This is a genomic window from Sulfitobacter sp. G21635-S1 (assembly GCF_027213915.1).
In the GTDB taxonomy this organism is placed as follows: domain Bacteria; phylum Pseudomonadota; class Alphaproteobacteria; order Rhodobacterales; family Rhodobacteraceae; genus Sulfitobacter.
In genome coordinates this window covers 163,763-217,879 of the sequence record NZ_JAPWGV010000004.1, presented here as the reverse complement: position 1 = coordinate 217,879, position 54,117 = coordinate 163,763, and the positions used below count along the sequence as shown (strand labels likewise).

Annotated in this window: 50 protein-coding genes, 1 pseudogene and 4 riboswitches (1 of these 55 running past the window's edge); of the genes and pseudogenes, 19 read left to right on the top strand and 32 right to left on the bottom strand. The window is 63.5% G+C overall.

Annotated features, from left to right (window positions below):
• Positions 1-299 precede the first annotated feature (299 nt).
• The 4 genes and pseudogenes from O4H53_RS06845 to O4H53_RS06830 form a co-directional block, all read right to left on the bottom strand.
• Positions 300-1,520 (bottom strand): adhesin, encoded by a 1,221-nt coding sequence (locus O4H53_RS06845; protein WP_269362419.1) that lies wholly within the window; start codon positions 1,518-1,520, stop codon positions 300-302.
• 813 nt (positions 1,521-2,333) lie between these two features.
• Positions 2,334-2,483 (bottom strand): annotated as a pseudogene (locus O4H53_RS27180) (BapA prefix-like domain-containing protein); the annotation flags it as partial.
• A 444-nt stretch (positions 2,484-2,927) separates the two neighbouring features.
• Positions 2,928-4,325: an FAD-binding oxidoreductase gene (locus O4H53_RS06835; protein ID WP_269362415.1), complete on the bottom strand. Its 1,398-nt coding sequence runs from the start codon at positions 4,323-4,325 to the stop codon at positions 2,928-2,930.
• Between the two features lie 122 nt (positions 4,326-4,447).
• On the bottom strand, positions 4,448-5,353 hold the full coding sequence (locus tag O4H53_RS06830) for a LysR family transcriptional regulator (RefSeq protein ID WP_269362414.1): 906 nt from the start codon (positions 5,351-5,353) through the stop codon (positions 4,448-4,450).
• 141 nt (positions 5,354-5,494) lie between these two features.
• Here O4H53_RS06830 and comD point away from each other — a divergent pair, with 141 nt between their 5' ends.
• The 5 genes from comD to O4H53_RS06805 are packed head-to-tail and all read left to right on the top strand — an operon-like array spanning position 5,495 to position 9,544.
• Complete coding sequence (comD, locus tag O4H53_RS06825; RefSeq protein WP_114274869.1) at positions 5,495-5,992, top strand: sulfopyruvate decarboxylase subunit alpha; 498 nt, start codon at positions 5,495-5,497, stop codon at positions 5,990-5,992.
• A gap of 1 nt (position 5,993) precedes the next feature.
• Positions 5,994-6,557 (top strand): sulfopyruvate decarboxylase subunit beta, encoded by a 564-nt coding sequence (gene comE / locus O4H53_RS06820; protein ID WP_269362413.1) that lies wholly within the window; start codon positions 5,994-5,996, stop codon positions 6,555-6,557.
• A gap of 46 nt (positions 6,558-6,603) precedes the next feature.
• Positions 6,604-7,560 carry a tripartite tricarboxylate transporter substrate binding protein gene (locus O4H53_RS06815; RefSeq protein ID WP_269362411.1) on the top strand — a complete coding sequence of 319 codons (957 nt, stop codon included), beginning with the start codon at positions 6,604-6,606 and terminating at the stop codon, positions 7,558-7,560.
• Between the two features lie 26 nt (positions 7,561-7,586).
• On the top strand, positions 7,587-9,089 hold the full coding sequence (locus tag O4H53_RS06810) for a tripartite tricarboxylate transporter permease (RefSeq protein WP_269362410.1): 1,503 nt from the start codon (positions 7,587-7,589) through the stop codon (positions 9,087-9,089).
• The gene (locus O4H53_RS06805; protein ID WP_269362409.1) at positions 9,089-9,544 is read left to right on the top strand and encodes a tripartite tricarboxylate transporter TctB family protein; all 456 of its coding nucleotides are present in this window, start codon (positions 9,089-9,091) and stop codon (positions 9,542-9,544) included. Before O4H53_RS06810 ends, O4H53_RS06805 begins: the two co-directional genes overlap by 1 nt.
• A 75-nt stretch (positions 9,545-9,619) precedes the next feature.
• On the opposite strand, the gene O4H53_RS06800 is transcribed toward O4H53_RS06805, so the two are convergent.
• The 4 genes from O4H53_RS06800 to O4H53_RS06785 form a co-directional block, all read right to left on the bottom strand.
• Positions 9,620-9,991 (bottom strand): hypothetical protein, encoded by a 372-nt coding sequence (locus O4H53_RS06800; protein WP_269362407.1) that lies wholly within the window; start codon positions 9,989-9,991, stop codon positions 9,620-9,622.
• A gap of 540 nt (positions 9,992-10,531) precedes the next feature.
• A complete protein-coding gene (locus tag O4H53_RS06795) occupies positions 10,532-11,302 on the bottom strand; it encodes an SDR family NAD(P)-dependent oxidoreductase (RefSeq protein WP_269362406.1) in 771 nt (256 codons plus the stop codon).
• Complete coding sequence (locus O4H53_RS06790) at positions 11,299-12,522, bottom strand: SGNH/GDSL hydrolase family protein (RefSeq protein WP_269362404.1); 1,224 nt, start codon at positions 12,520-12,522, stop codon at positions 11,299-11,301. The genes O4H53_RS06795 and O4H53_RS06790 overlap by 4 nt, the downstream gene beginning before the upstream one ends.
• 1 nt (position 12,523) lies before the next feature.
• Positions 12,524-13,699, bottom strand: a complete 1,176-nt coding sequence (locus tag O4H53_RS06785; protein WP_269362403.1) for an MFS transporter — start codon at positions 13,697-13,699, stop codon at positions 12,524-12,526.
• A gap of 116 nt (positions 13,700-13,815) precedes the next feature.
• Here O4H53_RS06785 and O4H53_RS06780 point away from each other — a divergent pair, with 116 nt between their 5' ends.
• Positions 13,816-14,637: a LysR family transcriptional regulator gene (locus O4H53_RS06780; RefSeq protein WP_269362402.1), complete on the top strand. Its 822-nt coding sequence runs from the start codon at positions 13,816-13,818 to the stop codon at positions 14,635-14,637.
• 51 nt (positions 14,638-14,688) lie between these two features.
• Here the strand turns inward: O4H53_RS06780 and tcuA are convergent, their stop codons facing one another.
• Positions 14,689-16,158, bottom strand: a complete 1,470-nt coding sequence (tcuA, locus tag O4H53_RS06775; RefSeq protein ID WP_269362401.1) for an FAD-dependent tricarballylate dehydrogenase TcuA — start codon at positions 16,156-16,158, stop codon at positions 14,689-14,691.
• 58 nt (positions 16,159-16,216) lie between these two features.
• Here tcuA and O4H53_RS06770 point away from each other — a divergent pair, with 58 nt between their 5' ends.
• The 3 genes from O4H53_RS06770 to O4H53_RS06760 are packed head-to-tail and all read left to right on the top strand — an operon-like array spanning position 16,217 to position 18,589.
• The gene (locus tag O4H53_RS06770; protein WP_269362400.1) at positions 16,217-16,867 is read left to right on the top strand and encodes a GntR family transcriptional regulator; all 651 of its coding nucleotides are present in this window, start codon (positions 16,217-16,219) and stop codon (positions 16,865-16,867) included.
• Complete coding sequence (locus tag O4H53_RS06765) at positions 16,864-17,895, top strand: AbrB family transcriptional regulator (protein ID WP_269362399.1); 1,032 nt, start codon at positions 16,864-16,866, stop codon at positions 17,893-17,895. The genes O4H53_RS06770 and O4H53_RS06765 overlap by 4 nt, the downstream gene beginning before the upstream one ends.
• A 19-nt stretch (positions 17,896-17,914) precedes the next feature.
• On the top strand, positions 17,915-18,589 hold the full coding sequence (locus O4H53_RS06760; RefSeq protein WP_269362397.1) for a transporter substrate-binding domain-containing protein: 675 nt from the start codon (positions 17,915-17,917) through the stop codon (positions 18,587-18,589).
• A gap of 10 nt (positions 18,590-18,599) precedes the next feature.
• On the opposite strand, the gene O4H53_RS06755 is transcribed toward O4H53_RS06760, so the two are convergent.
• The 5 genes from O4H53_RS06755 to O4H53_RS06735 form a co-directional block, all read right to left on the bottom strand.
• Positions 18,600-19,574, bottom strand: a complete 975-nt coding sequence (locus O4H53_RS06755; RefSeq protein WP_269362395.1) for a D-2-hydroxyacid dehydrogenase family protein — start codon at positions 19,572-19,574, stop codon at positions 18,600-18,602.
• Positions 19,571-19,810, bottom strand: coding sequence for a hypothetical protein (locus tag O4H53_RS06750; RefSeq protein WP_269362393.1), 240 nt, complete (start codon positions 19,808-19,810; stop codon positions 19,571-19,573). The genes O4H53_RS06755 and O4H53_RS06750 overlap by 4 nt, the downstream gene beginning before the upstream one ends.
• A 51-nt stretch (positions 19,811-19,861) precedes the next feature.
• A complete protein-coding gene (locus O4H53_RS06745) occupies positions 19,862-20,953 on the bottom strand; it encodes a 4-oxalomesaconate tautomerase (RefSeq protein ID WP_269362391.1) in 1,092 nt (363 codons plus the stop codon).
• A 10-nt stretch (positions 20,954-20,963) separates the two neighbouring features.
• Positions 20,964-22,991: a tripartite tricarboxylate transporter permease gene (locus tag O4H53_RS06740; protein ID WP_269362390.1), complete on the bottom strand. Its 2,028-nt coding sequence runs from the start codon at positions 22,989-22,991 to the stop codon at positions 20,964-20,966.
• Between the two features lie 66 nt (positions 22,992-23,057).
• The gene (locus O4H53_RS06735) at positions 23,058-24,164 is read right to left on the bottom strand and encodes a tricarboxylate transporter (RefSeq protein ID WP_269362388.1); all 1,107 of its coding nucleotides are present in this window, start codon (positions 24,162-24,164) and stop codon (positions 23,058-23,060) included.
• A gap of 106 nt (positions 24,165-24,270) precedes the next feature.
• Here O4H53_RS06735 and O4H53_RS06730 point away from each other — a divergent pair, with 106 nt between their 5' ends.
• The gene (locus O4H53_RS06730; protein ID WP_331284224.1) at positions 24,271-24,975 is read left to right on the top strand and encodes a response regulator transcription factor; all 705 of its coding nucleotides are present in this window, start codon (positions 24,271-24,273) and stop codon (positions 24,973-24,975) included.
• Positions 24,972-26,372 carry a sensor histidine kinase gene (locus tag O4H53_RS06725; RefSeq protein WP_269362386.1) on the top strand — a complete coding sequence of 467 codons (1,401 nt, stop codon included), beginning with the start codon at positions 24,972-24,974 and terminating at the stop codon, positions 26,370-26,372. The genes O4H53_RS06730 and O4H53_RS06725 overlap by 4 nt, the downstream gene beginning before the upstream one ends.
• A 51-nt stretch (positions 26,373-26,423) precedes the next feature.
• Here O4H53_RS06725 and O4H53_RS06720 read toward each other — a convergent pair whose 3' ends face one another.
• From O4H53_RS06720 to O4H53_RS06685, 8 genes are all read right to left on the bottom strand, one after another.
• Entirely contained in the window at positions 26,424-27,200 is a 777-nt protein-coding gene (locus tag O4H53_RS06720; protein WP_269362384.1) for a class I SAM-dependent methyltransferase, read from the bottom strand.
• A complete protein-coding gene (locus tag O4H53_RS06715) occupies positions 27,197-27,622 on the bottom strand; it encodes a pseudoazurin (protein WP_269362382.1) in 426 nt (141 codons plus the stop codon). The genes O4H53_RS06720 and O4H53_RS06715 overlap by 4 nt, the downstream gene beginning before the upstream one ends.
• Positions 27,623-27,626: 4 nt before the next feature.
• Complete coding sequence (locus O4H53_RS06710) at positions 27,627-28,394, bottom strand: ABC transporter ATP-binding protein (protein WP_269362380.1); 768 nt, start codon at positions 28,392-28,394, stop codon at positions 27,627-27,629.
• Positions 28,391-29,431 carry a FecCD family ABC transporter permease gene (locus O4H53_RS06705; protein WP_269362379.1) on the bottom strand — a complete coding sequence of 347 codons (1,041 nt, stop codon included), beginning with the start codon at positions 29,429-29,431 and terminating at the stop codon, positions 28,391-28,393. Before O4H53_RS06705 ends, O4H53_RS06710 begins: the two co-directional genes overlap by 4 nt.
• Entirely contained in the window at positions 29,428-30,438 is a 1,011-nt protein-coding gene (locus tag O4H53_RS06700) for an ABC transporter substrate-binding protein (protein WP_269362378.1), read from the bottom strand. The genes O4H53_RS06705 and O4H53_RS06700 overlap by 4 nt, the downstream gene beginning before the upstream one ends.
• A gap of 171 nt (positions 30,439-30,609) precedes the next feature.
• A riboswitch (cobalamin riboswitch) is annotated at positions 30,610-30,805 on the bottom strand.
• 97 nt (positions 30,806-30,902) lie between these two features.
• A complete protein-coding gene (locus tag O4H53_RS06695) occupies positions 30,903-31,910 on the bottom strand; it encodes an ABC transporter substrate-binding protein (RefSeq protein WP_269362377.1) in 1,008 nt (335 codons plus the stop codon).
• 171 nt (positions 31,911-32,081) lie between these two features.
• Positions 32,082-32,280: riboswitch (cobalamin riboswitch) on the bottom strand.
• A gap of 20 nt (positions 32,281-32,300) precedes the next feature.
• Entirely contained in the window at positions 32,301-33,374 is a 1,074-nt protein-coding gene (locus O4H53_RS06690; RefSeq protein WP_269362376.1) for a hybrid-cluster NAD(P)-dependent oxidoreductase, read from the bottom strand.
• Positions 33,375-33,378: 4 nt separating this feature from the next.
• Entirely contained in the window at positions 33,379-34,605 is a 1,227-nt protein-coding gene (locus O4H53_RS06685; protein WP_269362375.1) for an aromatic ring-hydroxylating oxygenase subunit alpha, read from the bottom strand.
• A 121-nt stretch (positions 34,606-34,726) separates the two neighbouring features.
• Positions 34,727-34,927: riboswitch (cobalamin riboswitch) on the bottom strand.
• 127 nt (positions 34,928-35,054) lie between these two features.
• A riboswitch (cobalamin riboswitch) is annotated at positions 35,055-35,246 on the top strand.
• Positions 35,247-35,342: 96 nt separating this feature from the next.
• Here O4H53_RS06685 and nrdH point away from each other — a divergent pair.
• From nrdH to nrdF, 4 genes are all read left to right on the top strand, one after another.
• On the top strand, positions 35,343-35,564 hold the full coding sequence (gene nrdH, locus O4H53_RS06680) for a glutaredoxin-like protein NrdH (protein ID WP_114274842.1): 222 nt from the start codon (positions 35,343-35,345) through the stop codon (positions 35,562-35,564).
• Positions 35,565-35,574: 10 nt separating this feature from the next.
• A complete protein-coding gene (gene nrdI / locus O4H53_RS06675) occupies positions 35,575-35,991 on the top strand; it encodes a class Ib ribonucleoside-diphosphate reductase assembly flavoprotein NrdI (protein WP_269362374.1) in 417 nt (138 codons plus the stop codon).
• A 68-nt stretch (positions 35,992-36,059) separates the two neighbouring features.
• Positions 36,060-38,141 (top strand): class 1b ribonucleoside-diphosphate reductase subunit alpha, encoded by a 2,082-nt coding sequence (gene nrdE, locus O4H53_RS06670; protein ID WP_331284225.1) that lies wholly within the window; start codon positions 36,060-36,062, stop codon positions 38,139-38,141.
• An 8-nt stretch (positions 38,142-38,149) separates the two neighbouring features.
• Positions 38,150-39,127: a class 1b ribonucleoside-diphosphate reductase subunit beta gene (nrdF, locus tag O4H53_RS06665; RefSeq protein WP_269362372.1), complete on the top strand. Its 978-nt coding sequence runs from the start codon at positions 38,150-38,152 to the stop codon at positions 39,125-39,127.
• Between the two features lie 219 nt (positions 39,128-39,346).
• Here nrdF and metH read toward each other — a convergent pair whose 3' ends face one another.
• The gene (metH, locus tag O4H53_RS06660; protein WP_269362369.1) at positions 39,347-42,061 is read right to left on the bottom strand and encodes a methionine synthase; all 2,715 of its coding nucleotides are present in this window, start codon (positions 42,059-42,061) and stop codon (positions 39,347-39,349) included.
• Positions 42,058-43,101, bottom strand: coding sequence for a homocysteine S-methyltransferase family protein (locus O4H53_RS06655; RefSeq protein WP_269362368.1), 1,044 nt, complete (start codon positions 43,099-43,101; stop codon positions 42,058-42,060). The genes metH and O4H53_RS06655 overlap by 4 nt, the downstream gene beginning before the upstream one ends.
• Positions 43,102-43,277: 176 nt before the next feature.
• Here O4H53_RS06655 and O4H53_RS06650 point away from each other — a divergent pair, with 176 nt between their 5' ends.
• From O4H53_RS06650 to O4H53_RS06640, 3 genes are read left to right on the top strand one after another with little or no spacing between them, the layout of a single operon-like run.
• On the top strand, positions 43,278-44,414 hold the full coding sequence (locus O4H53_RS06650) for an ABC transporter substrate-binding protein (protein ID WP_269362366.1): 1,137 nt from the start codon (positions 43,278-43,280) through the stop codon (positions 44,412-44,414).
• 60 nt (positions 44,415-44,474) lie between these two features.
• The gene (locus O4H53_RS06645; protein ID WP_269362364.1) at positions 44,475-45,542 is read left to right on the top strand and encodes a FecCD family ABC transporter permease; all 1,068 of its coding nucleotides are present in this window, start codon (positions 44,475-44,477) and stop codon (positions 45,540-45,542) included.
• Positions 45,536-46,297 carry an ABC transporter ATP-binding protein gene (locus tag O4H53_RS06640; protein WP_269362362.1) on the top strand — a complete coding sequence of 254 codons (762 nt, stop codon included), beginning with the start codon at positions 45,536-45,538 and terminating at the stop codon, positions 46,295-46,297. The genes O4H53_RS06645 and O4H53_RS06640 overlap by 7 nt, the downstream gene beginning before the upstream one ends.
• Before the next feature lie 103 nt (positions 46,298-46,400).
• Here O4H53_RS06640 and O4H53_RS06635 read toward each other — a convergent pair whose 3' ends face one another.
• A complete protein-coding gene (locus O4H53_RS06635) occupies positions 46,401-47,111 on the bottom strand; it encodes an FMN-dependent NADH-azoreductase (RefSeq protein WP_269362360.1) in 711 nt (236 codons plus the stop codon).
• A 123-nt stretch (positions 47,112-47,234) separates the two neighbouring features.
• On the opposite strand from O4H53_RS06635, the gene O4H53_RS06630 reads away from it, so the two are divergent.
• Positions 47,235-48,113 carry a LysR substrate-binding domain-containing protein gene (locus O4H53_RS06630; protein ID WP_269362358.1) on the top strand — a complete coding sequence of 293 codons (879 nt, stop codon included), beginning with the start codon at positions 47,235-47,237 and terminating at the stop codon, positions 48,111-48,113.
• 1 nt (position 48,114) lies between these two features.
• Here O4H53_RS06630 and O4H53_RS06625 read toward each other — a convergent pair whose 3' ends face one another.
• The 7 genes from O4H53_RS06625 to O4H53_RS06595 form a co-directional block, all read right to left on the bottom strand.
• Entirely contained in the window at positions 48,115-48,810 is a 696-nt protein-coding gene (locus tag O4H53_RS06625; RefSeq protein WP_269362356.1) for an urea carboxylase-associated family protein, read from the bottom strand.
• Positions 48,807-49,706 carry a polysaccharide deacetylase family protein gene (locus O4H53_RS06620; RefSeq protein ID WP_269362354.1) on the bottom strand — a complete coding sequence of 300 codons (900 nt, stop codon included), beginning with the start codon at positions 49,704-49,706 and terminating at the stop codon, positions 48,807-48,809. The genes O4H53_RS06625 and O4H53_RS06620 overlap by 4 nt, the downstream gene beginning before the upstream one ends.
• Entirely contained in the window at positions 49,703-50,953 is a 1,251-nt protein-coding gene (locus tag O4H53_RS06615; protein WP_269362352.1) for an amidase family protein, read from the bottom strand. The genes O4H53_RS06620 and O4H53_RS06615 overlap by 4 nt, the downstream gene beginning before the upstream one ends.
• Positions 50,953-52,053 carry an ABC transporter ATP-binding protein gene (locus tag O4H53_RS06610; protein WP_269362349.1) on the bottom strand — a complete coding sequence of 367 codons (1,101 nt, stop codon included), beginning with the start codon at positions 52,051-52,053 and terminating at the stop codon, positions 50,953-50,955. Before O4H53_RS06610 ends, O4H53_RS06615 begins: the two co-directional genes overlap by 1 nt.
• Positions 52,050-52,871, bottom strand: a complete 822-nt coding sequence (locus tag O4H53_RS06605; RefSeq protein ID WP_269362347.1) for an ABC transporter permease — start codon at positions 52,869-52,871, stop codon at positions 52,050-52,052. Before O4H53_RS06605 ends, O4H53_RS06610 begins: the two co-directional genes overlap by 4 nt.
• Position 52,872: 1 nt before the next feature.
• Entirely contained in the window at positions 52,873-53,739 is an 867-nt protein-coding gene (locus O4H53_RS06600; RefSeq protein ID WP_269362345.1) for an ABC transporter permease, read from the bottom strand.
• Between the two features lie 75 nt (positions 53,740-53,814).
• Positions 53,815-54,117 carry the final stretch of a polyamine ABC transporter substrate-binding protein gene (locus O4H53_RS06595; protein ID WP_269362343.1) on the bottom strand. Its footprint extends 810 nt past the window's final position, so only the last 303 of its 1,113 coding nucleotides appear in the window; its start codon lies off the right edge, out of view — the gene reads right to left on this strand; its stop codon occupies positions 53,815-53,817.

Below are 54,117 nucleotides of genomic sequence, written 5' to 3'. Positions count from 1 at the left end.
GAACGAAGGGCCGCGCCCGAGCCTGGGAGGGCGCATTGAGACGCGCATTCGGAGCGCCTCCCTTACAAATATCAATGTTGTCAGTGTGATACGAGAAGTCACCAAACGCGCCCTCCCGGGGGGAGGGGCGGGCGCGGCCCGGGCTGACACCCGGGCCAAGGCGTGTGGCTGGCGTCGTGGAAGAACGATTTCGTTGTTTCGGGGGGTGGGCGGGTGCAGGAACGTGCTTTTTCAGCAGCCTCAAGCCCCACATTTAATGCGGGGCTTGAGATTGTTTCGTTGTTCTATCGAACCACCGGTTAGACGATGTCGTCTGCTCCACCGCCCAGACCACCGAGCAACCCGCCCAGCAGCCCGTCTTCACCGGCTACACCGTCCAGCAGGCCGTCGCCACCGCCGAGCAGGCCGCCGACGATACCCTCATCGCCGAGGACACCACCCAGCAGACCACCGTCGCCGCCGAGCAGGCCACCAACGACACCCTCGTCGCCGATAACGCCGTTGAGCAGACCGCCGTCACCGCCAAGCAAGCCGCCAACGAGACCCTCGTCCCCGAGCACACCATCCAGCAGACCACCACCGAGAAGGCCGCCATCACTGCCGTCGCCCAGCAGGCCGACACCGGTCAGGTCCCCGACCAGCCCGTTCTCCCCGGTCACGTCACCCAGCAGGCCCATGTCACCGACAAGATCGCCGGCCAGGCTGTCGGACCCGGTCACATCGCCCAGCAAGCCTTCGTTCCCGGTCACGTCACCAAGCAGACCACCGTCGGCGATCACCGGGTCGAGCAGGCCATCTTCGGCACCAATGCTTGCCAGCAGACCGCCGTCGCCGCCGAGCAGGCCACCAACGATACCCTCGTCACCGAGCACACCGTCGAGCAGACCACCGTCGCCGCCGAGCAGACCACCAACGATGCCTTCGTCGCCAATCACGCCATCGAGCAGGCCACCGTCACCGCCAAGCAGACCACCAACGAGGCCTTCATCGCCGATCACGCCATCCAGGAGACCGCCGTCACCGCCAAGCAGACCGCCAACGATACCCTCGTCGCCGATCACCCCGTCAAGGAGACCGCCGTCGCCACCAAGCAAGCCACCAACGATGCCTTCATCGCCGATCACGCCATCGAGCAGACCGCCGTCACCGCCGAGCAGACCACCAACAATACCCTCATCCCCGAGCACACCGTCCAGCAGGCCGCCGGTTCCGCCATCTCCGTCAGTTGTCCCAAGCAACCCGGTTCCAACCAGATCACCGACCAGGCCATCAGCGCCGGTGAGATCCGACAAGGCACCATCGTTGCCTACCAGATCGCCAAGCAAGCCATCGGAACCCGTGACATCCCCAAGGACGCCGTCGTTTCCGGTGACGGCACCAAGCAATCCATCGTTGCCCACAACACCATCCAGCAGACCGGTCTCGTCGGAGATTGTGCCGTCACCGACGACCGGCTGGCCCAACAGATCGTTGCCGGCGTCACCCAGGACACCCTCGTCACCGAGCAGATCTCCAAGCAAACCGTCCGAGCCTGTGACAGCCCCGAGAAGCCCGTCATTTCCGGTCAGGCCCCCGAGAAGACCATCGTCTGAGAGAAGCGGGTCAAGGAAACCTTGTTCGCTATCTGCATCGGCATCAGCATCGGCGTCGGCGTCGGCGTCGGCGTCGGCATCGGCGTCGGCATCGGCGTCCGCATCCGCATCAGCATCGGCGTCGGCATCTGCATCTGCATCGGCATCAGCGTCGGCATCCGCATCCGCGTCAGCATCTGCATCAGCGTCAGCATCCGCATCGGCGTCAGCATCCGCATCCGCATCGGCGTCTGCATCTGCATCCGCATCGGCGTCAGCATCTGCATCCGCATCGGCGTCAGCATCCGCGTCTGCATCCGCGTCTGCATCCGCATCGGCGTCGGCATCCGCGTCAGCATCCGCATCCGCGTCTGCATCCGCATCCGCGTCCGCATCGGCATCCGCGTCAGCATCCGCATCCGCGTCTGCATCCGCATCGGCGTCTGCATCCGCATCGGCATCAGCATCCGCGTCGGCATCAGCATCCGCGTCGGCATCTGCATCGGCATCCGCATCTGCATCCGCGTCAGCATCGGCGTCTGCATCAGCATCGGCGTCTGCATCAGCATCCGCGTCTGCATCCGCATCTCCGTCGTCGCTATCGCCGCCACCGGCAGACATTGCCAGCCCCAGGCCCGCCAAACCTGCCGCGACCAGGCCAGCCTGTTCTTCTTCGCTCAGCCCTTCATCCTGCTTACCTTCGATATCAACATTGGTATCGTCGCCAAGCGTCAGGCTGTGCAGGGACCCGTCCTTTGCAGGCTTGAAGTAATCCTTGATGACAATCGTATCGCCATTTTTCAATTCGACAGTCAGCACATCGCCCTGCCGAGTGTAACGGGCGATGTCCGACTGAAGCGCATCGATTCGAATGTTAATCTCTTGTCCTGCTTGTAAAACAGTGTTGGCCATGGGGCACGTCCTCTCCACACCCCACGCGAGGGTGTCGTAAGTTGCATTCCAAAGAGAATAAATCATAACTTAAGTATATATTCAATCGAGAACTCAGGCTCTTGCCGCTCGGATCAGGCTGCATGATTTCCATGGGCGCCGAGTGGTTCACGTCGCTCGCGTCGTTTTGGCAATCTTTCAATATTTCAAACCGAACTGAACGCGGCGACAGAGCGCAGCCCACCAAGTTTCACCCAGCCAAAGCAGTCGGTGGTTTCATTTTATCATTGATTTATGAGAGAATAAGCCATGCGCGGCGGTCCAGGGTGCAGCACCGGCACTGACGCAATGCATTGCGGTAAAAACGAAAAGAGCAGGGCGGCCCCGACCCGGGTGCCCGAAGCTGACCTGAGGATCCTATGAACCTCTTGCCGGACGGAGCGTCACAGCCGCTGCAGCGGCGGGTCAGTCGAGCAGCGCGCCGGGGTTCATGATGTTGTTGGGGTCGATGGCCTGTTTGATCTGGCGCAACACGGTCATCTTGCTCGCGCTTGCGTGTTTCTTCAGGTCATTTCGTTTCAAACGGCCAATCCCGTGTTCCGCGCTGATTGATCCGCCCAGCGACAGGGTCGCCTCGTTGATCGCCTCGCGCACGCGGTTGGCGATGCCGGGATGGGCCTGCAGGAAATCCGACTTGGCCATCCCCTCGGGTGGAAAGACATTGTGATGAATGTTGCCATCGCCGATGTGGCCATAGCTGTTTGTGCGCAGCCCCTGATGCACGGCGGTGACTGCCGCATGGGTCCGGGACACGAAGGCGTCGATCTGGCCGATCGGCACGGCGGTATCGCTGCTGCAGAAGGCGCCGGTCCTGTGGTTGGCCTCGGGCGTATGCTCGCGCAGTGTCCAGAGCGCGTCGCGCTGCGCCTCGGATTCGGCCACCACCACGTCGATGACAAAACCCTGCTCGATACAATCCGCCAGCGCCGCCTCGGTTTCATCACGCAGGCCCCGGTTGCCCGCGGTGTCGATCAGCAGATACCAATCATGGTCCCCGGCAAAGGGTTTCCTCAATGTCGGGAAATGCCTGCACACAAGGCCCACGCCGAACCCGCTCATCAGTTCCATGCCGTTCATGCGGTTGCCGATGGCCCGGCGCAGGGCGCGCAATGTCCGCAGGGCATCCGCCGGTGAGGTGATGGCGCAAAAGGCGGTCACGGCTTCCGGGTCACGCGGCTTCAGCATCAGGCTGGCGGCGGTGATGATGCCCAGGGTGCCCTCGCTGCCGATCAGCAGGTGCCGCAGGTCATATCCGGTGTTGTTCTTGCGCAGCGGGCTCAATTCCTCCAGCACCTCGCCGGAGGGCATCACCGCCTCGATCCCCAGGCAGAGATCGCGGGCATTGCCATGGCGCAGCACCTGTATCCCGCCTGCGTTGGTGGCCAGGTTGCCGCCGATGGTGCAGCTGCCCTTTGACGCCATGCTGAGCGGGAACATAAGGTCGTGCCGCGCAGCCTCTGCATGGATGTTCTCCAGCACGCAGCCCGCCTCGGCCACCATCACGAAATCGTCCGGCGAGACACTGCGCACCCGGTTCATCCGCTCCAGCGACAGGATGATGGCATCGTTGCTGTCGAGCGAAAGCTGCCCGGCCACCACGCCCGTGCCGCCGCCATAGGGGATGATCGCGATGCCGTTTGCATTGCACAGCCGGACGATCTGTGACACCTGCGCCGTCGTCTCGGGCAGGACAACAAGGCAATCCCTGCCGGTAAAGCTGCCGCGCGGGTCTTCGAAGTAACGCGCGGCATCCGCCCCGGACCTGCAAGCGGCATCCCCGACGATGCCCCTGATATCATTCAAAACTCTGTCTTCCGGCGTTTTCAGTGCCACCAACTGCCCGGTACTCCTGTCTTCTGGATCGTGGTACGGGCTCATTCTGTGGCAAAAGCGATCTTTAGCAAGGCAAGATAATTTGCGATTATCTAAGCCATCTCTTTAGGAAATGCCCGCCCGCCAGCGGCCTCGACCGTCCCGATCAGCTCCTCCAGGAACCGCGCCACCAGACGGTATTTCGAGCAATCGGCGCGGCTCAGGATCCCCAGTGTCCGCGACGGGGCCGTGGGCCCCAGCGCCAGTTTGCGCAGGCTGCCAAAGATCGGGTCCGGCACGCAGAAATCCGGCCCGATGGAGACGCCCAGATCATGCGCCACCATGCTTGCGATGGTGTCGAGCGAGCTCATCTCCATCATGTCGCGCACTTTCAGCTTGCGGCGGGCCAGCCAGTCTTCCGCCATGATCCCGATGGCAGAGAGCGCGCTGTGGCGGATGAAGGGTTTGGTTTCAAGGATGCGCACGGGATCGGTTTCCGTCACCTCGACCGAGGTCAGAAGCACCAGTTTCTCGGCCACGAAAGGGGTCCATGTCATCGTTGCGGGGGTGCGGTTCGGTTCGCTCACCAGCGCGGCATCGACGGTTCCGTTCTCCACCATTTCCTGCAGGGCAGGGCTTAGCCCCGGCACAACCCGGATGCGCAGGTCGGGGTATTGCCCGATCAGCCCCTTCATCGCCTTGGGGACAAGCCCGCGCAGCGTGGATGGCACCGCCCCCAGCACCATGTCCCCGATCAGGCGCGGGTCACCTGTCAGGTCATCGAGAATCGTCTCATAGGCGGCGACGACCTCCTTGGCCTTGGGCACCATCGCGCGGCCCAGCTGGTTCAGGCGCGGCGACTTCTGCGACCGGTCGAACAGGGCGACGCCAAGGGTCTCTTCCAGCCGCTTCATCTGCTGGCCGACTGCCGCATGGGTGACACAGACGCGGTCCGCCGCCGCGTTGAAACTGCCTTCTTCGGCGACGGCGATCAGGGTTTTGAACAGGACGATGGACACTTGCGCAGCTTTCCCGAAACGTTTGAACAGAGGATTTACTAAAGCATTAATTTACAAATGGGAAAAGAATGTTGGTTTGTTAAAGGTTCTCTTATCGCGCAAGATCGGGAAGTATGAACCTATCCAGGGGGAGGCCTGCACTTGAGCATCGACGCAAAGATCGTCGCCGATCTGGTCAAGAATGACGTGAAACTGGTGACGACAGTTCCCTGCAAGCAGCTTGCAGGGGTGATCGCCGAAGTGGACCGGTCCGAAGACATCTATCACATTCCCGCCAACAAGGAAGACGAGGGGATCGGCATCTGCGCCGGTGCCTTCATGGGGGGCAAACGCGCCGCGATCATCATGCAGAACACCGCCCTGGGTGTGACGGTGAACACGCTGGTCACGCTGACCCAGTTCTACCGGATGCCGCTGCCCATGCTGATTTCCTATCGCGGCGAACTGGGGGAGCCGGTGGCCTGCCAGGTTGAAATGGCGGTGCATACCAAGGCGCTGCTCAATCAGCTTCACATCCCGACCTATCATTTCCATCATGAATCCGACGCGGAGGAACTGGACAAGATCCTGCAGTACACCTTCATGTGCAACAAACCGGTCGCGATCCTGACGGATGCCACTTTCTGGAAAGGGTACTGACATGATCCGATCTGACGTCCTGCGCACGCTGGTCCCGGTGATTTCCGACCATTTCGTGGTCTGCAACATCGGCCTGCCCAGCCAGGAACTGCACATGCTGGATGACCAGCCCACGAACTTCTACATGCTGGGCACGATGGGCCTTGCCTCTTCCATCGGGCTGGGCGTGGCGCTGGCCCAGTCGAAAAAGGTGATCTCGATAGACGGTGACGGTTCCGTGCTGACCAACTTCGGGACGCTGCCGACCATCGCCAACAACGTGGCCGACAATTTCATCCTGCTGAACATCGACAATGGCAGCTACGGCTCCACCGGGGATCAGCCGACCTATGCGGGCATGAAAACCTCGCTGGCCAAGGTGGCCGTGGCCTGCGGCTGCGAGAACGTCATCGAATGTCAGGCCGAGGAATGTGCAGATGTCATGAAAGCCGCGCTGGCCAGTGACAGGATGACCATCATCGTGTGCAAATGCGAAAGCGGGAACATCCCCGTATCGGTCATCACGACCGATCCGGTCGTGATCCGCGACCGGTTCATGAACGCGTTGAAGGAGGCCAACGCGTAATCAAGACGGCGCAAACGCCGATAGCAAGCAGCTCTGGGAGGAACACATGCTGAAAAGAACATTTCTGAAGATGGGCGCAGCCCTTGCCGTGACCGCATCGCTGGCAAGTGGTGCCAGCGCGGCCGAACTCAACGGGCCGGTCAATTATATCATCCCATTCGGACCGGGGGGCGAATCCGACATTTCCGCCCGCTTCCAGCAACCCTTCTTCAAGGACAAGTTCGGCCAGGACCTGGTGATCTCCTACCAGCCCGGCGGCGGCGGTGCGGTGGCCTGGGCCACGCTGAACGGGCTGAGCGATGACGGCCAGACGATCATGGGCGTGAACCTGCCCCATATCATCATCAAGCCGGCACAGAAGGATGTCGGCTTCAAGACCGAGGACCTGAAGGTCTTTCACATGTTCCACTTCACGCCGGATGCGATCATCGTGCGCGCCGACAGCCCCTATATGACGCTGGAAGATCTGGTCGAGGATGCCAGGGCGAACCCGGCGCAGGTCACCATCTCCGGCTCGGGCAAGGCCACGGCCAACCACCTTGCACATATCAAGTTCGACAAGATGGCCGATATCCAGACGACCTATGTGCCGTTCAAGGGCACCGGGGCCGCTGTCACGGCACTTCTGGGCAACCAGGTGAAGGCCGAGTGGGGCTATTCCACCGTGGCCGCGACCCAGGGCGAAGAGGTGCGCATGCTGGCCGTCGCGATGGAGGAGCGTCACCCGCTGTTCCCCGATGTCCCGACCTTCAAGGAACTGGGTTATGACATGGTGGGCGGCGCCTATCGCGGCATCGCTTTGCCGAAATCGGCCAGCGACGAGGTCACAGGCATGTGGTCCGACATGATCGCCGAGATCAACAATGACCCCGCTTTCCGTCAGCAGATGCTGGATAACGGCTTTGCGATGCTGGATGTGGAGGCCGCTGGCATGGAGGATTTCATGGCGGCGCGCAGCGAGGAATACCTCAACGACGCCCGCGAGGCAGGGTTGATCGAATAAGCTGATCCGCGCATAGGCCCCATATCATGGAATTCGGTCATTTCCTGTCCGCCCTGACACCGTTCAACCTGGTTCTGGCCTTGTTCGGTGTGGTGGCGGGCACGATTGTCGGCTCGATCCCGGGCCTTACCGCAACCATGGCACTGGCCGTGCTGGTGCCGATCACCTTCAGCATGGACCCCGCCTCGGCGCTGATCCTGCTGGGCGCGATCTATACCGGGGCGATCTATGGCGGGGCCTATGCGGCGATCCTGCTGAACACGCCCGGCACGCCCTCTGCCATCGCCACCACCTTTGACGGCTATCCGATGGCGAAACGCGGCGACGGTGACCTTGCGGTCGCCCTTGCCTGCTTTGCCTCCGTTGTCGGCGGGCTCGTGGGGGCCTTCGCGCTGCTGCTTCTGGCACCGCCCCTGTCCAAGGTGGCGCTGGCCTTCGGGCCGATAGAATATTTCTGGCTGTCGATCTTCGGCCTGTCGCTGATTGCCTCGCTCTCTACCGGCAACCTGATGAAGGGGCTGGCGGGGGGCGCTTTCGGCATGCTGCTTTCCACCGTTGGCGTGGCGGAAGTGTCCGCCGATATCCGCCTGACCTTCGGCAGTCAGATGCTGGTCGGCGGCTTTGGCGTGATCGGCGCACTGATCGGGCTATACTGTATCCCCGTGCTGATCGACCTTGTGGCGACGCCGGACCGGCACCTCAAGGTCGAGGAAGACGTGCGTTCCGTCCGCATCGGAGAGGCGTTCCGCATCGCCGCGCGGTCCAAGTTCAACCTGATCAGATCGTCCGTCATCGGCACCCTGATCGGCATTCTGCCCGGCGCGGGTGGGTCCGTTGCCGGTCTTGTCGCCTATTCCGAGGCCAAGCGCAGCGCCAGGCCCGACCAGAAGTTCGGGCAGGGCGAGCCTGACGGCATCCTTGCCACGGAATCCGCCAACAACGCGACCGTGGGCGGGGGTTTCATCCCGACGCTGGTGTTGGGCATCCCCGGCACGCCGCCCGATGCCATCGTGCTGGGCGCACTGCTGGTGCAGGGCGTGCGTACCGGCCCCACGATGTTCAGCCAGAGCGGCTCCATCGTCTATACCTTCATCTACGGGTTGCTGATTGCCACGGTGCTGATGCTGCCCGCGGGCCTGCTGATCGGGCGCTATGCCTACAAGTCGATCGTGAACATTCCCAAGGCCGTCCTTGTCCCGACGGTGGGATTCATGACGATCATCGGCACCTTCTCCATCCGCAACAGCGTCACGGATGTGATCCTGATGCTGGGCCTCGGTGTCTTCGGCTGGGTCGTGGGGCGCTTCGGCTTTGCAGCCTCGCCCATCGTGCTGGGCCTGATCCTTGGCCCCATCGCCGAACAGGGCTTTGTGCAGGGCTGGACCATCGGCTCGGCCACCGGCAACCTCTTCGGCATGTTCTTCGGGCGGCCCATCTCGCAGGGGATCATCGCCTTCACGCTGCTCAGCCTGTTCCTGCCGCTCTATACCGCGTGGCGGCAGCGTAAGAAACCACAGGAGCAAGGCTGATGCCGGACCAGCAACGCCAGCCGGAAGGCCATGTGGGATCGCTGGTGATTTCCGCGCTCTTCGTGATCATGGGGATCGTCGCACTTTACGACACCACGGGGTATTACGACCGCGACAGCCAGGTCTTTCCACGCACCGTCGCACTCCTGATGATCCTGACGGCGGGGCTGTCCCTCGTCACCCGCTTCCTGCATCCGCGCGAAAGCGGTGGCTTCGGCACCGGCACCTGGTGGCGGCGGGTTCTGCTGATCCTGGCCATGTTCGCGGCAAGCCTCGCCATCCCGCATATCGGTTTTCTCGCCAGCGGCGCGATTGCCTTTGCCGGCGGGCTCATCGCGGCAATGCATGACCGGTGGACGGTAACGACAGCGGCGCTCTACGCGGGAAGCGGCGCGGCGGTCATGATCGCTTTCTTCGCGCTCTTTCGTTACGTGCTGCACGTTCCGCTGCCCTGAACGCCGACCTTGTGCGCCAGGCGCGCGCCGAAAGATCCGTGGCGGCGGAGCCTTCGAGATGCGTCTCGATCAGGGTCAGCAGCCCGTCGACGGAAGGGTCCGCGCGGAGATGTCGGGATAGGCTTCGGCGCAGACCGGACCGGCTTCGGGCGTCAGCGCATGCGCCTTGCAGGGGTTGAAGGCAATGGTGATCCGGTCGCTGTCCGGTCTGCGGTGATCAATGGGCACGGAGACATTGCCGCAGATCACCATCTGGCCGCTGTGAAACGATTGCTGCACCTTCATGAGTACAGCGAATGCGCCGGCTGTCGCGCAGAACACGACAAACACACGCGTCAGGCCAAAGCCGCCCGCACCGCCCCGGTAGCGGGGCAGATCGCATTGCGCCCGCTCGAAACCAAAGAAATCAGGCGATGCTGAAACGGTTTGGTCCGCAAGCATGGGCATAGCTTCGGTCCTTGCGCGCACGACAGCCGTGCTGTTCAAGTCTATGGGACCCTTGAAATCCCCTCTATCAGATCTGCGCGCGGGTTATCCGCTTTGCGCGACCGTGAGGCGTTCAGCCGTTGACCCCGGCCTCGCGTTTCGAGCGGCCCGGCGTCACCGAGGGCGGCTTGTGATAGGCAGCCCGGTACGCCTGTGCGAAACGGCCAAGGTGGGAAATCCGCAGTCAAGCGCAATCGCCGTGACAGAGCGGCCAGCCCCCGCCAGAAGCCGCGCCCGCGCGCGTTCAAGCCGCATCGCCGTCAGATGTTCTCAGGGGCTCTGACCCGTCGCAACCCTGAAGGCATCCTGAAGATGCCGGGTCGGGGCACCGACAGCCTCGGCGATACCCGGCACCGTGAGCGGATCTTGCACATGGGCGGACATGTATTCCAACGCACGGGCGATCTTTGCGGGGCCCCTAGACGGAAGGTGCCAATGGCTCGGTTGCGCGGGGACACCTGCGTCCAGCGGGCAGAGGGGGCAAGCGCCAGCGCGAAGGCGCTACAGCGTTTCAACCACCCCGCCGTCAACCCTGAGGCTGGCACCGGTGGTGGCCGAGGCCTGCGGGGCACAGGCGTAGACGATCATATGCGCGACCTCTTCCACGCTGGCCGCGCGGCGGATGATCGAACCTGGCCGGGCCTCCATCGTGAAATCGGCAGCGACCTCTTCGAGGGTACGGCCCGTTTGCGCCACGCGTTCGGCCAGCATCTCGCGCAGCCCGTCGCTCAGTGTCGGGCCGGGCAGGACCGAATTCACCGTGACGCCAGTTCCGGCAAGGCGTTTGGCCAGCCCGCGCGCCAGTGCCACGTCAGCCGTCTTGCTCACGCCGTAGTGGATCATCTCGGCCGGAATGTTGAAGGCGGATTCCGAGCCGAGCATGACGATCCGTCCCCAGCCCTTTGCGACCATGGAAGGGGCCAGGGCACGGCTGAGGCGCATGGCGCTCATCACATTGACCTGCCAGTGCCGGTCCCATTCCGCGTCTTCGGTTTCGAAAAAGTCACATGGCACAAAGATCCCGGCGTTGTTGACGAGGATGTCGATGTCTCCGGCCGCTGCCGCCAATTCGGCACAGCCCTGCGCCGTGCCCAGATCGGCGGCGATGCCACGTGTGCCGAGCGCCGCTGCCAGTTCGGCGACCTCCTCCGGGTTCCGGCCATGCAGGATGACATCGGCCCCGGCCTGTGCCAGCGCCTTTGCCGTGGCTTTCCCGATGCCCTTGGTCGAGCCGGTAACGAGGGCGGTCCTGCCGCCAAGATCAATCTTCATTGGTCCAGTCCTTTCAGAAGTGTCTCTGCCACGGCTTCGGCCATGGCCCGGTTGCCCTCCGCCCCCGGATGCAGGTGATCGCCGCTGTCATGGGCCGGATTCAGGCGCATGTCGTCATCCCTGTCGGCGAGCAATTGGTCAAAATCCACAAGGCCATCGTGAAAATCTGCATCGCGCAGCCAGTCGTTCAACGCGCGGCGCAGGGCGTCCTTTTCGGGGCTCCAGTAGCGCGCTTCCATCGGTGTGCCCGGCAGCGCGCCGTCAAAGGGCGGGACGGTGCCGAGGATCAGGCGCATGCCCTGCGCCTGGACGCGCGCCGCGACCTGCAGCAGCCCGGCCTGAAGGCGGTCAAGGCGCATCGGCGGCTCTTCGGGCGCGAATGGCGTGCCGGGCCAGGCGATGTCATTGGTGCCGATCAGCAGCACCAGCGTATCGACCCCGGGCACCGCCAGCGCGTCGCTCTCAAGCCGTGCCAGAACGCTGCGCCCCATGCCGTCGCTCAGCAGCCGTGCGCCCGAGATCCCCGCATTGACCACGGCAATCCCTCTGGCCGAAAGGGCGCGGGCGAGGAAATCGGGCCAGCGTGCCATGGCATCCATCGGCGCGCCGTTGCCGTCCGTGATTGAATCCCCCATCGCCACGACCACCTGTCGCGCGGGCCGGTCCGACAGCACCGCGCTCAGGGTCAGCCGCGCCGGGATCTCGCTCAGGACCGCCGGGTCGGCGCGGTCGGCATCGACCAGATAGCTGGTCTCGCGGGCATCCCAGTGAAAATCCTCGGCCACGGCCCCCGGTCCAAAGGTCAATGTGACGGCGATCCGGGCCCCGGCCTCGGCTGGAAAATGCACCGGGTCCGAGACGAATGTTGCCCCCGGCGCGATGAATGTGCCGGGCCTGCCGCCGAAAAGAACGGGCTGCGGTGCCTCGGCCCTGGCCGCACCTGCGCTCTGCGCCAGGCTCACGGCATCGATCGGAAGGGGCTGGGTGCCGTGCAGGTTCGACAACACCAGCCGCAGGTGCGCCGCCCCATAGCCAAGCGTCAGCGGCTGGCGGATCGTCGCACCGGCAATGCCGTCCGGCAGGCCGGTCTCAAAGACGGAAGTATCGCGCCAGACCGCTTGCGGGCTGGCCATCCAGGCCGGGGTCCAGCTTTCGGCTAGCGCGGGGGTTGCGAGGCTCATGGTCAGCAGGGTTGCGGTTGCTTGGGAAAAAGTGCGCATGTCAGGTCCTTTCGGGAAGGAAGGCCAGCGCCAGGGCGGCCAGGGGCAACAGGGCCGCGAGGGGCGGCAGGGAGGACAGGACGAAGCCTGTCGTGAGGGCAAGACCGCCAAGCCATGCGCCGATGGCATTGCCGAGGTTGAAGGCGGAAATGTTCAGCGTGGCGCCAAGCGTGTCGGCCCCGGCGGGGCTGCGGGCCATCATATGGTTCTGAAGCGGGGCAAGGGTGGCAAAGGCCAGCATGCCGAGCAGCAGCATCGCCGGGGCCGCAAGGACCGGCAGGGCAAGCGCGACGCGCAGGACGAAAAGCCCTGCGGCAAGCCCCGCCAGCACCACCGGCACCGAGGCGCCGGGCCAGCGGTCGGCAAACCGCCCGCCCGCGACATTGCCACCGACAATCCCCAGTCCAAAGAGCAACAGGTAAAGCGCCACATGCCGCTCCGGCACGCCGGCCACCTCGGTCAGCAGCGGGGTGATATAGGTGAAGACCATGAACACCCCGGCATATCCCAGCGCCGTCATCGTCAGCGCCCGCCGCGGTGCGGGCCGCAGGAACAGCGCCAGCTGCCGCAGCTTCAGCGGTGTGCCCGCATCGGTCTGCGGCACGAAGAGGGCGATGGCGGCAAGGGCCACGGCTCCGATCCCCGCAACCGCCCAGAAGGTGGCGCGCCAGCCAAAGATCTGCCCCAGCCAGGTGCCGAAGGGCAGGCCCAGAACGGTGGCCAGGGTCAGCCCGGTGAACACCGTGGCAATCGCCGAGGCCTTGCGATGCGGCGGCACGATGGCCTGTGCCACGACCGATCCGGTGCCGAAAAACGTGCCATGGGCGAAGCCGGTGATCACCCGTGCCGCCAGCACCAGCCCGAAACCCGGGGCGAGGGCGCAAAGCAGGTTCCCGGCGGTAAAGATCGCCATCACCAGCACCAGAACCGCCCGATGCGGCAGACGGCTGGCGGCAATCGCCAGAACCGGCCCGCCGATGGTCACGCCAAGCGCATAGCCCGTGATCAGCAGCCCGGCCGACGGCAGGCCGACGCCGAGATCGCCTGCCACCTGCGGCAGCAGGCCCATGATGATGAATTCCGTAAGCCCGATCCCGAAGGCCCCGATCCCGAGCGCGATAAGCGGCAGCAGGCGCGCGGGGGTCTCCGCCTGCTCCACCTGTGTTGAAAAGGCCATCTGGCAGTCTCCTTGTGATGAACGTCCTGGCTCAGGGGAAACTGGCAGTGCCTGCCTTGTGAATTAATACGTCGAAGCATAACAATACCTATGCCGTGAATTCACAGGTTGTGCCGATGCGAGATACCAATCGCCTGCAGGAAATGGATGTCTTCCTTGCCGTTGTCGACGAGGGCAGCTTTTCTGCCGCTGCGCTGGCGCGCCGCATGACGCCCTCTGCGGTGTCCAAGATGATGACCCGGCTGGAACAGCGGCTTGGCGTCACATTGATGCGGCGCACCACGCGCAGCATCACCATTACCGACGAGGGGACAGCCTTTGCGCGGTCCGCCCGCGGCATCCTTGCAGCCCTTGATCAGGCCGAGCGCGAGGTCGGCTGCGGCCCGGTCGCGGGCATTGTCCGCATCGCCACCAGTGCCGCCTATGCCAACCACATCCTTGCGCCGATCCTGCCTGCCTTGCTGCGCCAGTATCCGGACCTGGAGATCGAGTTGCTGATCGGGGATGGTCTGATCGACATGGGCGGTCAGCCGGTCGATCTGGGGGTAAGGGCCGGGCCGCTGCCGGATTCGACAATGCGGGCGCAATCCCTTGGCGTCAGCGAGGTGATTACCGTCAGGGCCGCCGGTGGCCCTGACGACCCCATCGGATTTGCCTATGCCCGCCGCGACCCGATCTGGCGCGAGGCGGCATCACGGCTGAGGGCAACCGACGGCAACACCCTGGCGGCGCTGGCGCTGCATGGCAACGGCACGGCCCGCGTGGGCCGGTTCCTTGTCAGGGAAGAACTTGCGACAGGCCGCCTGCAGCTTGTGCCAGACGCACCCGTCGCCCGCGAAGAATTCCATGTCGTCTACCTCGGAAAAGCGGCAGCGCTGCCCGCCCGCGTCTCAACCGTTGTCGCGCATCTTATCCGCGAAGGTCGGGTTGACAGATAGCCTGCGGGCGCGCTGTCCGGGCTTTGCGATCCGGATCGCTCCGCGCAACCCTCAGGACAGCGCAGCGCCATAGCCTGCGCGACGGCCGAAGACAGCGCCTGAGGTCAGGCCCGAACCGCCGGGGTAGCCTGCAAAGAAGACACCGCCGACAAGCTCGCCACAGGCGTAGAGCCCCGCAATCGGTGTTGCGTCTTGGCGCATTACATTGCCGTCTTCGTTCACCTTCAACCCGCCATAGGTAAAGGTGATCCCGCCCGTCACCGGATAGGCGCGGAAGGGCGGGGTGTCGATCTTCTGGGCCCAATGCGATTTGGGCAAGGTGAGGGAAGGGGTGCCCTTGCCGTCAAGCCTTGTCGGGTCGAATGGCCGGGTTTCATCGACCGCCGCATTGTAGCCTTGCAGGGTCGCCAGCGCGCCTGCACCGTCGACGCCGGTCATCTGTGCGGCCAGATCCTCCAGCGTATCGGCCTCAACGAAATGCGCGTCGTCGAAGCGGTATTCGGCATAAAGCAGATCGAACACCTTGCTGTCGAACACCTGCCAGGCGAATTGCCCCGGCTGGTCAAGGATCGCGGCACCGTATTGCGCATAGGTATAATTGCGGAAATTCGCGCCTTCGTCGACGAAACGGTTCCCCTCGGCGTTTACCATGACCCCCAGGAAATAGCAGATTTTCCGGTAGTTCTTGCGCTCGCCCGGCGGCAGGTCGAGGTTGCCGAAATCGGCCATATGCAGGTCCATCGGGGTTGCGTGCCCGCCGCTGTAAAGGCCATAGGCCTCTGCACCCGCCTCCATCGCCAGGGTCAGCCCGTCGCCGGTGTTATGCGGGGTGCCGCGCACCTTGGCCGCTTTCCAGTTCGGCCCCATGTGGCGCACGCGCAGGTCCTCACTGGCCTCGAACCCGCCCGAGGCGAGGATGACGGCATCGGCCCGTATCTCTTCCTCACCGACTTTCACGCCGGTGACACGGTCGCCCTCCCGGAGCAACCCGGTCACGGCACTGTCAAAGCGGACCTTGCCCCCCAGACGGCGCACCGCCGCCAGTTCCATGTCAAACAGGCCAACGCCCTCATTCCGGGCAGCCAGGGTCAGACCGCCCCAGAACACATGCCGCCCGTCCTTTTCAAAGCTCTGGCGGCTGTAGATCGGCTCGAAGGTGACATCATGTGTCGCCAGCCATTTCATCGTCTCGCCCGATGTGGTGACCAGGCTCTGCTGCTCGGCAGAGAGGGGACGGCCATCGTTGAAGCCCAGCAGGTCCTCGCTGAATTTTTCAACCGTGTAGCTGCCGAAATCTGTGACATCCAGACGCGGATCTTCGGGATCGCGCAGAAGCGGCATCAGATCCTCCTTGCCCTGATAGGCAAAGCGCATGGCACCGGCAGTATACTTGGTGTTGCCGCCTGCCAGCGCCTCGTCCGCCTTTTCCAGCAAAAGAACCTGCGCGCCTTTTTCCAGGGCGGCAATGGCGGCGCATAGCGCTGCGTTTCCTGTTCCGACGACGATAACTGATTTCGGCATTGAATCTCACCTCGAATGGCTGCATTGTATCCGCGTGGATACAATATGAGGCAATACCGTGCAGAAAGTTGAAACGCAAGGGCTGTCCCAGGGCGAGGCGGCCTACCAGCAGCTCCACGCCGCGATCCGGTCGGGGACCTATCAACCCGGCGACCGGCTGCGCGAAGTGGAAGTTGCCGAACGTCTGGCATTGTCGCGCACACCCGTGCGGGAAGCGCTGCGCAAGCTGGAGAGTGACGGGATCGTCGAGCACCGTGCACGGATCGGCGCCGTCATCCGCACCCTGACACACCCCGAGATCGTGGAGCTTTACGAGATGCGCGTGGTGCTGGAACGCACGGCGGCAGAGATGGCGGCCAAACACGCCAGCCCGGCAGAGATCGACACGATGGTGGATATGAACGACCGGATCCTCGCGGCGCGCGACGATGCGCGCACAGCCTCCGCGATCAATCAGGACTTCCACCGGTGTATCTGCCTTGCGGCGCGAAACCGGTTCCTGCTGGCCTCGGCTCAGGCGCTGAACAATGCCCTGATGCTGCTGGGGCCCACAACGCTGGAAGATGAAGCGCGGATCAAAACGGTCTGCCAGCAGCACGGTGACATCATCGAGGCGATCCGGAGCGGTGATGCCAAGGCCGCCGGGACAGCCGCAGCACTTCACCTGGAAACCTCGCTGCGCCACAGGCTGAAGGCACAGGGCGCATGATCCGCTTCATCACCGCACTTGGCGTGGCGGCCAGTGGCGCTGCCGCCTTTCACCTTCTGGGCCTGCCCTTGCCCTGGCTGCTGGGGCCGATCCTTGCCTGCCTGATCGCCTCGCTCGCCGGGGTGCCGATGCGCGGCAACAAGATGCTGGGCGATGGCATGCGCACCATTCTGGGCGTTGCTGTCGGGGCGACCTTCACGGTCTCTTTGCTGGTATCCATGGGGGCGATGTGGCCGACACTGGTGCTGATCCCGGTGATGGTACTTGCCATCGGGGCGGTCGGCGTGCCGTATTTTCAACGGCTCTGGGGATATGATTTTCCAACCAGCTATTACAGCGCCATGCCGGGCGGATTTCAGGACATGGTGCTGTTCGGAGAAGAAGCAGGCGCAGATGTCCGCGCCCTCTCGCTGATCCATGCGACCCGGGTCATGGTCATCGTCGTTGTCCTGCCCTTCCTGCTGAGATGGGCCTGGGATGCGGACCTCAGCAATCCGCCGGGCCAGCCTGCGGCCTCGATCCCCCTGTCGCAGCTGGCCCTGATGGTCTTTTGCGGGTTTGTCGGCTGGCAGGTCGCGAAGCGGGCGGGCATGTTCGGGGCATCTATCCTGGGGCCGCTGATCCTGGCTGCGGGCTGCGCCCTGACGGGCTTGCTGCAGCACCGCCCCCCGGCAGAGGCGGTATGGGCGGCACAGTTCTTTATCGGCATGGGGGTCGGCACCAAATACGGCGGCGTGACCATGTCCGAGATCCGGACGTCTGTCACGGCGGCACTCGGCTTTTGTGTCGTGCTGATCATTCTGACCATCATCATGGCCGAGACCATCCATCTGCTGGGCCTCGCCCCCGCGATGGAGACCATCCTCGCCTTCGCCCCCGGCGGGCAGGCCGAACTGACGGTGCTGGCCCTGATCGTTGGTGCCGATATGGCCTTTGTGGTGGCGCATCATGTGTTACGCATATTTGTTGTCATCATCGGCGCGCCGCTTTTCGCGCGGTTGTTCAAGACCACGGCGACCGACCCATGACCCAAAGGAACCTTCAAAGATGACTTCAACCCTGGACACTCTCGCGCGCGACACCCGTTTGCGGGTCGCGATCAACACAGGCAATCGGGCGCTGGTGCAACAGGACGGAGACGTCCTGAACGGGATCAGCCCGGCACTGGCGCGACGCCTCGCGACAGAGATCGGCGCGCAGATGGTGCCGGTGATCTACGACGGCGCGGGAAAGGTCTTTGACGATGCGGAGCATGACAAATGGGATGTGGGATTTCTTGCCATTGATGAGAAACGGGCCAGAAAGATTGCATTCACCCGGCCCTACAAGGTGATCGAGGCCACCTTTGCGGTGCGCGCCTCCTCGGACCTGACAGAGGTCGGCGCAGTGGACCGGGCAGGGCTGCGCGTGCTGACCTCCACCGGCTCCGCCTATGACATGCATCTGAGCAAATCGCTGCAGCATGCCACGCTGGAACGCTCCGGCACCCCGCCCGAAAGCTTTGCCGAATTCCGCGCCGGGCGCTGCGATGCGGTTGCCGGGGTCCGTGAATCGCTGGCGGGCTTTTTCGGCGATGATCGGGCGGTGCGGATCCTGCCGGGCGTGCTGACCTCGGTGCGGCAGGCGATGGTTCTGCCACGCGCGGACCACCCGCTGATCGGCGCGCTGGACGATTTTGTCGCGCGCGCGATTGCCGATGGCTTTGTGGCCGGCGCCAGCTGAACCTGCGGGGTCAGCGCCCGGTCCAGACAGCCTCATTGATCATGTGGATCGGTGCGCCATTGGCATAGGCGTTGATCTGTTCGAAGATATCCGTGAATTGCAGATTGAATTCGTCCTCGGTCACATAGCCGATATGGGGAGTCGCCAGGACGTTGGGATGGGTGAGAAGCGGGTCAGAGACATCCGTCAGCGGTTCGTGATCAAAGACGTCGACCGCCGCGTGAATCCGGCCCCTGGCAATCTCGGCCTCCAGCACACCCTTGCCGACCAGCCCCGAACGCGAGGTATTCACGAAAAGCGCCCTTGGCTGCATCGCGGCCAGATCCGCAGCGGTGATGATCCCGCGTGTCTCCGGTTTCAGGCGGACGTGAACGCTCACGATATCGGAGGTGGCAAAGAAGGCCTCGCGGGAGGGGGCGACAGTCTCTCCGTCCTGTACGGCCCGCGCACGGCCCGCTTCGGAGGCCCACCATTGCACCTTCATGCCAAGTGCCCTGGCGTAACCCGCAACGGCACCGGCAATCCGGCCATAGCCGTAAAGGCCAAGGGTGCGGCCGCGCAGGGTGCGCCCGACGCCCGACTGCCAGTTTCCGGCCCTGAGCGAGGCCGCCTGCTGCGGGATCTGGCGATAGCTGGCAAGGATCAGTGCCAGCGTGTGTTCCGCCGCCGCATAGGATGGCGTACCGCCGTGCATGTTCGAACAGAGCAGCACGTTGTGCGCGCTGCAGGCCTCCACGTCGATATGCGGATAGACACTGCGCTGCGAGATCAGCTTGAGCTTTGGCAAAAGCGCAAGCAGGTCCGCGCCGATGGGGGTGCGTTCGCGGAACAGCACCAGCGCCTCGGCCTCCTGCACGCGCGCGGCAAGGGCGGTGGGGTCGGGCTGATGATCGGTCCAGACCGTGACGTCGTGACCATCCAGCATCGAGAAACACGCCAGCCCGCGCAGCGTATCGAACCAATCGTCGAGGATATGAACCTTCATCGGCTTTCGACACCGGCATTCGGCGTTGGTGAGCGCGGTGTAGGCACGAAAACGGCATCATCCAGCGTTAGCAGGGTGCGGCGCACCTTTTCGCGCTCCGCCAGCAGGTGATTGAACTGTGCGTCACACCCGGAAATCGGTGTCGGATAGTTTGCGATCTCAGCGTTCAGGCTTTGGCGCGCCAGGGTCAGTTCCGACCGGGCAATCGCCAGACATTCTTCGTAGTCTTCCATCATTCTCGCCGCCCTCTTTTATTGTATACCATTGTATACCGAAATGGGCCGAGGTCAATGCCCCTTCCAGATCGCGCGGGGAACAAAGACCTCTCCGGCGGCCAGTTTGCGCGCCGTGCGCACCAGCCCGGCTGATTTCAGGTTGAAGCCCTGCGCGGTATTCTCGAAATCCACAACGACATCGATGGTGCCGCTTGCATGCTCCAGCGTGATCGTGGCGGGAGTCTCTTTCGGTATCGCGGCCAGGCCGTCTGCCACCGTGCCGGGCGTCAGCACGCATGAGGCGAGGCATTGCGCACCGGTCACTGCCATCGTGGGATGGCATTTCCACGGCATGAAATAGCGCGTCGCAATGGTGCCGCCCTGCGTCGCGGGGGCCAGCAGCCCGAATTTCGGCGTGACGGATCTGGAAACGTCCCCCATCCCCATGCGCTTGCCCGCCTCCAGCCGCAGGGCCTCCATTCGGGCATAGAAACCGGCGTTTTCGTCCAGCTCTGCGGCCGTCTCATAGCCGGTCAGGCCAAAGTCTGAGGCCCTGGCGATGACCAGCGGCATGGCCACGTCCATGCAGGTCACCGCGATTCCGTCTATCGTGTCGATCAGGTTGCCGGTCGGCAGGAATGCCCCCGTGACACCCCCAACGGTATCCATGAATTGCAACGCCACGGGGGCGGATGTCCCCGGCACGCCGTCAATCTGTGCGGCGCCGTCATAGCTGACCACCTTGCCAGGCGTCTGCACGATGGCGGCCACCCTTGCCCCGGTGTTGACGGCGCGGATGTTGACGGTTGTCTGGCCCTCCTGCGCCTCGACCAGCCCCATTTCGATGGCGGCAGGGCCGACACCGGACAGGATATTGCCGCAGGTGGGTTTGAAATCGACCAGCCGGTCCTCGACGCTGACCTGCGCGAAAAAGTAGTCAACCTCCGCCCATTCATCATCCGAGCGCGAAAGCATCGCCACCTTCGTTGTCACGGCGGCCCCGCCGCCCACACCGTCGATGTTCAGCGGATGCCCCGAACCCACGATCGCGATCAGCGTTTCGGCCAGGGCTTCAAGATCTTCGGGCAGGTCGGCGCGGTTCATATAGGGCCCGCGCGAGGTGCCGCCCCGCATGAAGACGAAAGGGATTGCGGTCTGCGTCATGTCAGTCTTCTCAGTTAAAGGGCCAGGGGAAGTTGGTGTATTCCTGCAAAAGTCCCGGCGGGAAATCACGGTTCAGCAACCACGCCATGCCGCACATGAAGGCGATCCCGGCGCCCGTGTAGATCACGGCGTAAACCATGCTGACACCCGCGCGGAACCTCATGAAGGCAAACAGGAACAGGCCAAGTGCCAGGATAAAGCCGAACAGCGCGGTCAGCGCCAGAAGGCCCGCAAACCACGACAGCGTCGGCCACAGCCCATGGGTCGCACTGGCGTCTTCGCCGTTCAGCTCGCGGTCGGCAAAGATCGTGTCGGTCTCGGGTTTCAGCATCATGCGGATGATCAGCGCGGCACAGCCCAGCAGACAGACTCCGGCCACGAACATCGGGAAAGTCCGGTCGCGGCTGTACTCCGGGATCGACGCCGCATCGTAGTAGGCATAGGCGATGTAGCCGGTGATGATCAGCAGGAACACGAAGGGTGCCCGCTTGGACCCGGATTGCACGTCACCCTCGGCCAGGATGTTCTTGGCCTGACGCAGCCCGAGCACGACGGAGATCACCGTGATAATCAAAAGGATGATGACGATGGGCGAGAAGATATATTCGATGCCTTCGCCAAAGCTCTTGCGGAACTGGCTTTGCGCGATCTGCACGGCCTGGTTGGCATAGGTCTCGGCCGGGCGGGCCAGCACGAAACCGATCAGGAAGGCCGGGCGCGACCAGTCAAAGCGGCGCATCATGATGCCAAGGAAACCGATGCCCAGAAGCGCCACCAGGTCCATCAGGTTCTGGCCGGACTGGAAGGCGGCAAAGCTGATGATCATGAACAGGAACGGGGCCAGCAACGCGAACCGGATCGTCGTCAGCTTGGCAATCCCGCCCGAGGCCGCGATGCAGATGACCGTACCGACCACATTGGCAAGGGCCAGCAGCCAGACGATGGAATAGGTGATATCAAGGTTGTTCTTCAGCATGGCCGGGCCGACCTCGATCTGGCCGGAGCCCAGCAGGGCAATCGCGCCGATGAAGATCGCCATGGACCCGGACCCCGGAATCCCGAACAGCAAGGTCGGGACAAGCCCGCCGCCTTCCTTGGCGTTGTTCGAGCTTTCCGGCCCGATCACGCCACGCACTTCGCCCTTGCCGAACTGCGACTTGTCCTTGGTGGTCTGCACCGCATGGCCATAGGCGATCCAGTCAACGACAGACCCGCCAAGGCCGGGGATGACACCCACGATCACGCCGATGATGGAACAGCGGACCGACAGCCAGATGTTGGCCCACCAGTCGCGGACACCCTCCAGCCAGCCGCCGCCAAGCTGCGGTTCGCGTGCAATGGCGCGGTCCTGCCGGAGAAGCGAGATGATCTCGGGAATGGCAAAGATGCCAAGGCCGACGATGACCAGTTTCAGCCCGTCCGCCAGATAGGGGAAATCATAGGACGACATGCGCAGATCGCCTGAAGAGGCACCCTCGCCAATCGTGCCGATCAGCATGCCCAGACCGGCGGCGACGATGCCCTTGATGGCGACGCGCCCTGCAAGAATGCCGACCATCGACAGGCCGAAGATGGTGATCATCAGCAGTTCAGGCGTGCGGAACTCCAGCACGATGGGCCGGGCGATCAGGATGAAGATCGTCAGGAAGCTTGCGCCGACCAGACCGCCGAACAACGATGAGGCAAAGGCGGCCGACAACGCGCGCGCGGCCTGTCCCTTCTTGGCCATGGGAAAGCCGTCCAGCACTGTTGCCTGGCTGGCAGACGATCCCGGAATGCCCATCAGAACAGAGGCGAAAGTATCCGATGTCGGCACCACGGCCACCATCCCCACCATGAGCGCAAGCCCCAATATCGGGTCCATCCCGAACATGAACGGCAGGAGCAGCGACAGCCCCGCGATGCCGCCCAGACCGGGAAACACCCCGATGCAAAGGCCCATCAGAACACCAAGTGTGAGGTAACCCAGTACGACGGGCTGCAGGATCAGCCCCCACGCACTGCCCAGCGCCGGCAGCGCCTCCATGATGACTTCCATGACAAATCCTCCCGATCCGCTTGGTCAAACGCCCCGCCTGCCGGCGGGGCGCTCGCAAAGCGGGTCTCAGTTCAGCGACACGCCGTATTTTTCCTGCAGCCAGTTCTGGATGAAGGCCTTGGCCTCGGGTGTGACCTTGGTGGCGCTGGCAAGCGCCTTTTGCGCAGGCACGCCGGTCATCTGGGGGTATTTGCCCAGACGCTTTTCCGAAATCGCGGCGAAATCGGGCCGCGCCTTGATGGCCTCGAAGGCGGCGGTATAGGTCGCAATCGCCGCATCGGAGGCGCCATTGGGCAGGAAGACCATCTTCTGCGCCGGGAATCCGGCGATGAAGAACGCTTTCCAGGCATCCCAGCTTTCGCCGGAGGTTTCGCAGCCCTCGGTGGCTTCGCAGACTTCCTTGAAGGTCGGGATGTCGGGGAAGGTTGGATCGCGCACGATGTTGCCATCGTCATCCAGCGCACCCCAGGTCATCATCGGCACGGCTGTGCCCGCCTCGACCAGCGGTGTCACGCCGGACAGGTAAGACGAGGACGTCTGATAGTCGATGTTGGCTTCGCCCCGTTCAAACATCAGGCGGCCATCGCCACGGCCCTTGATGCCCATGACGCTTTCGACATTCAGACCCAGCATTTCCCAGGCCAGTGTCGGCACGAGGTCAAGGCGCGTGGCACCCTGGTTGCCATAGATGAAATCGACTTCCTTGAGGGCGCTGGCGTCCATGCCGTCCATCTTCGCTGCCAGATCGGGCGGCAGATAGGCGACACCGCCGGTGCCCGAGGCCAGGACAACGTTCCAGTCGGCATAGTCGAACTTGACGCGCGGATCACCCAGCAGGAACGGGAATTGTGTGGAGCCGCTGGAGCCGAAGATGGTGGTGCCGTCCTCAAAGGTCTGCGACTGGAAATAATTCGCACCCTTGGTCGAACCGGCACCGGGCATGAACTTCACGACCACCGTGGGCTGACCCGGCAGCGCCTCGGACAGAAGCGGGGCATAGAAGTTGGCCCATTTGGCCGAACCGCCGGTTTCCGAGAACGGGATGATCCATTCGACGGTCTTGCCCGCCATATCCATGGTTTGGCCTTCGGCATGTGCCTTGACCGAGAATGTTGCAGCGGCAGCGGCCACGAGACCAACCGCCACGCGACGCGTGGTTTTGAAAGTGGACATATCTTCCTCCCTTGAATGTAGTCCCTGGTATTGGAGGGACCAAATTAGAATCACGAGGGGGTGTCCGCCCCCTGTTGATCTACGCTGAGTGAACTGCGAACCTTTCATGAAACTTGCATGCGGGAAAATAAGTGCCGTGCGGATTACGCTGATCGAGGACAACGCAAGCCTGGCCAAGGGCATCGGATACCGTCTGGAAGACGCGGGCCATGCCGTGGATCATCTGGCCGATGGCGCCGAAGCGGAAACCTATCTGCAGGCCGACGGGGCCGATCTGGTCATCCTCGACATCAACCTGCCGGGGGTGGACGGGCTGACGCTGCTGCGCCAGATGCGCCAGCGGGGCGATACCCGGCCGGTGATCCTGCTGACCGCAAGGGCAGAGACCGAGGACCGCGTGCTCGGGCTTGATGCCGGTGCCGATGATTATCTGATCAAACCCTTCGACATGGCGGAACTGGAGGCCCGCGTGCGCGCCCTGCTGCGCAGGCGCGCCATTCCCCAGCAACAGCGCGAAGCCGTGGGCGCCCTGCAATATGATGTCGCCGGTCGGCAGTTGTTCGACGGTGAAACCGAGATCGACCTGCCACGCCGCGAGATGTCCATGTTCGAATGCCTCTATGCCGCCAATGGCAGGCTGGTGACCAAAAGCACCCTGCTGGACCATGCCTATGGTGTCGGCACCGATGTGGCCGATACGGTGGTCGAGGTCTATGTCTCGCGCCTGCGCCGACGGCTCAGCCCCCATGGCATCCAGATCAAGACCCAGCGCGGTCTGGGCTATCAACTCCTGACCGGGCAGGCGGAATGAGGCCGCATTCGCTCCGCTCCCGGCTGATCCTGATCATCCTGACCCCTTTGCTGCTGATCGCCCTGATCACCGGGATCTGGCAGTACAGGACAACGACACTCAGGGCCGAAGGCATCTTTGACCGGGGTCTTCTGTCGGCCGCCCTCGCAATCTCGCGCGATATCGCGGTATCGGATGGTGACGCGCTGAGCCCGCCGACCCGCGCCATCCTCAGCGATACCTCGGGGGGCGAGATTTTCTATCATGTCTATGCGCCCGACGGCGTCTTTGTCACCGGCTACGCAACCCCGCCGGTGCAACCCCCGTCGGCCCCCCAGAATCAGGCCGAACCCTATTACTACGACGCCCGCTACAGGGGCGAGGAGGTACGGGTCCTGCGGTTTCAGGATGGCACGACGATCAGCGGTGTCAGCGGGGTCTTCAACATCACGGTCTGGCAGAACGCTGACGTGCGCAACAACTTCGTGCATGAAGTCGTGACGCGATCATTTGCTGTCATCGGCCTGCTCGTGGCCTCGGTCGCCCTTGTCGTCTGGTTCGGCGTCGCCCTGGGCCTGCGCCCGCTGCTGGATCTGGAAATGGCCATTGCCCGCCGGACCCCCACCGACCTGGAGCCGATCCGCCGTCCGGTGCCGATAGAGGCCCGCAAGCTTGTCGAAACGTTGAACACCCTGCTGGACCGCGTCTCTCGTCGGATCAGCTCGAAGGATGAATTCATCTCCAACGCCGCCCATCAGTTGCGAAACCCTGTCGCCGGTGTGCTCGCCCTGGCCGAGGCGGTGCAGAACGCCCCGAGCCGCGAATCCGCCATCGCGCGCAGCGCCGAACTGGTCGACGCCGCCCGTGAGGCGAGCAGCCTGACAAACCAGCTATTGTCCTTTGAGCGGGCGAGCGGCACAGATGTTGACCGCTCCGGCACCCGGATCGACCTGCGCGACCTGCTGAGCCAGATCACCGAACGCTTCAAGTCCCAGATCGCGCCGAGGCAGTTGGATCTGACCCTCGCGCTTCCCGACAGGGCGGTCGTGATCAAGGGCGACGAATTCATGCTGCAAGAGGCCTTTTTGAACCTGTTGATGAATGCCGTGGTGCACGGCGGCCCCGGCATGTCAGCCATCGCGGTCAACCTGGCCAGGGAAGGCGAGATGGCCGTGATCGAGGTGAAGGACAACGGCGTCGGCATCCCACGCGAAAAATTCGTCGAAGCGGTCAGCCGTTTCGGTCAGGCCAATGGCGGCCCGGGCAGCGGGCTGGGCCTGCCCATCGCGGCGCGGGTGATGGAAAACCACGGCGGGTCGCTCAGGCTGCTCGACATATCGGAGGGGGGGGCTGTGCTGCTCGCGCTTCCATTGGATGAAGGGGACCTGCCGCACGACAGCCGCCGCAAAAGCAACTGAGAAAGCCCGGTTGCGCCACCGCGCCCCAGGATTCTACCGGGTTGGGATAAATCAGGCGATCGGCGGTTTTTCGGCCAGCAGGATGAACCTTTCGTAAAGCCGGGTCCGCAGGTTGTTGCGCAACCCGGTGGTCTGCCGCTGCGCCCGCGCAATCGGCGCGTGAGAGAGCTGCCGGATTGGCGAGAACCCGGCCGCCTCCAGCATGGGCGCCAGCCGTTCGGCCCTCAGCCCCGCAGCAAAGGGCAGACGCCGCATGATCGCGCGATGCTGTTCGCCCACCGCCCCGTCAATATGTGGCTCGGGCGAAATCCTGTTCCACAACGCCAGGACCCGGGCGGCCACCCGCCCGGCAAGCGGCAGGTTCGCCCAGTCACCGTCATAGATCAGCAGCCGTCCGCCGGGGCGCAGAATGCAGTACCAATCGGCAAAGGCGGCGTCAGGCTCGACCAATGTCCAGACCAGATGGCGGCAAAGCACGGCGTCATAGCTGTTGTCAGGCTCCAGCGTGCGTGTGGCATCGGCATGAAGGAACCGCAAACGCGGCTTGCCTGCGTGTTTTTCGCGCGCCCGGGCCAGCATGGCTTCGGAAAAATCAAGCGCGGTGACGTCATGGCCCTGATCATGGATCAGCCTGGTGACCTCGCCCGTGCCACAGGCCAGCTCAAGCACACGCCTGGGGGCCGGTCCCAGATGTTCGCGCATCGGGGCTGCCCAGGCCGCCGCTTCCGCGCCCGGCTCGATGCGGTGCCCGAAGGACATATCAAAGGTTGCAGCGCGCCGGGACCAATGGGCGCGGATTTCCTCGGTCAGATCGTGGTTCAGGGTCATTCGGTTTCCCGGGCAAGGATGGCGGTGAAACGATCTTTGGCGCGGCGCGGAAGATCGGCTGGAAAATCGGCTTGGGGAATGTCTCCGACCTGAATCAACATGACCATTCCCATCGCGAAATGCGGCGAGCATTTGATTCCGTAGCTGCCCGGCACTGTCAATGTCACGGTGAACTCTTCGTTGATCTGGCTTTTGAACGGCACGGCACCCAGCGGCAGCATCCCGTCGATGATCGCGGCATTATGCCCCGATTGCACCGGGATGAAACGCACCGCGTCGCCGGGGGCGATTTTCAGAAATTCCGGTTCATAGATCATCGCCCCCTGATCGTTGCGTGTGTACATCTGCACCTCATGCGTTTCGGCAAGGGCCACCAAGGGGGGCAGGGCGGACAGGATCGTCAGCAGCGCAATATGCTTCATCGGTTCACACCTCGTGACATAGAAAGCGAAAGACGGTTGCATTGTCGGCGGGGTCGCGCAGCCGGGTGGCCTGAACGCGAAAGATCGAGGCCAGCCGCGCGGTGCTCAGCACCTCATCGGGCGGCCCGCAGGCGACCATGCGCCCGCCGTCCATCACCGCCAGGCGGTCACAGCCCATCGCCTGGTTGAGATCATGCAGCGCCATGACCACCGTCACCGGCAGATTGGCCACCAGCCGCAGCAGTGACAGCTGGTGATGGATATCAAGATGGTTGGTCGGCTCATCCAGGATCAGGATGCGCGGCCGCTGCGCCAGTGCCCGTGCGATCTGGACCCGCTGGCGTTCACCGCCCGACAGCGTGGCCCAGCGGTGCCCTGCCATCTGGGCCATGCCCACGGCCTCCAGCGCATCGGTCACGATGGCCCGGTCCTGCGCACCGAAAGGGGCCAGCGCCGACAGCCAGGGCGTGCGCCCCAGCTCGACCACATCACGCACCAAAAGCGCCTCGGAGGTTTCGGCGATCTGTTCCACAACCGCAATCTTTTGGGCGATGTCGCGCCTGCTGAGCGTGGTCAGGGGCGCGCCCTCCAGCAGCACGGTGCCGGTGCGGCGCGTCAGCAGCCCCGCCAAAAGGCGCAGCAGCGTGGATTTGCCGGAACCGTTCGGGCCGATCAGGCCAAGCGTCTCACCCGGCGCAACCTCAAGCGAGACCTCCTCGACAATGGGCCGCGACCCTGCCGCCCAGCCAAGGGATTTTGCCTCAAGCCTCATGACCATCTCCTGTTGCGCACAAGGATCAGCGCAAAGCCCGGTGCGCCAACCAGCGCCGTGACCACACCAATCGGGACAACCTGACCGGGGATCAGCATGCGCGAGGCGATATCCGCCAGGATCAGAAAGACCGCCCCCGCCAGGGCGGAGGCAGGCACCAGCCGCGCATGCCGTGGCCCGACGACAAAACGCATGGCATGGGGGATCACAAGGCCCACGAAACCGATGGAGCCGACCAGGCTGACCATGGTGGCGGTCATCAGGGTCACGGCGCCGATCAGCATGATCTGCACCCGACGCACCGCGATGCCAAGCGAGGCCGCCGAGGACACGCCGAAGGAAAACGCATCCATTGCCCGCGCAAACCACAGGCAGATCAGAAAGCCGACCGCGGTGACGGGGGCCGCCAGCACCACATCGGGCCAGCGCACCCCCGACAGGTTGCCCAGCAGCCAGAACATGATCCCGCGCGCCTGTTCCGCATTTGCCGATTTGGCGATCAGAAAGGATGTGAGCGCGTTGAAAAGCTGCGAACCGGCGATGCCCGCAAGCACCAGCTGCGCAGAGCCGCCACCCGCCGCGCGCGCGAGCATTGCCACCACGGCAAAGGCCAGCGTCGCCCCGACAAAGGCCCCGCCCGAGATCCCCAGAAGACCGCCGCCAACGCCCAGAATGGTGACCGCAACCGCACCGGCTCCGGCCCCTGCGGACACGCCCAGCAAGTAGGGATCGGCCAGCGCATTGCGCACCAAAGCCTGTAGAACGACACCCGACAGGGCAAGCCCCGCACCACAGGCGGCAGCCAGCAGGGTGCGCGGCAGACGATAGCTCCAGATGATCCCGGCGTCGATGGGATCGACGATCAGCCCGGCGTCCCAGATGTTATTGGCAAAGACCGCCGCCACCGTCGCAAGCGGCAGCGGCGTCTCACCAATGACGACACCGCCCAGAACGGCCAGCATCAATATGGCCGCCCCCTGCGCGACCCGCAGCCCATATGTGCGCCGCAAAACGCGGGGGGCAGCCAGATCACTCATTGAAGATCAAACTCCGGCAGGGCCTCGGCCAATGTCTCAAGCGCTGTGACATTGCGGATCGAGGGGTCCATCGAATGCGCGTTCAGGACCACGATGCGGTCATTCCTGACCGCGTCCATCTGGCTGGTCACCGGATCGCTGCGCAGGAATTCCAGCTTCTTCTCCACATCATCCGCCTCGAAACGGCGCCGGTCCATTTCGGCGACGACGATGACCGAAGGATTGGCGCGGGCGATGCTTTCCCAGCTGACAACCGGCCATTCCTCGTCGCTTTCCACAACATTGCGCAGCCCGAGCTTCTCCATCATGTAACCCGGAGGTCCCTTGCGGCCCGCGACATAGGGGTCGATGTCCATCTCGGCGGAGGAGAACCAGAACACGGCCGAGGCATCCTCAAGATCCAGCGCCGCCGCCTTTTCGATGGCCGCCGCTTCGCGGGCTTTCAGATCCGCGACCAGAGCCGCGCCTTTTTCGGACACGTCAAAGATCTGTGCCAGCTGGGTGACACCGGCATAGATGCTGTCCATCTCGAACATGGCCAGACGGGTGCCGTCCGATCCGGTGCTGTTGTCCTTGGCCCAGCAATCGGCGGGCAGCACGAAGGTCGGGATGCCAAGGTCGGCAAACTGGTCGCGGGTGGCCACGATGCCCTGCGGGCCGATGTGCCATTCATATTGCACGACAACCACATCGGGGCGCTTCTCGACCACGGATTCAAAGCTGGGGTCATTGTCGGCCAGACGTTCGATGCCAGCGTTCAATTCGGTGAAATCCGGCAACACTTCGGTGAACCAGACCGAGGTGCCGGCAACCCTGTCGCCAAGCCCCAGCCAATACATCAGTTCGGTTCCGGCCTGACCGACAGTCACCGCCGTTTCAGGGGCCGCGTCAAAGGTGACGTCGACGCCGCAATTCTCGATTGTCAGGGGATAGGTCGTCTGGGCCTGCGCCATCGGCGCGAAACAGACCGCGCCCAGCAGGGCCGCCCTTAGTGTCTTGTGGTACATCCTATGTCTCCGGAGTGTGATGCGCCCGGAGACAAAGAGGGTATGGCGAACCCATGGCTGGCCCGCACGGCAACCGGGGCGGCTGACATCTGCAGGCTGGCGATGGAGGGTGCGTGGGAGCACCGCTGGACAAAGTTCATTCGACACCTCCCCGGACTCCCCGCCCGGGCCGCGTTACGTTTGCTGTCGGCAGGTCTCCTGACTGGCGGGTCGTCACGGCAGCGGCCTTCCCATGGCACGGGGCCACAGTGGCATGATCGCTGCACGCTCATCGCCTACAGTTGCGGGGGCAGTTCCGGTTCACCGCTTGCGCGGTGGCGGATTCCCTTTTTGATTCCTTGCGGAAACCGACAGACGTTGTTCTAGCCAGCAATTTCCGCAGCCGCAATCGCCGATCTCGGGCCGCTCAACCACAGCCCGGAGCGCGACGGGTCGCAGCTGCGCGGCAGGGGCGGCGGCACCGGTCATTTCAGGCCCTGCGCCTCCATCGCTTCGGCCAGTGCCTCAAGCCCGTCGATGATCCGGGTCGAAGGGTTCAGCGTCATCGCGTCCATCGGCAGCACCCGGCCCTCGCTGACCGCCTCCATCAGGCTGGCCACCGGATCGCCGGTCAGGAACGCCATCTTGGCCTCGGTCGAATCCATCGGATAGCGGCGGCGGCTCATATCGGCGATGGCGATGATCGTCGGGTTCTTCCGGGCGATTGTCTCCCAGCTCACGGTCGGCCAGTCCTCGAAACTGTCGATGATGTTGGTCATCCCGAGTTGCCGCGCCATGTAGCCCGGTGCGCCGTTCTGCCCGGCGACATAGGGGTCGGCCTCCGTGGTTGCCGACGAGAACCAGAAGACGACGCTGACATCCCCGGAGACCGCGCCGACCTTCGCCTTTGCCGCTGCTTCACGCTTGCGCAGCTCCGCGATCAGCGCCGCGCCCCGGTCCTGAACGTCAAAAATCTCGGCCAGCTCGGCAATGTCACGATAAACGAGGTCCATCTCGAAGGGCACCGGGCGCGGGCCGTCCGAGGCTTCCATCTGCGGCCGGTCGGCACAATCCGACGGCAGGTTGTAGGCCGGAATGCCGAGGTCCGCGAATTGCTGGCGCGTGCCGACGGACCCCTTTATCCCGATGTAATATTGCAGGTCAGTCGTCACCAGGTCGGGGCGGCGTTCGATCACCGCCTCGAAGGAAGGGTTGTTGTTGTCCAGCCTTTCGATCCCGGCATCCACTTGCGCGAACTGCGGCAGCACCGGACTGCGCCAGACCGAGGTCGCCCTGACCCGGTCGGCCAGCCCCAGCTGATACAGGATCTCGGTGCCCCGCTGGCCAAGCGAAACCACAGTCTCGGGGGCCTTCGGGAACACCAGTTCTATGCCGCAATTGTCGATGGTCAGCGGATAGTCGGTTTTGGCCAATGCCGGCAGCGCCAGCACCATTGCCGTCAGGGCGGCGCCGCTCAGGGATTTGAGGGACATATGTGATCTCCGGTTGATGAAGCGACCGGAGACAGGAAGGGATTGCCGACCTCGGACGGCAACACGGCGCCGGCCGCGAGGGCCGGAGCATTGTTGCAGTTACCGGAAACCCCGAAAGGCCCCGTTGAGGAAAACGTCATATGGCACCTCCCCGGACACCCCGCCCGGACCGCGTTGCTGTTGCATGTCGGCAGGTCTCCTGACTGACGGGTCGCTGTGCTTGGCTGCCTTCCCATGGTCCTTGGACCACAGTGGCTTTTATGGCTTGGCACTCGCCGTCTACAGTTGCGGGGGCAGTTCCGGTTCACCGCTTGCGTGGTGGCGGATTCCCTTTTGATTCCTTTCGGAAACCGACAGAAGCTGGTTAACCTCTCGTTCTGGTGAATACAATCACACCTCGACGGTGACCTTGCCGATCGGGTTCGAACAGCAGGCCAGGATATAACCCTCCGCGATATCATCCTCCGAGATGCCGCCGTTATGGACCATGTGAACATCGCCCTCCGTCTTGCGGATCTTGCAGGTGCCGCAGATGCCAAAGGTGCAGCCCGACGGGATGTTGAGCCCGCTGGCCTTGGCTGCCGCCAGGACGGTGTCGGTCTGTGCGACCCTGGCAGTGACGCCGGAGGTGGCAAAGGTGATCTCGGCGCTGGTATCCTCGTCCGGCACGATGTCGTCCAGCGCGGGGGCCTCGGCCTCGTTCGGGGTGGGGGCCTGGAAATTCTCCTGGTGGTAGCGATCCATGTCATAGCCAAGACCCTGAAGCGCCTCGCGCACGGTCTGCATGAAGGGCTCGGGCCCACAGCAAAAGACTTCGCGCTCCAGATAATCGGGGGCCATGAGGCCCAGCATCAGCTGGTTGATCTGGCCGCGATAGCCGGTCCAGGGCGCAAAACGGTCGGCCGCCTTGACGATCCAGTGCAGGTCGATGCCCGGCACCCGGCTGGCCATATGCTCCAGCCGCTGGCGAAAGATGATCTCGGACGGGCGGCGCGCGCAGTTCACAAAGACGATGTCAGGCTCGGTGCCCAGATCGAACATCCAGGTGGTCATCGACATCATCGGCGTGATGCCGGACCCGGCCGAGATGAACAGGTATTTGTCTGACGGGAAATCGGTATGGGTGAACCAGCCCGCCGGTCCCGTCACCTTCAGCCGCATGCCGGGTTCCAGGTGGTCCAGCATCCAGCGTGTGCCGATGCTGTCAGCCTGCGCCTTGACGGTGATCGAGATCGACCGCGGCCGCGACGGCGAGGAGGAAATCGTATAGGTCCGGTGCACGGTGCCGCCGGGCACCGGCAGTTCCAGCGTCAGGAACTGACCCGGCTTGAAGTCGAACAGCGCCCCCGAGGGCGCGCGAAAGGTGAATGTGGCGGTATTGGCCAGCTCGGGGATGACTGACACGCATTCCAGCGGTTCATCGTCCTGCCAGAAGATATTGGACGGATGGGCGATATCTTTCATCGTGTTACTCCGCCGCCATCTGGGTCGGGGTCAGCCGCCGCGACATCGTGTTGCAATACCAGTCGACAAAACCGATCACGCCGGTCTCGTGGATGGGCGAATATGGACCGGGCTCATAGGCGGGTGAATTGATGCCGCGCTGGTTGTCTTCCACCACCCGGCGGTCCTCGTCATTGGTGGCGATCCAGACCTCGGTCAGGCGCTGGAGATCGTAATCCACACCTTCCACGGCATCCTTGTGGACCAGCCATTTGGTCGTGACTTGCGTTGTCGTCGCCGTCAGCGGTGTGACGCGAAAGACGATGGAATGATCCGGCAGGAAATGGTTCCAGGTGGTGGGGTAATGGTATTTCAGCAACGTGCCGGCGGTGTCGTCCCGGACCCGCCCGAGAAACTTTGTCACTGCGGGTTTCAGATCCATCGTAAAGCTCTTGGCACCCGGCAGAAGCGGCATCCGCGCAAGGCGGTATTGCATGTCCTCGGCCATGCGGAATTGCGAGGGATAGCCCTGATCTTCCAGCCGGTCGAAATGGGTCTGAAGATGCGGCGGTGTCTCCCCTTCCTCGATGCCGGTGACGGTCGGATCATCGGTAAAGGACCGGCACAGGCCCGGATGGTTGCCCCCGCAATGGTAACATTCGCGGTTGTTTTCCCAGACCAGTTTCCAGTTGCCGTCTTCGATGATGCTTGTCTCATGCGCGACCTTGGCGTCGCTCAGGTCATGCACCGCAAGATAGGGCTGCGCGAGGGCGGCGAAAGCCTCGAAATCGGGCGCTTCATCGGCAAGGCAGATATAGATCAGCCCCTGCAGATCCCGGCAATGGACCGGCTTCAACCCATGCTGTGACGGATCGAAATCAGGCCCCATTTCGCGGGCCCACAACAGCTTTCCGTCCAGACTGTATGTCCATTGGTGATAGGGGCAGACCAGGTTGGGCGACACGCCCTTTGCCTTGTTGCAGATGACCGATCCGCGATGGCGGCAGGAATTGTGAAAGGCGCGGATCACGCCATCGGAACCGCGCACGATGACCACGCCGTAGCTGCCGACCTGATGGGTGACATAGCTGCCCGCTTTGGTCAGTTCGCAGGCAGGGACGGCGAACAGCCAGTCGCGGTAGAAAATCGTTTCCATATCCGCGCGAAAGACGTCGGGATCGGTGTAGAAGGGTTGTTCCAGCGCATGGCCGGCGCGGCGCCGTGCCAGCAGGTCGCTGAGTGGGTGGGTCATCTTTCTGGTCTCCTGCCGCGCCCCGCGGATCGATTTGGGCAGATGACAGCACAAGACACCGATGGGCCGCAGCCTCTGGGAGGTGCCGCGCGCCAATTCAGTGCCAAGACCGCCACCCGCGGTTGAACAACTTCACCAAGGCTGGTTTCCGGACTTGATCGCAGCCCGTGAGGGCCCGAGGCGCAACGCCTTCCCGGGCTCCTCCTGCCCAGTGGCCGTTGATGCGCCGCATTACGATCTTACCGTTGCGGGGGCAGTGCCGGATTTTCGCCGGCTTCCCAATTCTCGGACCGAAGCCCGCACCTTGTGCCGCCATGATAGGCCGGACGCATGTTTTATGAAGATTTATTTGCGACCAAAACACTCTTGGAAAAGACAGCAACGCATTTTCCCGGAAGGGAAGGTAAAAAGGCCGACATCTATATATTGACAGTTTGCCTCAAGTTCACCCAATATGCAGTTGCTTTGGTGCCGGCGACTCGTCTTGCCGGTGAAAAGGGAAGCTGGTGAAAATCCGGCACTGCCCCCGCAACTGTAAGCAGCGAGTCACGTCCCGTTACCACTGGTGCATGCCGCACCGGGAAGGGGGTCGCGACACCCGAGCTGCGAGTCAGGAGACCTGCCGGAGCACCATAGATGACGACCGCGGCGGAGGGCCGGGGCGCGTGTTCCGGTGCCGCTGGCGCCCGATCCCGTGCCCTTGCTTTCGTGCCAACACCATAGTGAGGACAGGGCAAATGACCATTACAGTCTATTCGAAACCGGCCTGCGTGCAATGCACCGCAACCACCCGCGCGCTTGAGATGCGCGGCATTGATTTTCAGCTGATCGACCTGACCGAGGATGCCGCGGCAATGGCACTGGTGCAGGGCCTGGGCTATCGGCAGGCCCCCGTCGTGGTGGCAGGCGATGATCACTGGGCCGGATTCCGCCCCGACAAGATCAGCGCGATGATCTGAGGGCGCGGCAATGGGCGGGCTGGTCTATTTCTCGTCCCGGTCGCAGAACACGCATCGTTTCGTGGGCCGGACCGGTCTGGCGGCGGCGCGTATTCCGCCGGACCCCGAAGCGCCGCTGCCCGCTCCCGACGCGCCCTTTGTGCTGGTCACACCGACCTTTGCGGACGGGCAGGGGCGCGGCGCGGTTCCCAAACCGGTGATCCGCTTTCTCAACATCGCGCGCAACCGTGCGCTGTTGCGCGGGGTCATCGCCTCGGGCAACCGGAACTTCGGCGCGACCTATGCGCTGGCGGGCGATGTGATCGCCAGAAAATGCGCCGTGCCGGTGCTGTATCGCTTTGAACTCGCGGGGACCGACGGTGATGTCGCCCGTGTCCTGGATGGATTGGACAGATTTTGGAAAACGCAACTCTTGACCGCGAACTGACCGACAGCGCCCCGGCCGCAGCGGTGCCTGCCGAATGGCAGGGGCTCGACTACCACGCGCTGAACGCGATGCTGAACCTCTATGACGATCAGGGGCATATCCGTTTCGACGCCGACCGCATGGCGGCGCGGCAGTACTTCCTGCAGCATGTGAACCAGAACACGGTGTTCTTTCATTCGCTGGATGAAAAGCTGGACTATCTGGTCAGCGAAGGCTTTTACGAAGAGGCCGTGCTGAAGCAATATGACCGCGGCTTCCTGCACCGGATCTGGGCGGCAGCCTTTGCCCTGAAATTCCGTTTTCCGACCTTCCTGGGCGCGTTCAAATACTACACCAGCTACACGCTGAAAACGCTCGATGGAAAACGCTATCTCGAACGCTTCGAAGACCGCGTGGTGATGGTCGCCCTGACGCTGGCGCGCGGCAGCGAAGACGACGCGATGCGCCTGATGAACGAGATCATCGCAGGCCGGTTCCAGCCCGCAACACCGACCTTCCTGAACGCGGGCAAGGCGCAAAGGGGCGAGCTGATCTCCTGTTTCCTGCTGCGTCTGGAAGACAACATGGAAAGCATCGGGCGGGGCATCAATTCGGCCCTGCAATTGTCCAAGCGCGGCGGCGGCGTGGCCCTGCTGCTGACCAACCTGCGCGAACATGGTGCGCCGATCAAAGGGATCGAGAACCAGTCGTCCGGGGTGATCCCGGTGATGAAACTGCTGGAAGACAGCTTTTCCTATGCCAACCAGCTGGGCGCGCGTCAGGGCGCCGGAGCCGTCTATCTGAACGCGCACCACCCCGATATCCTGCGTTTCCTCGACACCAAGCGCGAGAATGCGGATGAAAAGATCCGGATCAAGACCCTGTCGCTGGGCGTGGTCATCCCCGACATCACCTTTACCCTGGCCAAGAAGAACGAGGATATGTACCTGTTCTCGCCGCATGATGTGGAACGGGTCTACAAGGTGCCTTTCTCGGAAATCTCGGTGACCGAGAAATACCACGAGATGGTGGACAACCCCAGGATCCGAAAGAAAAAGATCAACGCGCGGGCGTTCTTCCAGACGCTGGCCGAGATCCAGTTTGAATCGGGCTATCCCTATATCATGTTCGAAGACACGGTGAACCGCGCCAACCCGGTCAAGGGGCGCATCGTCATGTCGAACCTGTGTTCCGAGATTCTCCAGGTCAGCGAGGCCTCCGAGTTCAACGACGATCTGAGCTACAAGCATCTGGGCACCGATATCTCCTGCAACCTCGGGTCGCTCAACATCGCCAAGGCAATGGATGGTGGCGATCTGGGGGGCACGGTGCAGGCGGCGATCCGGGCGTTGAACGCGGTGTCGGAACTGTCGGCCATCGACTCGGTGCCTTCCGTGCGCCGGGGCAACGACGAAGGACATGCCATCGGGCTCGGGCAGATGAACCTGCACGGTTTCCTCGCGCGCGAGCACATCCACTACGGCAGCGCCGAGGGCGTGGATTTCACCAACATCTATTTCGCTACGGTGCTGTTCCACTGTCTGCGCGCATCTAACGCATTGGCGCGCGAACGCGGCCGCAGCTTTGCCGGTTTCGCAGCGTCGAAATACGCCGATGGCAGTTTTTTCGATACCTATGTCGAACGGGACTGGCTGCCCGAAACCGCGCGCGTCAAGGCCCTGTTCGACCAGTTCGGCATCGAGGTGCCCAGCCGTCAGGACTGGAACGCGCTGAAAGAAGAGGTCATGAAGGACGGGTTGTTCAACCGCAACCTTCAGGCCGTGCCGCCGACCGGGTCGATCAGCTATATCAACAATTCGACCTCGTCGATCCACCCGATCACCTCGAAGATCGAGATCCGCAAGGAGGGCAAGCTGGGCCGCGTCTATTACCCGGCGCCCTATATGACCAATGACAATCTTGAGTACTACCGGGATGCCTATGAAATCGGGCCGGAGGCGATCATCGACACCTATGCCGCCGCGACGCAGCATGTGGATCAGGGCCTGTCGCTGACGCTGTTCTTCAAGGACACCGCCAGCACCCGCGACATCAACCGCGCCCAGATCTACGCCTGGAAGAAAGGCATCAAGACAATCTATTACATCCGCCTTCGCCAACTGGCGCTGGAAGGAACCGAGGTGCAGGGCTGCGTCTCCTGCTCGTTGTGAGGACCGAAATGAAAGATCTGACCCATTCCCGCCCCGTGCCGCGCGCGATCAACTGGAACCGTTTGCAGGACGACAAGGACCTGGAAATCTGGAACCGTCTGACGGTGAACTTCTGGCTGCCGGAAAAGATGCCGCTGTCGAACGACATCCAAAGCTGGTCGCAGCTGTCGGAGGAAGAACAGCGCCTGACAATCCGCGTGTTCACTGGCTTGACGCTGCTGGACACGATCCAGAACACCGTCGGCGCACCTGCGCTGATGGCCGATGCGGTCACACCGCATGAAGAGGCGGTTCTGACCAATATCGCCTTCATGGAAGCGGTCCATGCGCGGTCCTATTCCTCCATCTTCTCGACCTTATGTTCCACTGCCGAGGTGGACGAGGCATTCCGCTGGTCGGAAGAGAATGCGCAGCTGCAGCAGAAATCGCGGCTGATCCTGGATGAATATGACGCCACATCGAACCCGCTGCGCAAGAAGGTGGCCAGCGTGTTTCTGGAAAGCTTCCTGTTCTATTCCGGCTTTTACCTGCCGATGCATTGGTCCAGCCGCGCCAGGCTGACCAACACCGCCGATCTGATCCGCCTGATCATCCGCGACGAGGCGGTGCATGGCTATTACATCGGCTACAAGTTCCAGCGCGCCATGGAACGGCTGACCGAAGCGGAGCGGGCCGAGTTGAAAGACTTTGCCTTTGCGCTGATGTTCGACCTCTACGAGATCGAGACCCGCTATACCGCGATGCTCTATGACCCGCTGGGGCTGACCGAAGACGTAAAGAGCTTTCTGCACTACAACGCCAACAAGGCGCTGCAGAACCTCGGCTTCGAATCGCTGTTCCCCGAGGAATTGTGCAAGGTGAACCCGGCGATCATGGCGGCCCTCAGCCCCAATGCGGATGAGAACCACGATTTCTTTTCCGGCTCCGGCTCATCCTATGTCATCGGCAAGGCCGAGGCGACCGAAGACGCCGATTGGGATTTCTGAACGCGCCGCGCGGCTGTCGCGCGCCCTGCGAAACTGGCCCGAACCGGACCTTCGACGCAGGGCGGCCTGCGGCCTTGATGCCGCGCGCGGGGAAAGCGGAAAGGGCTCGCAGGTCGCCCGGCCGTACCAGGCACAAACATCTCCTTTGCTCGCGCGCCGGTGATCCGGTTCAGCGATGCGCCTCGAAAGCCGGTTTTGCCTCACAGCTGTCAGCGGCGGCTATTCCGCCGCGATGACGGCCCGTTGTGCAGGCACATAGTTCAGGATCGGCGCAAGCCAGCGTTCAACCTCGTCGAACGGTATGTTCTTGCGGCTGGCATAATCCTGGACCTGATCCCGTTCGATCTTGGACACGCCGAAATAATAGCTGTCGGGATGCGCGATATAGAGGCCGGACACCGATGAACCCGGCCACATCGCCATGCTTTCCGTCAGCGTGACACCTGTGGCGGCCTCGGCGTCCAGCAGGCTGAACAGGGTCCGCTTCTCTGTGTGGTCCGGCTGGGCGGGATAGCCCGGGGCGGGGCGGATGCCCTGATAGGGCTCGCCGACCAGTTCGTCAGGCGCAAAGGTTTCATCGGCGGCATAGGCCCAGTAACTGCGGCGCACGCGCTGGTGCAGCATCTCGGCCATGGCCTCGGCAAAGCGGTCGGCCAGTGCTTTGACAAGGATCGCGGAATAATTGTCGTTTTCATTGTCGAACCGCTTGGCGATCTCGGCCTCCTGCGCACCTGCGGTCACGACAAACCCGCCGACCCAGTCGTCGGTCCCATCGGGGGCGACAAAATCGGCCAGTGCCACATTGGGGCGGCCGGGGCGTTTGGCATGTTGCTGGCGCAGCGTGTGCAATCTGGCCAGATCACCGCTGCGGGAGCTGTCGGTGAACAGCTGGATGTCATCGCCCCGTGCATTGGCGGGCCAGAACCCGACAACTGCCCGCGGCCCGAACCATTTTTCATCAATGATCCGTTTCAGCATTTGCCTGGCGTCGGCAAACAGTGCCCGCGCGGCTTCGCCCTGTTTTTCATCCTCAAGGATTTTCGGATAGACGCCCTTCAGCTCCCATGTGCGAAAGAACGGCGTCCAGTCGGTATATTCGGCAATCTCGGCCAGATCCCAATCCTCGATGGTCCTGGCACCGGTAAAGCTGGGGGCGGGCACGGTATAACCGCTCCAGTCGATCCGCATCGCATTGGCACGCGCCTCGGCCAGCGGCACACGTTTCTTGGCGCGTTCGGCGCGTTCATGGCGCTCGGTCACCTCGATGTATTCGGATCTGATCCTGTCGATATAGGCGGCCTTGCGGTCCTTGCTCAGCAGCTCTCCAACCACCCCCACCGCGCGGCTGGCATCCAGCACATGGACCGCCTGACCCCGGGTGTAGCGCGGCGCGATCTTGACGGCGGTATGTACCTTTGAGGTGGTGGCGCCCCCGATCAGCAGCGGAATGTCAAAACCCTCGCGCTCCAGCTCGGCGGCCAGGTGGGACATTTCGTCAAGGCTGGGGGTGATCAGGCCGGACAGGCCGATCACATCGACATTCTCGTCACGGGCGATCTGCAGGATCTTCTGTGGCGGCACCATCACCCCAAGGTCGATGATTTCATAGTTGTTGCAGGCCAGCACGACGCCGACGATGTTCTTGCCGATGTCATGCACATCGCCCTTGACCGTGGCCATCAGCACCTTGCCCGCGGTCTCGCGGCCGACACCGCCGTTCAGCAGCTTTTCCTCTTCCATGTAAGGCAGCAGGACCGCCACGGCCTGTTTCATCACCCGGGCCGATTTGACCACCTGCGGCAGGAACATCTTGCCCGCGCCAAACAGGTCTCCGACCACGTTCATGCCCGCCATCAGCGGCCCTTCGATCACATGCAGGGGGCGTTCGGCAGACTGGCGCGCTTCTTCTGTATCGGCTTCGATGAACTCGGTGATGCCGTTGACCAGCGCATGTTCCATCCGCTTTTCGACACTCCATTCGCGCCATGCCAGATCGCGCAGCTTTTCCGTGCGCGCACCGCCGCGAAAGCGGTCGGCGATGTCCAGCATCCGTTCGGTTGCATCGTCGCGACGGTTCAGCACCACATCTTCGCAGGCCGCGCGCAACTCGGGATCAATCTGGTCATAAACCGCCAGCTGCCCCGCGTTGACGATCCCCATGTCCATGCCCGCCTGAATGGCGTGGTAGAGGAACACCGCATGCATCGCCTCGCGCACCGTGTCATTGCCGCGGAAGGAGAACGACAGGTTCGACACCCCGCCCGAGACATGGGCATGGGGCAGGTTGCTGCGGATCCAGCGCGTCGCCTCGATGAAATCGACGCCGTAATTGTTGTGTTCCTCAATGCCAGTCGCCACGGCGAACACATTGGGGTCAAAGATGATGTCTTCGGGGGGAAAGCCGACCTCATCCACCAGGATGCGGTAGGCGCGTTCGCAAATCTGGATCTTGCGCGCGCAGGTGTCGGCCTGGCCGTCCTCGTCAAAGGCCATGACGACCACCGCGGCACCATAGGCAAGGCACAGGCGCGCATGGTGGCGAAAGGCGTCTTCGCCCTCTTTCATGCTGATCGAATTGACCACGGACTTGCCCTGAACACATTGCAGGCCTGCCTCGATCACCTCCCATTTCGAACTGTCGATCATGACCGGCACCCGGGCAATGTCCGGCTCGGCGGCGACAAGGTTCAGGAACTCGATCATCGCGGCCTTTGAATCGATCAGCCCCTCGTCCATGTTGACGTCGATGATCTGGGCACCGTTTTCGACCTGATCCCGCGCCACGTCCAGTGCCGCACTGTAATCGCGGTTGGTGATCAGCTTGCGGAACCGCGCAGAGCCGGTGACATTGGTGCGTTCGCCCACATTCACAAAGGGAATGTCAGGGGTCAGAACAAAGGGCTCCAGCCCCGACAGGCGCAGATGGCGGCTCATGCTGCCACCTTGCCTTGCAACTGGCGGGGGGCATGGGGTGCCACTGCTTCGGCGATGGCGGCGATATGGTCGGGCGTGGTGCCACAGCAGCCGCCGACCACGTTCACCAACCCTTCGGCAGCGAATTCGGCCACCTGCCGCGCGGTATCCCCGGGCCCTTCGTCGTATTGCCCGAAGGCATTGGGCAACCCGGCATTGGGATAGGCACAGATCAGCGTATCCGCCACGCCCGCAAGCTCCGCGATATGCGGGCGCATCGCGCTGGCCCCAAGCGCACAGTTCAGACCCACGGTGAACGGCCGCGCATGGCTGACCGAATGCCAGAAGGCGGTGGGTGTCTGCCCCGACAGCGTGCGCCCGGAGGCATCGGTAATGGTCCCCGAGATCATCAGCGGCAGCCTCCTGCCCTGTTCTTCAAAGGCCTCGAAGCAGGCGAAAATCGCAGCCTTGGCGTTCAGCGTGTCAAAGATGGTCTCGATCAGGATCAGATCGGCCCCGCCCGCGATCAGCCCGCGCACCTGCTGGCCGTAGGCCAGGCGCAAGTCGTCGAAGGTGACAGCACGGTATCCCGGATCGTTTACATCCGGGCTGAGTGATGCGGTTCGGTTTGTCGGCCCGACCGCCCCCGCCACGAAGCGCGGCCTGCCGTCGATGGCCGTCGCCCGGTTCATCGCAGCACGGGCGATGCGCGCCCCTTCGGCGTTCAGGTCGTGCACGGCGCTTTCCATCCCGTAATCGGCCTGCGCGATGGTGGTGGCGGAGAATGTGTTGGTCTCGACAATATCCGCACCGGCCATCGCAAAGGCGAAATGGATATCCTCCACCGCCTGCGGCTGCGTCAGGGTCAAAAGGTCGTTGTTGCCCTTCTGCGGATGCTCGGAATGGTGGCGGCAGCCATGGCCGGACCCATGCCCGGCGTAGTCCTCTTCACTCAGGCCAAGGGTCTGGATCTGCGTGCCCATGGCACCGTCGAGGATCAGGATACGCTCGCGTGCAAGGGCAGCGATCTGCTGGGCGGGATCTGGTTTTTGGGATGTCATGCGCTGCACATAGGTCATCGGGGGAGAAGAGGAAAATTCATAATATTGCAGAACAATATGAAAATCTCTCATATAGGCGTGATCTGACTTAACATAGTAAATTTGTCGACTTTTTAGTTGGCTGAAAAAGTGGGAAATAATAGGCGAGCCTCAGAGACCCTTCCAAGGAGCATCCCATGACCTTTCAACCCTTCCTCGGCGCATGTGCGCTGAGCCTTTTCGCAGCCAGCCTTGTGCAAGCCGATCCCGTCACCGTGACCGACATTGCAGGCCGCGAAGTCACCGTCGACGCACCGGTCGAACGTGTGATCCTGGGCGAGGGCCGTCAGGTGTTCTTTACCGCCGTTCTGGACACCGAAAACCCCTTTCAGCGCGTGGTCGGCTGGCGTGACGACTTTCAGGAAGCCTCGCCGGAAACATATGACATCTACGCCCGGAAATTCCCGCAAATGGCGGATATCCCCACCTTTGGCGGTTTCAAGGACGGGTCGTTCGACATCGAACAGGCGGTGTCATTGAACCCCGATGTGCTGATCATGAACCTTGAATCCAAGGCCGCAACCGACGAGGCCGGCTACGAGGAGAAACTGGCCAAGGTCGGCATCCCGATTGTCTACGTCGATTTTCGTGAAAAGCCGTTCGAGCATACGGCACAATCCATGGAGATCATCGGGCAGCTTTTCGGCAAGGAAGAAAAAGCCGCAGAATTCGAGCAATTTTACGAAGAGCAGATCGCCCGCGTGACCGATGTGATCGCCGCCCAAACGGATTTGCAGCGCCCGCTGGTCTTTGTCGAGCGAGCAGGCGGTTACACCGAAGATTGCTGCATGTCCTTCGGGAACGGCAACTTTGGCCGTTTCGTGGAACTGGCGGGGGGCACCAACATGGGCTCCGAATTCATCCCCGGCACCTTTGGCACCGTGAACGCGGAGCAGGTCATCGCCTCCGACCCGGACCAGATCGTGGTCACCGGCGGCAACTGGGACGCCTATGTGCCCGGCGGTGCCTGGATCGGCATGGGGCCGGGCTCCGATGTGGACGAGGCCAAGCGCAAGCTGGCGGCGCTGATGGACCGCCCGGCCTATACCGGGGTGAAGGCCGTGAAAAACGGGCAGGTGCACGGCATCTGGCACCAGTTCTACAACTCGCCCTACAGTTTTGTCGCCGTGCAGCGGCTGGCCACATGGCTTCACCCCGAGCTGTTCGCCGACCTTGATCCCGAAGCGACGCTGAAGGAATTGCACGAACGCTTCCTGCCGGTGGACTACAGCCCCGGCTACTGGGTGTCGCTGGACGGCGCCCCGACCAACTGACCCCGTCACTGTCACAGCAAGGCGGCCCCGGACGGGTCGCCACTTGCAGTTGGAGAGATCATGACCATTGCAGACGCAGATGCCCCCAGGGCCGCAGGCGCACAAAGCTATCGCGGGATGGCCACCCGCCGCATCGCCATCCTGGGCGGGCTGAGTATCGCCCTGGTGCTGTCGGTGGCAGTGGACGTGTCACTGGGGCCTGCACGCTATGCCGTGTGGGAGGTGTTGCAGACGATCTTTGCGCCCGGGACCGCCGATGTGCAGATGCGCGTGGTGGTCTGGGACATCCGCATGCCGATGGCGCTGCTTGCGGTGACCGTGGGGGCCAGCCTGTCGCTGGCGGGCGCGCAGATGCAGACCATTCTGGCCAACCCGCTGGCCAGCCCCTTCACGCTGGGCCTCTCGGCGGCGGCCAGCTTTGGTGCGGCGCTGGCCATGGTGCTGGGCGTGGCGCTGTTTCCCGGCGCGGTGTCGCTGATGGTGCCGATCAATGCCTTTGCCATGGCAATGGCCGCCTCCATGCTGATCTTCGGCCTGTCGACCCTGCGCGGCGTGACCACGGAAACCATCATCCTGCTGGGCATCGCGCTGGTCTTCACCTTCAACGCGGCACTGGCGCTGCTGCAATATTTCGCCTCCGAACAGGCGCTGTCGGCGGTGGTCTTCTGGACCATGGGCAGCCTGACCAAGGCGACATGGGGCAAGGTCGCCATCACCGCCATCATCCTGTGCATCTGCACCCCGCTCTTTGCCCGCCGCGCCTGGGCGCTGACGGCGATCCGGCTGGGCGAGGTTCGCGCCGCGGCCATGGGCGTGCCCGTGAAACGCCTGCGGCTTGAGGCGCTGGTGCTGGTCTCCATCCTCGCCGCCGTGCCGGTCAGCTTTGTCGGCACCATCGGCTTCATCGGAATTGTCGGGCCCCATGTGGCGCGGCTGCTGCTGGGCGAGGATCAGCGGTTTTTCCTGCCCGGCGCGATGCTGTCGGGGGCGGTGATCCTCTCGGCCACATCGGTCCTGTCCAAGGCGCTGCTGCCGGGGGCGGTCCTGCCTATCGGTATCATCACGGCACTGGTGGGCGTGCCGTTCTTTGCCGCATTGATCCTGACGAAAGGACGCAAATCATGGTAAGCCTGACGCTGGAGCACATCGGCGCACGCTACGGGCGGCGCGATATCCTCACGGACGTCTCTGCCCCCGTGCAGGGCGGGGCGCTGACCGCCCTTGTCGGGGCAAATGCCGCCGGCAAATCAACGCTGTTCCGCCGGATCGCCGGACATCTGCGCGGCGCGGGCCGGGTGCGGCTGGCGGGCGCGGAACCCCATGAGCTGCGCTACATGCCGCAGGACACGGGCATGTCCGCGGCACTCACCGTCTATGAATCCATCATCCTGGCGCTGAAACAGGACCGCGGCGGCTGGCGTCTGTCCGCCGATGAATTCCGCGCCGTCGACGCGGTCCTGCACCGTTTCGGGATATCTCACCTGGCGCACCAGCAATTGCCCGATCTTTCGGGTGGTCAGCGGCAGTCGGTCTCCATCGCCCAGGCGCTGGTCAACGGCCCCAAGGTGGTGCTGATGGACGAGCCGACCTCGGCGCTTGACCTCAACCGCCAGTACGAGGTGCTGGAAACATTGCGGCAATATGCCCAAGAAACCGGCGCCGTGATGATCCTGGCGCTGCATGACCTCAATCAGGCGATGCGGTGCTGCGCCGCGACCCTGGCGCTGGGCGAGGGCCGGATCCTCGCCAGCGGCCCCACGCTCGAAGTGCTCACGCCCGCCCTGATCCGCCGCCTCTACGGGATCGACAGCCGCGTCGAACATTGCTCGCGCGGCTGCCCGGTGATGATCGTGGATGGACCCGCGGATCGGGCACTGGCCTGACGCCCCGCCCCGGGCAGGCAAGGGCCCGGCCTGCGCTGCGCCTCCGAAGTTCAGGAAGGCGCCTTCCGAACCTCCACACCGCAGGCTGCTCCGGAGAGACGGGTCAGCAATGTGACACCAAGGCCGGTTCTGCGCGATAGCTGTTATCTGGCGCCTTGCCGGTCGCCTGGCCGAACCGCTGCGCCATGGCGCGCGCCGCCTCTTTTGCCGTGGCCACGGAGCGCGCATGGCGGGCATCCTTGAACTCCTGGTACTCGATGGCGATTGTCTGGATATCCGCCGCATTCACCCCCAGATAATGCGCGCAGGCGGCAATCGCGGGGTCCAGCGCGTTCAGATGCGCCCGTGGCCCGCCGGGTTCAAACCCGAACTCGCCGCGCGATGACAGGACGACCAGTTGCTTGCCCTTCAGGATCGGCTCGATCGGCACGTCACCCCGCGCCAGATCGAAAGAGAAGGTCCGCCCGATCCGGGCGATGTGATCAATCCAGCCCTTCAGCGCGGCAGGCATCCCGTAGTTGTACATCGGCGCGCCCAGCAGGATGATATCCGCGGCTTCGACCTCGTCGATCAGCCGGTCCGACAAGGCCAGCCGCTCGGCCATCCAGTCTTCGCGGGCCTCGGGCGGGGTAAAGGCCGCGTGGATAAACCGGTGATCAATCGCCGGAACCGGGTCTTGCCCGATGTCGCGGGTGATCACCCTGGCATCCGGGTTGGCGGCCAGAAATTCGCTCGTGAAGAGCCCGGTCAGCATGCGGGTCAGCGAGCGGTCTTCCAGCTGTGCGCTGGCGTCGATACGAAGCAGGGTGGTCATGGTGTTCTCCTTTGTGGGGGCCGGTGTGGCCCCGTCACAGCAGGAGGTAGCAGCGGCCAAAACCTTTGGCCAAAGCGAATATTTCAGGCATAAGATGAATGAGATTCACCCTGCGGGACGACCATGCGCAAATTGCCACCCCTACACGCCCTGCGCGCCTTTGAGGCCGCTGCCCGGCATCTGCATTTTGCCGATGCAGCAGAGGAACTGGGCCTGACGCCGACCGCGATCAGCCATCAGGTGCGGCAATTGGAAGAGATTCTGGGGGTGACATTGTTCCACCGCTTTCCACGGCCCGTGCGCCTGACGGCGGCGGGGGAAAAGCTGTTTCCGGTGCTGCGCCAGGCGCTGGACCAGATTGCAGGCACAATCGACCAACTGGCCGTTACCACCGCCGAAACACCGCTGCGCCTCTCGGTGACCATGGCCTTTGCCAGCCGCTGGCTGATGGCGCGCCTGCCGCGCCTGCGTGCAGAGACGGGGCTGAAGATCACGATAGAGGCCGCCGACCTGCCCGCCGATCTGCATGCCTCGGATATCGACATGGCAATCCGCTATGCGGGCCAGCCCGATGACCGGGCGGAATGGCACCGGCTGTTTGACGATGCGATCATTCCGGTCTGTGCGCCGGATCTGGCGAAGCTGCCGCTGACCCCGGATGACCTTTTGTCGCTGCCTTTGCTGGACTACCGCTGGAAATCCGCCTCGCAGAATGCACCCAGCTGGCAGCGCTGGCACGCCCGCGCAGGCGTCAGGGCATCACTGCCCGCTGTGGCCCAGACCTTCTCCGAAGAGATCCACGCGATTGACGCGGCGGTGTCAGGGCAGGGCGCGGTGCTGGCCTCGCAGCTTCTGGTGGCGGATCTGCTCAACACCGGTCAGCTTGTGCAGCTCTCCGAGATCGCCTTGCCCGGCCTGACCTATTGGGCGGTGTTCCTGCCCACTCATCCGGATCAGGCCCGTCTGGCGCAACTGCTGGGCTGGTTGCGCCAGCAAAGCTGAATCAGGCGGCCGAGACGGTCACCGACAGGCTGCGCGGCACCGCATCTGCGCCATTGATCGGCAACAGATCCATCGGACAGGCGGAGACCACGGCAATCAGGTCCATCTCGGCCCGAAACATCACCGTGTCACCGGCCCGCGAGACCGGCGGCAGCCAGACCATCTCGCCCCCGGGACGGGCAGGCGTGTTCATCCACAGGTTGAAGGGGCAGGGCACCTGCGGCAGGGCCAGGCCAATCGCCGCCAGGGCCATGCGCAGATTGTCGGTGCAATTGTCATGATACCCCTGATGACCCAGCTCGTGATAGCGGTGAATGTCGCAAGAGGCGACAAGCGTGTCATGCACCCCCTCGGAACTGTCAGAGACCAGTGTCAGGATCGCCCGCCTGCGGTTGGTCACCAGCGCATCACCGGCAGCGGGGCAGAGTTTGCGCAGGTTCGGGCGCATATGTTCCATCGACAGATGCTCACCGGGGTCGGCGGCGCTGAAGGCCCAGAAATCCGCCACCTGACTGCCGTGGGTGTTGGTGACCTTCAGCATCTGCCCGCGTTTCACACGGATGGCGCGGCCCTGACGTGCCGGCACGTCATAGGCTGTGTCCAGATGCGGCCGGCCCAGATCACCCACAGTCTCAATGGCCGAAGGGTTGCTGCCATCGGGGCGGGCGGGGTCGAAAGGAAGGGGGAAATCGCTCATCTTGATACTCCTTGAAAGACGGCTGAGGGATAGGGCGCTGCCGATTCCACATGCGGTGTCCAGACGCCGCTGTCGCGCAGCTGCCGGACATGTGCGGCGATGTCTTCCAGCGGGGCGAACCAGACCTCGGGGCGGGCCAAAACGGTCTCCAGCCAGCGTTCCACCACCCGCCAGCGCGCCAGCCGCCCGGTCAGGAACGGGTGCCAGATGCCGACCCATAATCCGCCCGCTTCATATTGCGCCTCGAACTCGGCAAAGGAGGCCTCCAGCCCCTGCGCGGGGCTCATCACCGGCATCATATAGCCGATCTCGGCATAATGGGCGAAGGGGGGCCAGTCGTCGCTGCCCCAATGGACGGGGACTTCGATCAGATCCCCCTTGGCCGCGGACAGGACATAGGGCAGGTCGTCGGCCATCATGGATGAATCATAGGTCAGCCCATGGGCGATGGCCAGGTCGATGACCTTTGGCGTGACGTTGTAGACCGGCGCGCGGTAGCCGCGTGGGGTCTGGCCGGTGGCGCCTTTGTGAACCTCCAGCGCGCGTTCGAACCAACAGGTCTGCTCGGCATCGGACATCTCGGCAGGGTCCTCGTGCAGATAGCCGTGCAGCCCGATTTCATGGCCGTCTTTCAGAATTGCCTCGACGGTTTCAGGATAGGTTTCCATCACCCAGCCGGGCATGAAGAACGATTGCTTCAGCCCCAGCCGACGATAGGTTTCCAGAATCCGCGGCACCCCGGCGTTGGGGCCATAGCGGCCCATGCTGATGGGGTACAACCGCCGGTGGCTGTCGGCGGGACGCGCGATGTGGATCAGGCTGTCGGCATCGACGTCAAAGGTGATGGCACAGGCGCAGCGCGCGCCATTGGGCCAGGGGATCGGATTGCGGATCATGGGCAAAGTCCTTTCAGCTCAAGGGCGTGTTCCAGCTTGCAGGCGGCTATCAGCAGCGCACGGTCACAATGGGGCGCGCCGACCAGTTGCAGGCCGATCCACTGCCCCGCAGCGGTCTGCCCGACCGGCAGCGTGACAGCGGGCAGGTCCAGCAGGCTGGCGGGCATGGTCAGGCTCAGCGCCTGCTGATTGATGCGCGCATAGGTTTCGGGATCGGAGAGCAAAGGTTCAGCCAATGGTGCGCCAAAGGGCACGGTTGGCAGCGCGATGAGGGTATCGGGGGCGGGCCAGCGCCCGCGCAGATCCACCGCGCTGGTGCGGAGCTTTGCCATGGCATCAGGTGATAGCCGCGCCGCCCTCTGCAGCCGCGCGGCCACCAGCGGGTCGACCTGTGCAACGGCCTCCGACTGGAGCAGGTCGTGGTAAAGCGCTGCGGCATTGGCCCCGCCGGGCCAGCCCTGCGCTGCAATCAGGTCCATCGCATCCGAGAGCAGGCTGCGTGGCTTTTGTGTCATGGCAAACCTTTGGCTGTGCGCGGCTTCCACTGCGCTGCGCACCGTATCGGCAACTTCCGATCTGGCCCGCGCCGTCGCATATTGGTCCAGCCAGATCTGTGGCGCGCTGTCAGGTTCATCCGCGTCGCCGCTCAAAATCGCATCCAGATCAAGCAGATCACGGGCAGTGCAGGTGATCAGCCCAACGGTGTCATAATCCGGCGCCAGCGGCAGCACGCCTGTCATCGGATAACGCCCGCGTGTGGGTCGAAACCCGAACAGCCCGTGAAACGCCGCCGGAACACGGCAGGACCCGGCAGTATCGGTTCCCACCGCCAGCCGCACCATGCCACGCGCCACCGATGCCGCCGCCCCCGAAGAGGACCCGCCCGGCACCCGCCCCGCGATCAGGGGGGTGCCGAAATGCGGGTTCTGGCCGATGCCGGAGAAGGCGAATTCCGACAGGTTCGTGGTGCCGATGGTGATCAACCCCGCCGCCGCCGCGCGGCGCACCACCCCGGCATCCGCGGGCGCGGGGGGCGTGTTCAGCCGGGTTTTCGACCCCGCCGTGGTCACCACATCGGCCAGTGCGATCATGTCCTTCCATGACACGGTGGCCCCATAGAGCGCCCCTTGTCCGCTTGCTGGCGCAAGACGGTCAGCCTCGCGCCTTGCACGCTCCCCGGTGACCGTCAGAAAGACATCGGGCGCGGCCCGCGCCGCAGCCAGCGCCCGGTCAAGCGGCATGGCCATCACGCCACCGCCTTCAACGCAGGGGCGCCCAGCAGCACCCCGTCCTCCGGGTGCCAGGAGGCATAGACCTGCTGCCCCGCCCGTGCCGACAGCCGCTCAAGATCGCGCTGCTGAAGCTGGGCGACAATCCCGGTGCCCGCCGCCGTTTCCAGATGCAGGTTGACGACGGCGCCCGCAAATTCTTCCGACATCAGGGTGCAGGGCACCTCGTTGGTGCCCCAGCCGGGCTGGGTGGTCACATTGATCCGGTCGGCGCGCACCGCGAGGTCGCATCTGGTGCCACGCTGCGCGCTGGCAGGGTCCGCGATCTGCAACAACCCGTCCGCGCTGTCGATCCCGATCTTGCCCTCTTTGGTGGATTTCAGCACGCCGCTGAACAGGCTGATACCGCCGACAAACTGCGCAACGAACCGAGACCGGGGCCGCAGGAAAATATCCTGCGGGGTGCCCAGCTGCTCGATCCGGCCCGCGTTCATGATCACCACGCGGTCGGCCAGCGAAAAGGCCTCCGAATGGCTGTGCGTCACATAGACAAAGGTGATGCCCAACTCGCGCTGCAACCGTTTCAGCTCGCCCTGCATCCGGATCGACATATGCGCATCCAGCGCCGACAGCGGCTCATCCAGCAGCAGCACCTTGGGCTGCAACACCAGTGACCGCGCCAACGCCACGCGCTGCCGCTGCCCGCCCGACAGCTTCGCCACATTGCGATCGGCGAACCCCGCGATGCCCAGCCGCTCCAGCCATTCGGCACAGCGCCGTTGCCGTTCGGGGGCGGGCACCTTTTTCATGCGCAGGCCGAATTCGACGTTTTCCCGCACGGTCATATAGGGAAACAGCGCCAGGTTCTGCCAGACCAGCGGCGTCTCGCGCTGCCAGACCGGCAGGTCGTTGATCTGCTGCCCCTCCAGCCGGATTTCGCCGCGCGTCGGGTCCTCCAGCCCTGCCATCATGCGCAATGTCGTCGTCTTGCCGCAGCCCGAGGGGCCCATGATGGCAAGGAACTCGCCCGCATCCACACTCAGGTCGATGTCCTTGACGGCCTCGAAGGTGCCGTAGGATTTGTTCAGGTTGTGCAATTCCAGAAGTGGTTGGGTCATGGCGACACCTCCTTGTTTTTGTGGGATTTCGTGCTGCGCATCAGCAAAAGCTGCGCGGCAAAGACCAGGCTGAGCGTGGCGGCAAAGGCCAGGGTGCCGATCACATGGATGGTCGGGTCGACCTGTCCCTGCAATGTGTTCAGCACGGTGACGGGAACGGTCTGTTCCAGCCCGCCGACAAACCAGGCGATGGCGTATTCATCCAGCGACACGGCAAAGGTGATCAGCGCCGCCGCACCGATGGCAGGTGCCGCATGTGGCAGCACGATCAGACGCAGGGCCTGCCCCGGCGTCGCGCCCAGGTTTTGCGCGGCGGTCTCATATTCCGGCGGCATCTGTTCCAGCCGCAGACGACAGATCGCCATGGCAAAGGGGGTGGCGACAACCACATGGGCCAGGATGATCGACCCCACCGTGCCCGACAGCCCGATCCGCGAAAAGAACGCCAGCATGGCAAGGCTCAACACCACAATCGGCACCGTCGGCGGCAGCAGCGCCAAGGCCAGCACCATGCGCTGCCCGAAGAACCGGAACCGGAAGTCGGCATAGGCGGCAGCAAAGCCCAGCGTGGTGGCCACCAATGCCGTGCTCAGCGCGATGGTCAGGCTGTTTTTCAACGCCTCCAGCACGCGGGCATCTGCAAAGACCTGGGCGTACCATTTCGTGCTGAACCGCGTGATGTCGAGGCTGGGAAACCTGTCGGCGCTGAAGGAAAAGACCAGGGCAGACAGGATCGGCGCATAGAGGATCACAAAGACCAGCATCAGCCCCGTGAACCAGACCCAGGCAGGCAGCGCGTGTTTCAGATGGCTGTTCATCTCAGTTTCCTTTCTGGCGATAGGCCCAGGCCACGGTGACCAGCGACGTCAGCAGCAGCACCGCCATCATCAGCAGCGACACCACCGCCGCGCGGGGCCATTGCTGGCCGCCCCGGATCAGGTCGGTCAGCAGGATCGGCAGAGTCTGGAAAACGCCGCCGCCCAGATAGGTGGCGCTGACGAATTCGGCATAGCTCAGCAAAAAGGCAAACAGCACGCCAAGGGTCAGACCCGGACGGGCGGCGGGCAGGATGATATGCCGCAAGACCTGCAGCGGACGCGCCCCCAGATTGACCGCCGCCGACATCTCGGTGCGGTCCACATTGCCCAGCGCCAGGGTTTGCAGCACCAGCACCACGGGCAGGGTCAGGGTGGCATGCCCCAGAAACAGCGCGGTATAGCTGTTCAGCAGGCTGGCCCCGGACAGGCCGACGCTGTGGAACATCTGCGGCAACACGCCGCCTTCGCCCAGAAACACCTGCAGCGAATAGATCCTGACCAGATAGCTGGTGAAAAACGGTGCCAGGGCAAGACCCAGAAAGGTCAGCCTTCTGGCGGGCGAGATCAGGAACGCCATCGCGTAAGAGGCCGGAAAGGCCAGCAATGACACCAGAACAGCGCTGAGCAGGGACAGCCCGTAGCTGCGCCAGAAGCTGGACCACAGAAAATCGAGCGACAGCACATAAGTCCAGGCCGACAGCGAAAAGTCGGGGGTCAGGCGATAGTTCTGCACCGACCAGAACGACATGGCGATCAGCAGCAGCATCGGGCCCAGAAAGAACAGCGCGAACCAGACCGGCAGCGGGGCGGCCCACAGGGCAAACCATCCACGCCGGCGCAAGCGCAGCTTTGCGGATAAGACAGACATCGGATTTCCTTTGAATGAAGGGCGGCCCGTCCCGCGCCTGTCAGTGGCGGTGGGGGACGGACCCTTGGGGGCGGCTCAGGCGTTTTTGTAGCGCACCCAGGCGTCGTTCCAGCTTTCCAGCGATTGCTGGACGGGCAGGCGGCGCAGCTGAATGCGCCCGGCGCGGATTTCATCCAGCGCGTTTGGCCCGGTCAGGCTCATGTTCTGGCGTGCGGCCTCATTCGGGTTGGTCTCGTTCAGCATCGCCCAGCCCGCCCGCGTCGGCACCATCGCGGGGTACGCCCTGAGCGTGGCTGTCGCCACCTGGCCGCGCGGGCTCATCATGTAGCGGATGAATTCCCGGGCCAGATCCTGATTGCGCGACCCCTTGCCGATGGA

Coding starts and splice junctions, on each gene's coding strand:
- comE (WP_269362413.1), top strand. CDS start 5,994: ATGATCCGATCTGACGTCCTGCGCACGCTGGTCCCGGTGATTTCCGAC.
- O4H53_RS06815 (WP_269362411.1), top strand. CDS start 6,604: ATGCTGAAAAGAACATTTCTGAAGATGGGCGCAGCCCTTGCCGTGACC.
- O4H53_RS06810 (WP_269362410.1), top strand. CDS start 7,587: ATGGAATTCGGTCATTTCCTGTCCGCCCTGACACCGTTCAACCTGGTT.
- O4H53_RS06805 (WP_269362409.1), top strand. CDS start 9,089: ATGCCGGACCAGCAACGCCAGCCGGAAGGCCATGTGGGATCGCTGGTG.
- O4H53_RS06800 (WP_269362407.1), bottom strand. CDS start 9,991: ATGCCCATGCTTGCGGACCAAACCGTTTCAGCATCGCCTGATTTCTTT.
- O4H53_RS06795 (WP_269362406.1), bottom strand. CDS start 11,302: ATGAAGATTGATCTTGGCGGCAGGACCGCCCTCGTTACCGGCTCGACC.
- O4H53_RS06790 (WP_269362404.1), bottom strand. CDS start 12,522: ATGCGCACTTTTTCCCAAGCAACCGCAACCCTGCTGACCATGAGCCTC.
- O4H53_RS06785 (WP_269362403.1), bottom strand. CDS start 13,699: ATGGCCTTTTCAACACAGGTGGAGCAGGCGGAGACCCCCGCGCGCCTG.
- O4H53_RS06780 (WP_269362402.1), top strand. CDS start 13,816: ATGCGAGATACCAATCGCCTGCAGGAAATGGATGTCTTCCTTGCCGTT.
- tcuA (WP_269362401.1), bottom strand. CDS start 16,158: ATGCCGAAATCAGTTATCGTCGTCGGAACAGGAAACGCAGCGCTATGC.
- O4H53_RS06765 (WP_269362399.1), top strand. CDS start 16,864: ATGATCCGCTTCATCACCGCACTTGGCGTGGCGGCCAGTGGCGCTGCC.
- O4H53_RS06760 (WP_269362397.1), top strand. CDS start 17,915: ATGACTTCAACCCTGGACACTCTCGCGCGCGACACCCGTTTGCGGGTC.
- O4H53_RS06755 (WP_269362395.1), bottom strand. CDS start 19,574: ATGAAGGTTCATATCCTCGACGATTGGTTCGATACGCTGCGCGGGCTG.
- O4H53_RS06750 (WP_269362393.1), bottom strand. CDS start 19,810: ATGATGGAAGACTACGAAGAATGTCTGGCGATTGCCCGGTCGGAACTG.
- O4H53_RS06745 (WP_269362391.1), bottom strand. CDS start 20,953: ATGACGCAGACCGCAATCCCTTTCGTCTTCATGCGGGGCGGCACCTCG.
- O4H53_RS06740 (WP_269362390.1), bottom strand. CDS start 22,991: ATGGAAGTCATCATGGAGGCGCTGCCGGCGCTGGGCAGTGCGTGGGGG.
- O4H53_RS06735 (WP_269362388.1), bottom strand. CDS start 24,164: ATGTCCACTTTCAAAACCACGCGTCGCGTGGCGGTTGGTCTCGTGGCC.
- O4H53_RS06730 (WP_331284224.1), top strand. CDS start 24,271: ATGAAACTTGCATGCGGGAAAATAAGTGCCGTGCGGATTACGCTGATC.
- O4H53_RS06725 (WP_269362386.1), top strand. CDS start 24,972: ATGAGGCCGCATTCGCTCCGCTCCCGGCTGATCCTGATCATCCTGACC.
- O4H53_RS06720 (WP_269362384.1), bottom strand. CDS start 27,200: ATGACCCTGAACCACGATCTGACCGAGGAAATCCGCGCCCATTGGTCC.
- O4H53_RS06715 (WP_269362382.1), bottom strand. CDS start 27,622: ATGAAGCATATTGCGCTGCTGACGATCCTGTCCGCCCTGCCCCCCTTG.
- O4H53_RS06710 (WP_269362380.1), bottom strand. CDS start 28,394: ATGAGGCTTGAGGCAAAATCCCTTGGCTGGGCGGCAGGGTCGCGGCCC.
- O4H53_RS06705 (WP_269362379.1), bottom strand. CDS start 29,431: ATGAGTGATCTGGCTGCCCCCCGCGTTTTGCGGCGCACATATGGGCTG.
- O4H53_RS06700 (WP_269362378.1), bottom strand. CDS start 30,438: ATGTACCACAAGACACTAAGGGCGGCCCTGCTGGGCGCGGTCTGTTTC.
- O4H53_RS06695 (WP_269362377.1), bottom strand. CDS start 31,910: ATGTCCCTCAAATCCCTGAGCGGCGCCGCCCTGACGGCAATGGTGCTG.
- O4H53_RS06690 (WP_269362376.1), bottom strand. CDS start 33,374: ATGAAAGATATCGCCCATCCGTCCAATATCTTCTGGCAGGACGATGAA.
- O4H53_RS06685 (WP_269362375.1), bottom strand. CDS start 34,605: ATGACCCACCCACTCAGCGACCTGCTGGCACGGCGCCGCGCCGGCCAT.
- nrdH (WP_114274842.1), top strand. CDS start 35,343: ATGACCATTACAGTCTATTCGAAACCGGCCTGCGTGCAATGCACCGCA.
- nrdI (WP_269362374.1), top strand. CDS start 35,575: ATGGGCGGGCTGGTCTATTTCTCGTCCCGGTCGCAGAACACGCATCGT.
- nrdE (WP_331284225.1), top strand. CDS start 36,060: ATGCTGAACCTCTATGACGATCAGGGGCATATCCGTTTCGACGCCGAC.
- nrdF (WP_269362372.1), top strand. CDS start 38,150: ATGAAAGATCTGACCCATTCCCGCCCCGTGCCGCGCGCGATCAACTGG.
- metH (WP_269362369.1), bottom strand. CDS start 42,061: ATGAGCCGCCATCTGCGCCTGTCGGGGCTGGAGCCCTTTGTTCTGACC.
- O4H53_RS06655 (WP_269362368.1), bottom strand. CDS start 43,101: ATGACATCCCAAAAACCAGATCCCGCCCAGCAGATCGCTGCCCTTGCA.
- O4H53_RS06650 (WP_269362366.1), top strand. CDS start 43,278: ATGACCTTTCAACCCTTCCTCGGCGCATGTGCGCTGAGCCTTTTCGCA.
- O4H53_RS06645 (WP_269362364.1), top strand. CDS start 44,475: ATGACCATTGCAGACGCAGATGCCCCCAGGGCCGCAGGCGCACAAAGC.
- O4H53_RS06640 (WP_269362362.1), top strand. CDS start 45,536: ATGGTAAGCCTGACGCTGGAGCACATCGGCGCACGCTACGGGCGGCGC.
- O4H53_RS06635 (WP_269362360.1), bottom strand. CDS start 47,111: ATGACCACCCTGCTTCGTATCGACGCCAGCGCACAGCTGGAAGACCGC.
- O4H53_RS06630 (WP_269362358.1), top strand. CDS start 47,235: ATGCGCAAATTGCCACCCCTACACGCCCTGCGCGCCTTTGAGGCCGCT.
- O4H53_RS06625 (WP_269362356.1), bottom strand. CDS start 48,810: ATGAGCGATTTCCCCCTTCCTTTCGACCCCGCCCGCCCCGATGGCAGC.
- O4H53_RS06620 (WP_269362354.1), bottom strand. CDS start 49,706: ATGATCCGCAATCCGATCCCCTGGCCCAATGGCGCGCGCTGCGCCTGT.
- O4H53_RS06615 (WP_269362352.1), bottom strand. CDS start 50,953: ATGGCCATGCCGCTTGACCGGGCGCTGGCTGCGGCGCGGGCCGCGCCC.
- O4H53_RS06610 (WP_269362349.1), bottom strand. CDS start 52,053: ATGACCCAACCACTTCTGGAATTGCACAACCTGAACAAATCCTACGGC.
- O4H53_RS06605 (WP_269362347.1), bottom strand. CDS start 52,871: ATGAACAGCCATCTGAAACACGCGCTGCCTGCCTGGGTCTGGTTCACG.
- O4H53_RS06600 (WP_269362345.1), bottom strand. CDS start 53,739: ATGTCTGTCTTATCCGCAAAGCTGCGCTTGCGCCGGCGTGGATGGTTT.